We start from the raw sequence: 41,294 nt of genomic DNA on the forward strand, positions 1-41,294 counted from the left end.
GACGGTGGCCCGCAGGCTCGACTCGCCGGTGTCGTTGCCGAAGAAGCCGACGATCTTGGCGCGCAGCTCGTGCACGTTCAGCCCGCTGGTGTCGATCACCAGGTCGGCCTCGGCGCGCACCTCGCGCACCAGCTCCCGCTCCCGGGCGATCCCGTCGACCAGCCGGCCGTCGCCCTGCAGCGGGTGCGGGCGGCGGACGCTCTCGAACCGGCGGACCAGGTCGGCGTCGCCCGCCTCCAGGAACACCACCCGGGGATGGACGCCGCGCGCCTCCAGCTCGGCGATCGCCGAGTGCAGGTCGTCGGTGAACGCGCGGCTGCGCACGTCCACCACGACGGCGATCCGGGGCACCGCGTCCTTCACCCGGCCGCCCAGATCGGCCATGGTGGCCAGCAGGGCGGGCGGCAGGTTGTCGACCACGAACCAGTCCAGGTCCTCCAGGGACTTGGCGGCCGTGCTGCGCCCCGCACCGGACATGCCGGTGACGATCACGATGTCGGGTACCTGGGTCTCTGTCGTCAACTCGCCTCTCCCCCGTGGTGGCCGCCGCTCCGCCCGGCGGCCCGCGGATCGCCCGCCGTCCCCCCGTGCAGCGCGGCGGCGATCCGGTTCGCACTGCTCGGGCCGATGCCCGGGACCTCGGCGATCTGCTCGGGCGTCGCCTCCCTCAACCGCTTCACCGACCCGAAGTGTCTCAGCAGGGCCGCCCGCCGCGCGGGCCCGAGACCGGGAACGTCATCGAGCTCGCTCACCGTCATGGCCTTGGACCGCCGCTGCCGGTGGAAGGTGATGGCGAACCGGTGCGCCTCGTCGCGTACCCGCTGGACGAGGAACATGCCCTCGCTGTTGCGCGGCAGGATCACCGGGTCGGGGTCGCCGGGCAGCCAGATCTCCTCCAGCCGCTTGGCCAGGCCGCACACCGCGATGTCGTCGATGCCCAGCTCGTCCAGCGCCCGCCGGGCGGCGGCGACCTGCGGCGGGCCGCCGTCGACCACCACCAGGTTGGGCGGGTAGGCGAACTTGCGCGGCTTGCCGGTCTCGGGGTCGATCGGCTGGTGCGCGGCCGCCTGGGCGGCCGAGTCCCCGGGGTCCTCGCCGATCGCGTCGAGCTCGCCGAACTTCTCGCTCTCGGCCAGATAGCGGCGGAACCTGCGGGTGATCACCTCGTGGATGGAGCGGACGTCGTCCTGCCCCTCCACCCCCTTGATCGTGAAGCGGCGGTACTCGCCCTTGCGGGCCAGCCCGTCCTCGAACACCACCATCGAGGCCACGACGTTGGACCCTTGCAGGTTGGAGACGTCGTAGCACTCGATGCGCAGCGGCGCCTCGGGCAGCTCCAGGGCGTCCTGGAGCTCGCGCAGCGCCCGGCTGCGGGTGGTCAGGTCGCTGGCGCGGCGGGTCTTGTGCTGCTTGAGCGCCTCCATCGCGTTGCGCGCGACGGTGTCGAGCAGCGCCTTCTTGTCGCCGCGCCGCGGCACCCGCAGGTGGACGGGACCGCCGCGCTGCTCGCTGAGCAGCTCGGTCATCGCGGCCTCGTCCGGCGGCGCCTCGGGGACGAACACCTCGCGCGGCACCGACTCGCTCTCGCTGTAGATCTGGATCAGGAAGTGCTCGACCAGGTCGGAGGTGGTGACGTCCTCCACCTTGTCGACCACCCAGCCGCGCTGCCCGCGGATGCGGCCGCCGCGCACGTAGAACACCTGGACGGCCGCCTCCAGCTCGTCCTCGGCCAGCGCGATCATGTCGCCGTCGGTGCGGTCGCCCAGCACCACCGCCTGCTTCTCCAGGGCCCGCTCCAGAGCGCGGATGTCGTCGCGCAGCCGGGCGGCCCGCTCGTACTCCAGCTCGGCGGCGGCCTCGCGCATCTCGCGTTCGAGGCGCTTGATGAACCGGCCGGTCTCACCGGCCATGAAGTCGCAGAAGTCCTCGGCCAGCACCCGGTGCTCCTCGGGCGTGACCCGGCCGACGCAGGGCGCCGAGCACTTGCCGATGTAGCCGAGCAGGCAGGGCCGGTCGAGCTGGCGCTGCCGCTTGAACACCCCCGGACGGCACGTGCGGACGGGGAAGACCCGCAGCAGTTGATCGACCGTCTCCCGGATCGCCCACGCGTGGGAGTACGGCCCGAAGTAGCGCACGCCCTTGCGTTTCGCGCCGCGCATCACCATCACCCTCGGGTACTCCTCGTCGAGGGTGACCGCCAGATAGGGATAGGACTTGTCGTCGCGGTAGCGCACGTTGAACCGCGGGTCGAACTCCTTGATCCAGGAGTATTCGAGCTGGAGGGCCTCGACCTCGGTGCGCACCACCGTCCAGTCGACGCGGGCGGCGGTCTGCAGCATGGTCTGCGTGCGGGGGTGCAGCCCGGCGAAGTCGGCGAAGTAGGAGTTGAGCCGGGACCGCAGGTTCTTGGCCTTGCCCACGTAGACGACCCGTCCGTGTTCGTCACGGAATCGGTAGACGCCGGGTGACTCCGGGATGGAGCCGGGCGCGGGCCGGTAGGTCGCAGGGTCTGCCACGCCTGAAAGCCTAGTAGGGGCGGCAGACAAACCCGCCACTGGTGACACAGGTCTCGTTCTGGCGCCGGGCGTCCGGAAACGCAAGGCTGGGGATCACCGAGCCCAGCCACGACGAGGAGGTCGATTCGGCGGTGTCCGCGTTCTGGGAGTGGATCGTGCTGGCGGCCACGGTGGCGTTCGCCGTGATCGTCGTGGAGGCCGGCCGCCGGTTGCTGGCGGGGCGGCGGCTGTCGGAGCGCTGGCCGAGCGCCGGGGAGGCGGCCCGCCGGTGCGCGGCGCCCGCGTTCGCGTTCGCCGTCGTGGTCAGCGCCGTCGTCGCGCTGCCGGAGCACGCGCTGACCGGCCCGGCGCACCGGGTGGTGGACCATCTGCTGCGGATCGCCGCGATCGCCGTGACCACCTGGCTGATCCTGCGGATCTCCTATGCGATCACCGATCCGGCGCTGGCGCGGCTGACGCGGATCGAGGGCGAGCGCAACCGGCGGGCCCGCAAGACGCGGACGCAGCTCCTGCTCCTGCGCAGGATCGCCGCGGCGGCGGTCGTGGTGGTGGCGGTGGGCGCGGCGCTGTTCACCTTCCCCGCGGTGCGGACGCTGGGCGCCGGGCTGTTGGCCTCCGCCGGGGTGGCCGGGCTGGTGATCGGGATCGCGGCGCGGCCCACGCTGGGCAACATGTTCGCCGGGCTGCAGATCGCCTTCAGCGACGCGATCCGGCTGGACGACGTCGTGGTGGTGCAGGGCCAGTGGGGCAGGATCGAGGAGCTCACCCTGTCGTACGTGGTGGTGTGCCTGTGGGACGACCGAAGGCTGATCCTGCCCGTCTCCTACTTCACCGAGCAGCCGTTCGAGAACTGGACCCGGCACAGCAGCCGGGTGGTCGGCTCGGTGCTGCTGCACGTGGACTGGTCGGTGCCGGTGGAGGAGCTGCGCTCCGAGCTGTACGCGATGCTGCGCGACAACCCGCTGTGGGACAGGCGCGAGTGGATCCTCCAGGTCACCGACGTGCTGCCGAACGGGCTGCTGCAACTGCGCGCGACGATGAGCGCGGCCGACTCCGCCAGCGCCTGGGACCTGCGGTGCGACGTCCGCGAGCACCTGGTGGGCTACATCCGCGAGAACCATCCCGGGGCGCTGCCCCGGTTCCGGGCCGAGCTCACCAACGGGGACCCGGCCGGATCCGGCCCTCTGGACGGGCCCGGGGCGGACCCGTCCAGAGGGCCGGCCAGCGGGCTCAGGCCAGCATGATCTGGTCGCCCTGGACGTTGATCGCCTTCTCCGGAAGGGACTCGTCGGCGGGCGGGCTGGCCACCGAACCGTCGGTGATCTTGAACTTGCTGCCGTGACAGGGGCAGTCGATCATGCCGTCGGCGACGCTCTCGACCGAGCAGCCACGGTGCGTGCAGGTCGCCTCGTACGCCTTGAACCGGCCCTGGACGGGCTGCACCACGACGACCTTGCGGTCCTTGAAGATCTTGCCGCCGCCGACCGGGATCTCGCTGGTCCGCGCCAGCACGGTCCCGGCCGCGCCACCGCCGGAGTCACCGCCACCGCCGGAGTCACCGCCGTCGCCGGCGTCGCCGGCGTCGTCGCCTCCGCCTCCGCACGCCGCGGCCAGCCCGGCGACGCAGGCCAGCCCGGCGCCGATCAGGAGTCCGCGGCGGGTCTCGCCGCCGGGAGCGGGGTCGGCGTCGTCCGCCGCCTCGGATCCGTCCGTCCGCGAAGCGGGCGCCTGTGCCATGCGGTCTCCTCCGTGTTCCGTACGCCTCGTTCCGTCACCAGGTGAACGTATGATCGCTTTCGCGGGTTCACATGATCCCTGCGTACGGCCGCAGTCTAGGCGCCGACCTGGAGGTACTCGGCCGTGGACGCCAGAAGCCTGCGGAGGAGATGCTCGGCCTGGGAGCGGCGGGCCAGCAGGCGGAAGGTCTCGCCGCCCGTCCGGTGGACGATCACCTGCATCCCGGCAGCCGGGTCTGGGCGCAGCGGCCGGGGCCGAAGACGCGGGGATGCAGGTCCAGCGGGCAGTCGTGGGAGAGGACGTCGCGGGCACTGGGCCCGGACAGCTCCAGGACGGTGCGCGCCGCCGACACCACGACGGCGTCCGGCAGGCCCGCGAGCAGTTCCGTCTCACCGCCCTCCCGGTCCACGACCAGGTACCAGCCCGGGCCGAGCCACAGGACGTAGGGCTCGCCGTCACCGGCCGCGTGCCCGGCTCCGGGCAGGCGAAGGACGAGGAACCTGCTCGTTTCGGACGCGTCCGGAGAGCCGTCGTCGAGCCGCAGTTCCACCTGGGCGGGGAAGGGGATCTCCCGTAGCCGCACCGGGCTCGCGGGATCGGTGAACGCGGCCGGAGGCTCAGCCGGCAGATGGGCGATGGCGCTGGTCATCACCGTCACGGCGGCGCCCCTCCCTGTCGTGGTGCACGGGATCGGTCACGACCACGGGAACGGACCGCCCGGAGTCGAAGGCGTAGAGGGTCTGCCCTTCGCGTTCCAGCCCGCCGGCGAGGAGGGCGAGCGCGAACGACCCGACCGTCCCCCGGTAGGAGGAGGTCACATGGCCCAGCATCGGCACCGGTGAGGTGATCACCTCGGGCGGCGGTGCCTCCACGAGCTGGGCGCCTTCGGCCAGGACGACCGACTGGTCGAGGTCCGAACAGCGCCAGCGCGGGCAGCAGGTACACGAACGACGGCATGGTCTGCGCCGCGTCCAGCACCGGCCGCTGGATGCCCGCGAACACCCGCCACCGCGCCGCGCACACCCCCAGCACCACCCCGATCGCCAGCGTCAGGACGGTGGCGACCAGTACCTGCGCCAGCGTCTGCATGCTGTGCTCCCACACCCCGGTCACCGCGATCGCGCCGAGGCAGCCCGCGCCGACGGCGGCCTGCACCGGCCCCGCCACCCGCCATCCGATGGCCACCACGACAACGATCATCAGCCACCACGGGCTGGAGGTCAGGAGCGTCTGCAGCGGGTTGAGCAGCGCCACCGTGACCGCGTTCTTGATCGCGTCGGTGACGCCGAACAGGTGCAGCCACCCACTCCACGACGTCGTTGGCGTACGGGGCGAAGCGGAACTCCACACCGGAGGGGAAGTCCTCGGGCGCGAGGGCGCGTCCGAGGACGACGGTGGCGAGCGCGACGGCCGCGCCGCCGCCCAGCACGAGACGGCGGCGGCGAGGGTCGGGCGGGCGCCCGGACCTCTGCGCGGCCTCCGCCCGGCGGCCGGCGCCCATCGTCAGCCGGTCCAGGACGATCGCCATCACGACCACGGCCAGCCCCGCGTCCAGGGCCATCCCCACGTTGACGCGCTCCAGCCCCTGGATGATCGTCTCGCCCAGCCCGGGGCCGTCGATCAGCGCGGTGATGACCACCATCGACAGCGGCCCACGGCCGAGCTGCGGGCGGCGGCCCGGGAGGCCGCGGCCCTGCTGGGCCTGCCGCTCGTCGTGATGCCGGCCGGGGACGGCGGGCTGGAGGGCGCGCTCGAGGACCTGGTCAGTCGTCGAGCGCCATCGCCCTCACCGTGAGCTCGACCACCAGTCGGCAGGCGCCGACGCTCACAAAGAAGGGTCGCCCGGGAGGCCCGAACGCTCAGGTGCCCAGGATCTTGGCGAGGTACTGGCCGGTGTGGCTGGCCTCGACCGCCGCCACGTCCTCCGGGGTGCCGGTGGCGACCACGGTGCCGCCCCGGGAACCGCCCTCCGGGCCCATGTCGACGATCCAGTCGGCGGTCTTGATGACATCCAGGTTGTGCTCGATGACGATCACCGTGTTGCCCTTGTCGACCAGGCCGTTCAGCACGTCCAGCAGCTTGCGGATGTCCTCGAAGTGCAGGCCGGTGGTCGGCTCGTCCAGCACGTAGATGGTGCGGCCGGTGGAGCGGCGCTGCAACTCGGAGGCCAGCTTGACGCGCTGGGCCTCGCCGCCCGACAGGGTCGGCGCGGGCTGCCCCAGCCGGACGTAGCCCAGCCCCACGTCGTTGAGGGTCTTCAGATGCCGGTGGATGGCGCTGATCGGCTCGAAGAAGGCGGTGGCCTCCTCGATCGGCATGTCCAGCACCTCGGAGATCGTCTTGCCCTTGTAGTGGACCTCCAGCGTCTCCCGGTTGTAGCGGGCGCCGTGGCAGACCTCGCAGGGGACGTAGACGTCCGGCAGGAAGTTCATCTCGATCTTGATGGTGCCGTCGCCCGAGCAGTTCTCGCAGCGGCCGCCCTTGACGTTGAAGGAGAACCGGCCCGGCTGGTAGCCGCGCACCTTGGCCTCGGTGGTCTGCGCGAACAGCTTGCGGATGTGGTCGAACACGCCGGTGTAGGTGGCCGGGTTGGACCGGGGCGTGCGGCCGATCGGGGACTGGTCGACGTGCACCACCTTGTCGAGCAGGTCGATGCCGGTGACCCGGCGGTGCTTCCCCGGCACGGTGCGGGCCCCGTGCAACTGCTTGGCCAGCGAGTTGTAGAGGATGTCGTTGACCAGGGTGGACTTGCCCGAACCCGACACGCCCGTGACGGCGGTGAACACGCCGAGCGGGAACGTCACGTCGACGTCGCGCAGGTTGTTCTGCCGGGCGCCCTTGACGGAGACCTCGCGGCCCTTCTGCCGGGGACGCCGGATCCGCGGCACCGGGATCTCCCGGCGGCCCGACAGGTACGCGCCGGTCAGCGACCGCTCCGACGCGACCAGGTCGTCGACGGTGCCCGACACCACGATCTCGCCGCCGTGCTCGCCCGCGCGCGGGCCGATGTCGACCACCCAGTCGGAGGCGCGGATGGTGTCCTCGTCGTGCTCGACGACGATGAGGGTGTTGCCCATGTCGCGCAGCCGCAGCAGCGTGTCCAGCAGCCGGTGGTTGTCGCGCTGGTGCAGGCCGATGGACGGCTCGTCCAGCACGTACAGGACGCCGACCAGGCCGGAGCCGATCTGGGTGGCCAGCCGGATGCGCTGTGCCTCGCCGCCGGCCAGCGTGGCGGACGCGCGGTCGAGGGTCAGGTAGTCGAGGCCGACGTCCAGCAGGAACCCGAGGCGCGCGTTGATCTCCTTGAGCACCCGTTCGGCGATCTGCCGCTCCCGCTCGTTCAGCTCCAGGGACAGCAGGAACTTGGCGCACTCGCCGATCGGCATGGCCGCCACGTCGGCGATGGACCGGCCGCCCATGGTGACCGCCAGGATCACCGGCTTGAGCCGCGCGCCGCCGCAGGCGGGGCAGGGGATCTCCCGCATGTAGCCCTCGAACTTCTCCCGGGTGGAGTCGCTCTCGGACTCGGCGTGCCGCCTCTGGATGTAGGGGATCACGCCCTCGTAGGCGGTGTAGTAGGAGCGGGTGCGGCCGTACCGGTTCTTGTACTGGACGTGCACCTGGGTGTGGTGGCCGTTGAGGATCGCCTTGCGCGCCTTGGCGGGCAGCTTCTCCCACGGGGTGTTGAGGTCGAAGCCCATGGCGTCGCCCAGCGCCGACAGCAGCCGCAGGAAGTACTCGCTCACATGCCCGTTGGACCACGGGGAGATCGCGCCCTCGCCCAGCGTGAGGGTCGGGTCGGGGACGACCAGCTCGGGGTCGACCTCCATGCGGGTGCCCAGGCCGGTGCACTCCGGGCAGGCGCCGTAGGGCGAGTTGAACGAGAACGAACGGGGCTCCAGCTCCTCGAACGACAGGTCGTCGTAGGGGCAGTAGAGGTGCTCGGAGAACATGCGGGTGCGGTGCTCGTCGTCTTCGGGCAGGTCGACGAAGTCGAGCACGATGGTGCCGCCGGACAGGCCCAGCGCGGTCTCCACCGAGTCGGCCAGCCGCTGCCGCGCCGACTCCTTGACCGCGAGCCGGTCGACCACCACGGAGATGTCGTGCTTCTCCTGCTTCTTCAGCCGGGGCGGCTCGTCCAGCCTGATCATCTGCCCGTCGACCAGCGCCCGCGAGTAGCCCTTGGACTGGAGCTCCCGGAACAGCTCCAGGTACTCGCCCTTGCGGCCGCGGATCACCGGCGCCAGCACCTGGAACCTGGTGCCCTCCTCCAGCTCCAGCACCCGGTCGACGATCTGCTGCGGGGCCTGCCGGCTGATCGGGCGGCCGCACTCGGGACAGTGCGGGTGACCGATCCTGGCGTACAGCAACCGCAGGTAATCGTAGACCTCGGTGATGGTGCCGACCGTCGAGCGGGGGTTCTTGCTGGTGGACTTCTGATCGATGGACACCGCCGGGGACAGGCCCTCGATGAAGTCGACGTCCGGCTTGTCCATCTGGCCCAGGAACTGGCGGGCGTAGGCCGACAGCGACTCCACGTACCGGCGCTGGCCCTCGGCGAAGATCGTGTCGAAGGCCAGGCTGGACTTGCCGGAACCGGACAGCCCGGTGAACACGATCATGGAGTCCCGCGGCAGGTCGAGCGAGACGTCCTTCAGGTTGTGCTCGCGTGCTCCACGCACGATGAGTCGGTCATGCACGGCGTCGTTCCGGTTCCTCTTCATGGGCGCGGCGATGATGCCGGCGCGGTCACAGGCTAGCCGGAGGGTCGGACAGTTCCGGTCGTCCCCGCGGCCCCCGCTCCCGCGTCCCTGGATCTGTGTCCCTGGATCTCCAACGTGGATGTAACAGCGGCGCCCGCCACCGCATTTCCCAGGTGATCACACGTCACTCGTGTCCCGGGAGTGGCGGGCCCACCGGAAACCGTACACGTGTTCGAAGATCTACCGCCACCCGGAGCGTCAGGCCGGCCCGTCGTCCAGGGCGTGGTCGAGGTAGCGATCGGCGGAGCGGCGCACGGCCTGCTTGCCGTCGGCCTGGACGACCCGACCCCAGAACGCCCCGTAGACGCGGGCGAACGGGTACGGCTCCAGCAGGCGCAGCGCCCGGCGCACGACGCGGGGCCGCTCCGGGATGAGGTTGGGGTAGCTGTACATGAAGCTCACCCAGTCGCGGTCCATGACCACCTGGAGGATGTCGCCCGACAGCAGCGCGCCCCGCCCGTCCTCGCCGTCCCGCCAGTGCAGGACCTGGCCGCCGGCGAAGTGGACGCCCGCGTTGATGAGCGTGAGCCCGTCGGCGATCTCCAGGGTGTCGCCCGTCCAGAAGGTCACCGCGTCGTCGGGACGGGCGACCCACCGCCGGTCGGCCTCGTGGATGAAGACCGGCGCGTCGAAGGCCCGCGACCATTCGATCATCGTGCCGTAGAAGTGCGGGTGGCTGATCGCGATCGAGGCGACGCCGCCCAGGTCGCGCACCTGGCGCACCAGGTCGTCGTCGAGGTGGGTGATCATGTCCCAGAGGATGTTGCCCTCGGGGGTGCGCACCAGCAGGGCCCGCTGGCCTATGGCGGTCTTGGGCTCGGCACCGATCCCGACGATCCCCGGCCCCTCCTCCTCGACCCTGCCACGGTGCCCGGCGGCGCGCAGGTCGGCCAGCGTGGTCCAGCGCTGCCCGCCCCAGCCGACGTACTGGCGCTCGTCGTCGCAGATGGGGCAGTCCGGTCTGGCTTCGGCGTACTGGACGCCACAGGTGACGCAGATCGGGTGGCTCATGGGGGTCATTCTGCCCCCGCCCGCCTTCCGATCGTGCCCGGCTCACCCGCCCGGACCGGCCGCCGCCATCACCAGCGACCACAGCGCGAACAGCACGGCCGTGACAACCCCCCACACGACCGCCTGCCAGGCCAGGTCGGCGCAGCGGTGCGCGGCGCCCAGCAGCCTGCGCAGCTCGGCGTCCCGCAGGCCCGTGTCCAGGGACGCGGCCAGGCCGAACGGCGTCCACGGCACCGACGGGTCGAGCGGCGCTCCCGTAGCCGCCCGTACCGAGCCCAGTGCCGACACCAGGGTGCGGCGGGACCGCACCGCCAGCGAGGCCGACATCGCGAACGCGCCGGTGACCGCCACCAGTGGGATCTGGGCGAGCAGGGACGGCCGGCCGGCGTAGGCGAGCTGCGTCACCGTCCCCATCGCCACCAGGAACAGCAGCACCGCGGCGATCGCCGCGTCCTGCCCGCACAGCCGGAGCACCGCGCAGGCGTGCCCGAGCAGGTCCTCGGGTGCTCCGGTGCCCGGCCCGCGGTCGGGACCGCGGCGCGGAGCACCGGAACGGGAAGTCGTGACCAAGGCGCCCTCCACATCTTTCGTGCCGTCGCACTTCGATGGTGGGACCGGACGCCCGGAACTTCCGTCCCGCACGACACGGTTGAGATGAGTCCGCTGACGCATTCCCGGTCGGGGTTCTCCCGGGCGCCCCGCGTTCACGGGGTGGGGCCGATGGGGGAAGATGGTCCCTTGAGATCACTGCCGCTACCGCGGAGGCGCACATGGGCTACACGGGAAACGTCGAGGTCGGAGGCGCTCCCGACCGCCGGGAGCTGCCCGGGCTCACCGTCACCAAGCTCGCGGTGGGACCGTACGACAACAACGCCTACCTGCTGCGCTGCACCGCCACCGGGGAGCAGGTGCTGATCGACGCGGCCAACGAGGCGTCCCGGCTGCTGGAGCTGGTCGGGGACGGCCCGCTCGCCCGTGTGGTCACCACCCACCGGCACCAGGACCACTGGGAGGCGCTGAGCGAGGTGGTCCGGGCGACCGGCGCCGCCGTGGTGGCGCACCCGTTCGACGCTGAGGCGCTGCCGGAGCCGGTGACCGAGCCGGTGGAGCACGGCGGCACGGTCCGCGTCGGCGAGGCGACGCTGGAGGCGATCCACCTGCGCGGCCACACGCCCGGCTCGATCGCCCTGCTGTACGACGCCGGCGGCGAGCTGGCCGAGCGCCCGCACCTGTTCACCGGGGACAGCCTGTTCCCCGGCGGGGTCGGCAACACCTGGGGCGATCCCGTACGGTTCAAGCAGTTGCTGTCGGACGTCGAGGAGCGGGTCTTCGACCGCCTTCCCGACGCCACCTGGTTCTATCCCGGCCACGGCAAGGACTCCACGCTCGGCCGCGAGCGCCCCTCGCTGCCGGAATGGCGCTCGCGCGGCTGGTGAGCGCCCCAGGAACCACTGGCGGCGGGTGTTCGTTCTTCCGACCGGCAGTGTCCACGGGGGTGCTACACCGGGAGAGGAATAATCCGCGAGCTCAAGAAGGCGGAATCCGAACAGGGGGCGGGTGCGACGGGCGCCGAGCTGCGCTATCCGGCCGGGTCCCTCGTGCTGGTGGCGGGGCTGCCCGGCGCGGGCAAGAGCACGCTTCTGGAACGGCTCTACCGGCTGCGCGGTGACGAGTGCGGGCCCGTCCGCATCGACGGCGGGTGGGTGATCGACTCGCGGCAGGCCCGCAACCGCTGGGCGCGGATGCTGCGGCCGGTTCCGGCCCGCGCACGGGTGCCCCTGGTGAACGCGACGCATGTGTGCTGGATCGCGCGCGCCGTCCTGCGCGGTGACGGCGTGGTCGCCCACACCCGTGGCACCTGGCCGCACATCCTGCATCTGTTCGCGTGGATGGCGCGCAGGCACGGCTCCCAGGTGCACCTCGTCCTGATCGACGTGGATCCCGGCACCGCCCTGGCGGGGCAGGTCGCCCGTGGCCGGGTGGTGACCACGGTGACGTTCGCCCGGCACGTCCGCCGGTGGGGACCCCTGGTGCGGCGCGCCCGCGAGGGCGCCGTCCCGCCGGCCGCCACGGTCACCCTCCTCGACCGCGCGCAGGCCGACGGCCTGCGCGCGATCCGCCTGGGCTGACCGCGCGCTAGGGCTCTCGGGGCTCCACGGGGACGGCGAGCCGGGTCGGCTCGGTGCGGCCGCGGACCGTGACCTCGCCGTCCAGGCGCCAGTGCCGGGCCTCCTCCGCGCCCTCCGCCCCCTCCCGGGCGGCCCGTTCCACCAGCGACCCGGCGGCCAGCACCCGCGCCTCGGTGGCCTTGGCGAGGTCGGTGAGGCGGGCGGCCTCGTTCACCGGGTCGCCGATCACGGTGTACTCGAAGCGTTCCTCGGCGCCGATGTGCCCGGCGACGGCCTCGCCCGCGGACACGCCGATCGCGGCGCGCAGGGACGGGACGTCCCGCGGCAGGCGTTCGGCCAGGGCGCGGGCGGCGGCCAGGGCCCGCGCGGCGGAGCCGTCCAGGTCCAGCGGGGCGCCGAAGATCGCGAGGGCGGCGTCGCCCTCGAACTTGTTGATCCAGCCGCCGTGCTCGCCGACGGTCTCCACCACGACGGCGAAGAAGTCGTTGAGCAGCCTGACCACCTCGGTGGGCGGACGGTCGGAGGCGAGCCGGGTGGAGGCGATGATGTCGACGAACAGCACCGAGACCTCGCGCAGCTCGCCGCCCAGGTCGATGCCGCGTTCCAAAGCGACCCTGGCCACGTCCTCGCCGACCTGGCGTCCGAACAGGTCCTGGAGGCGGGCGTGCTCGCGCAGCCCCGCGGCCATGTGGTTGAACCCGGCCTGGAGCAGCCCCACCTCGCTGGCGTCGTAGACGGGCACCTGCGCGTCCAGGTCGCCGCGCTCGATCCTGGCCAGCCCGAGCCGTACCGACTCGACGGGGTCGGCGATGGCGCGGGCGGCGAAGTAGGTGACGCCGAAGCCGACCAGCAGGGCGGTGGAGCCGAGCAGCAGCACGGCCACCGCGAAGTCGCGCACGGTCACCTCGGCGATCACGAAGGAGCCGATGGCCAGCACGATCAGGCCGAGGATGGGGACGGCGGTGCCCAGCGCCCAGGCCAGCACGGAGCGGGCCACCACGCCGGGCAGCCCGGTGCGGCGCGGCATCTCGGCGGCCAGCGCGGTGGTGAGGGCGCGCCGCAGCAGCCGCTCGGTGAGCAGGTAGACGACGGTGCACGTGGTCAGCCCGCCGAGCAGGCTGGTGAGGCCGACCTTGACCGCCTGGAGCACCGAGAACGGCAGGTTGATCAGCACCCAGCCGACCGTGCCGATCCCCCACAGGGTCAGGTGCAGCGACATCAGCCGCAGCGGCCCGTACAGCAGCAGGGAGCGCTCCCGCCGGTCGGGGGCGCCGTGCCGTTCGGCCGGCCGCCGCACCCGCCGGAAGAACCGCTCGCCCATCAGCAGCCCGACCGGGGCCGCCGCGATCACGTACGCGGTGAAGACCAGGTAGTTGATGGAGCGGACGCGCTCGGAGATCCCGGTGCCGGGGTCGGGCACCATGATCGTGAACAGCAGGACCACCAGCGCGCCGCCGACGTTGGCCAGCCCGGTGGCGGCGGTGACCAGGAGCCTGGCGCGGCGGGCGATGCGCGTCCTGGAGTCGCCCGGCCGGCCGTCGATCAGGCGCCGTAAGGGGCCGAGGGGGCCGCGGCGGCCAGGGCCGCCGAGCGCCTCGGTGGCATCACCGTCCATCGACATCGTCCATCGACGTGCAGGTTAGCGCGTCGTGACGGCCCGTCAGCCGCCGAACGGAGCGAGCATCCGGTGCGGGCGCCGCAGCGCGACGCTGATCGGGTCGTCCCTTTCGGGGTTCAGCCCGGGGCCGGGGCGCACCTCCAGTTCCTCCAGCGGGGCCGGGATCGCGCAGGCCGGGCAGACGCCGTCCGCCCCGATCCGCGTCTCGCAGGGGACGTGGAAGAACAGCCGGCACGGGCCGCGGCCGGAGTAGTTGCGCTCGCCCCAGCGGGACAGCATGTGGATCGCGGGCCACAGCTCGCGGCCGACGGCGGTGAGGACGTAGTCCTGGCCGTCCTTCTCCAGGACGCCGGCCTCCACCAGCGACTGGAGCCTGGCCGACAGCACCGCGCGGGGGATCTCCAGATGGGCCAGGAAGTGCCCGAACCTGCGCACACCGAAAAGGGCGTCCCGGACGATCAGCAGCGTCCACCGTTCGCCCACGACCTCCAGCGCGCGGGCGAGCGAGCAGTCCTGCTTCACATAGTCCTTGCCGAGTGCCATGCGCCCACCCTACCCATCCGAGGTTCGGTGAACGAACCGCCCATGCTAGAGTTGGCCGGGTTCTGGTTCGTTCATTGAACTTGCCCTGCTCGGAAGCCTCCCCTGTCCGGAAGACGGAGACCCGCATGACCTCATCGGCAGCCCCCCGGACCGCCGGTGCCTCACCGGCGCTGATCCTCCCCGGAGCCGCCACCCTGCTGGCCCTGATGAACTACACCGCGCCGCTGGCGACCCTGTCGGACACCGCCGCCGGTCTGCGGGCAGGCCCGATCGCGCAGATCTGGGTGATGAGCTCGATCAGCCTCGGCCTGGCCGCGGCGCTGATCGCCGCGGGGAGCCTCGCCGACGGCCACGGCCGCCGCCGGGTGTTCACCGGAGGCGCGGTGCTGCTGGCGGTCTCCAGCGCCGTCTGCGCCGTGGCGCCGGACGCGACGGTCTTCGTCGCCGGGCGGATCGTGCAGGGCGCGGCGAGCGCGGCGCTGATCGCGGCCGGTCTCGGCATCATCGGCGCCACCTTCCCCCCTGGCCCCCGGCTGTCGCACGCCACCGGCGTGTGGGGGGCGATGCTCGGGCTGGGCATCGCGCTCGGCCCGATCGCGGCGGCCGGGCTGGGCGAGCTCGTCGGATGGCGGCTCTGGTACTGGGTCGCCGTCGCCGCGTCCCTGGCGCTGGCCGTGCCCGCCGCCCGGCTCCTTCCGGAGTCGCGGGCCGCGCGCCGTCACCGCCTCGACCTGCCGGGGGTGCTCACGATGAGCCTCGGCGGCGCCGCGCTGCTCGCCGCGATCACCTGGGGCCGGACGGGCTGGACCCATCCCGCGACCCTGGGGCTGCTGGCGGCGAGTGTGGTGCTGCTGGCCGCGTTCGTGACGGTCGAGGCGCGGACCCGGGAGCCCATGCTCGACCTCGCCCTGTTCCGGCGGCCCGGTTTCCTCCTGTCGGTGGTCGGGTCGCTGCTCACCGGGCTGGGGACCGTCGGGATGATGAGCTACCTGCCCAACATCCTGGGCGTGGTGCTGGGGATGGACGCGCTTCACTCCGCGCTGCTGCTGGCCATCTGGTCGGGGCTGTCGTTCGTCGTGGCGATCCAGGCGCGGCGGCTGCCCGCGCGGTTCGGCGCCGGACGGCTGCTGGCCGTCGCGCTCGCGCTGAGCGCGGTGGGCCAGGCCGCGATGCTGGGCCTCGGGCCCGGCGGGGGCTGGTGGCGGCTCCTCCCGGGGCTGATCGTGGCGGGCGTGGGCAGCGGGCTCGGCAACTCGATGCTGGCGCGGCTGGCCGTGGAGAGCGTCCCGCCCGACCGCGCCGGCCTCGGCTCGGGGGCCGGGAACACCGCCCGCTACATCGGCGCCGCGCTGGGCGTGGCCCTGGTCGGCGCCATCGTGACCGGCACGGGCAACGCGCACGCCTCCCCCGCCGACGCGTTCGCCCACGGCGCCAACATCGCGATCCTGGTCTGCACGGCCTTCACCGCGCTCGGGACGGTCTTCGCCTTCGTCGTCCGCGAGCCCGCGCGGGCGGCCCAGGTCCTCACGCCAGCTCCTCGATGAACTCGGTGAGCTGGACCAGGTTGCGGCACTCGTACATCGGGATGATCTCCCCGTACCGGGAGGCGGCCGAGTCGCCGGTGTCCCACTGGGAACGCGGCTCGGGGTTGAGCCAGTACGCGTGCCGCGCCCGGCCCGCGATGTCGCGCAGGATGGGCAGCGACAGCTCGCCGTAGTTGGACCGGGCGTCGCCCAGGACCAGCAGCGAGGCCCGGGGCGTGACCGCGTCGCCGTACCGCTCCTCGAACATTTTGATCGCGTGGCCGTAGTTGCTGCGCCCGGTGATCCACACCAGGTCGGCCTCCCGCGCCAGCCGGGTCATCGCGTCCACCACGTCCACGCCGGGCGCGAAGAACCGGGTGATCTCGTCGGTGGCGTCGATGAACGCGAACGCCCGCACCTTGCTGAACTGCTCCCTCAGCGCGAACGTCAGCAGCAGCGTGAAGTGCGCGAACGCCGACACCGAGTCGCTGGCGTCGCACAGGATCACCAGCTCGGGACGGTGCGGACGGCGCGGCCGGTGCCGGGTGACCAGGGGGACGCCGCCGGTCGCCAGGGACGCCCGCACCGTCCGCCGGAAGTCGAGCCGTCCGCGGTCACCGGCGCGCTGCCTCTGCTGGAGCCGGGTCGCCAGCCGCCGTGCCAGCGGGTAGACCTCGCGGCGCATCGCGGCGAGGTCGGCCCGCGCGGCACGGCCGAAGTCGAGCCGTTCCAGCGGGGGGCGCACGGCCATGCGGGCGGTCCGCTCGACCCCGGTGTCCTCGGCGATGCGGCGGCGCACCTCGGTGGCGACCATCTCCTCGAACGCGGTGATGCGCGACCGGAAGGTCCGCCGCGCCACCCGTTCGGCGAGCCCGCCCCGCTGCTCCCCGTTCAGGACGGCGTTCAACAGCCCCGCCATCAGCGTCTCGGGCGACATGGCGCGCAGCACGCCGGAGGAGAACCACGACTCCTGTCCCGGCGTCCGCCCGTACTCGGCCACGGCCGTCCGGGCGAACTGGTGCAGCCCCGCGTCGTCCCCGGACAGCAGCAACCGGAACAGCTCGCGTCGGCGCGCCTGCACCTCCGGGTCCAGCGGCGGCGGCACGGGGCGCCCGCCCGGCTCGCGGGCGGGCGGACGGCGCGCGGCGGGGTCGGCCGCGTGCGCGGCGCCGTCCCCGAGCGCGGCCGGGAACCACAGGTCGAAGAGCGTGTCGAAGGTGGCGCGGTGCGCGGGCCGCTTGACCAGCGTCGCCGCGTACGCGGCGCGCAGCCCCTCCCGGTCCACCAGGTCGATCACCCGCATCGCGCGGACCGCGTCCAGCCCTTCGGCGACCGACACCGGCAGCCCCGCCTCCCGCAGCGCCGCCACGAAGCCCGTGTGCCGGTCCACCAGCGACCGGCGCGCCCCGTCCCCCCGCCGTGCCCCGTCCTCCCCCACGATCAGCCCCGCAGCCCCAGTTCCTTCACGGCGCGCTCCTGGTCGGAGGCGTGCTTGAGGACCACGCCCAGCGTGCGCGCGACCGCGTCCTCGTCCAGCTCGTCCAGGCCCAGGGCGAGCAGGGTACGGGCCCAGTCCACCGTCTCGGCGATCGACGGGGCCTTCTTGACCTCCAGCTCGCGCAGCGTGCCGACCGTGCGCACGAGCTGCTCGGCCAGCGCCGCCTCGATCCCCGGCACCTGCGACAGCACGATCTCCCGTTCCCGTTCCGGCTCGGGATAGGTCAGGTACAGGTAGAGGCAGCGGCGCTTGAGCGCCTCCGACAGCTCCCGCGCCGCGTTGGAGGTGATCACCACGAACGGGCGGCGGGTCGCGCTGACCGTGCCCAGCTCGGGGATGGTCACCTGGAAGTCCGACAGCACCTCCAGCAGCAGCCCCTCCACCTCGACGTCGGCCTTGTCCGCCTCGTCGATCAGCAGCACGGTCGGGCCGGTGCGCCGGATCGCCGCCAGCAGCGGCCGTTCCAGCAGGAACTCCTCGGAGAAGATGTCGTCGTGGGTGCGCTGCCAGCCCTGGTCGCCGGGGGCCGCCTGGATCGCCAGCAGCTGCTTCTTGTAGTTGAACTCGTACAGCGCGCGGGCCTCGTCCAGGCCCTCGTAGCACTGCAACCTGATCAGCTCGGCCCCGGTGGCGGCGGCGACGGCCTTGGCGAGCTCGGTCTTGCCGACCCCCGCCGGGCCCTCCACCAGCAGCGGCTTGCCGAGCGCCTGGGCCAGGAACACCGTGGTCGCGATGGCCTCGTCCGCCAGGTAGCCGATCTCGGCGAGTCCGCGGACGACGTCGGCGGGCGAGGCGAACCCCGCGAACCCGTGCTCCGCGAGCCCCCCGGTGCCCTCAGCGGTCATACGTGCGCCTTCTCGTACGCGAGCGCCTTCATCTCCGCGTGCGCCTTCCTGTCTGCGTGCGCCTTCATGTACCGACCTTCGCGGCCAGGGCCACCGGTCACGGATCATCGTCGCATCTCCGGCGTTGTTCCCGGTCCTCGTCCCTGGGGCGTACGGCTGTTCTCCTTCCCAGGAGGGACGCCATCCGCGTGGCCACTGCCTATAAACGAAGGATGACGACTCCAGGTCTGCCCCGCGACGACCTCGCCGCCGCGCTGGCGGCCCGGCGCGAGCTGGGGCCCGACTATGACGACGCCTTCATCGAGAGCCTGGTGGACCGGATCGAGGAGACCCTGGCGGCGCGGCAGAACGCCGCGCCGCGCCGGTCCAGGCGCGACCGCGCCGGCGAGCCGCCGGCCAAGGGCCACGGCGACGGCACCCTCGCCCTGGCCATCGTCTCCCTGGTGACGGCCATCCCGCTCAGCGCCATCGGGGTGGGCACCGCCGGGCTGGCGGGGCTCCTCATCGCCTGGGTGGGGATCGTCCTGGTCAACATCGTCTTCGGCGTCCTGCGGCGCTGAGCCCCCGGCGCCGCCGGATCAGCCGGTCACTTGCCGGGCTCGGGGTCGCGGGGCAGGCCCAGCATGCGCTCGCCGATGATGTTCAGCTGCACCTCGGTGGTGCCGCCGTAGATCGTCATCGCCCGGCTGAACAGCATCGCCCGCGCCACGATCCCGCTGCCCTGCAACGGCACCTCGGTGGCCGCCTCCGCTCCCTGCGCCGCCCAGCAGTAGTCCGCGACGTCCCGGTTGAACTGGACGCCCAGCAGCTTGCGGACGCTCGCCTCCGCGCCGGGCTCCACCCCGTTGAGCTGCTTGAGGGTGGTGCGCAGCCCGAGCAGGTCGATCGACTGGCCCTGCGCGACCAGCCGCCCCACCTCGGCCTCGGCGATCGGGTCCAGGTCCCGCTCGGCGAAGAACCTCAGCAGCTCCGGCACGCCCATGCCCATGCCGCCGCCGGTCGACAGCGACACCCGCTCGTTGCTGAGGGTGTTGCGGGCGACCTGCCAGCCCTTGTTCACCTCGCCGACCACCTGGTCGTCGGGGACGAACACCCCGTCGAGGAACACCTCGTTGAACAGGCTCTCGCCGGTCATCTCCTTCAGCGGCCGCACGTCCACGCCGGGCGCCTTCATGTCGACCAGGAAGTAGGTGATGCCCTCGTGCTTGGGGGCGTCGGGATCGGTCCTGGCCAGGCAGAACCCCCACTGCGCGTACTGGGCCACCGACGTCCAGATCTTCTGGCCGGTCAGCCTCCAGCCGCCCTCGACCCGCTCGGCCCGCATCGACAGCGACGCCAGGTCGGAGCCGGCGCCCGGCTCGCTGAACAGCTGGCACCACACCAGCTCGCCGCGCAGCGTCGGCCGCAGGAAACGCTCCTTCTGCTCCTGCGTCCCGTAGGCGACCAGCGACGGCACCAGCCAGGTGCCGATCACCAGGTTCGGCGGCTTGACGTCGGCCGCCTTCAGCTCCTGCTGGATGAGGACCTGCTCGACCGGCGAGGCGCCGCGCCCCCAGGGCCTGGGCATGTGCGGCACGCTCCAGCCCTCGTCGCCCATCCTGCGGTTGCGCTCGCCCTTGTCCTCGATGGCGGCCAGCTCGGCGACCTGGGCGCGGACGGTCTCGCGCAGCGGCTGGGCGTCCTCGTCCAGTTCCACCTCGACCGCGCGGCGCCCGCCCGCCAGCGCGGCGCGGGCGACCTCGGCCGCATACCCCTTGGCGGGCCCGGTCAGCGCCCGCAGCGTCGACGCGCGGCGCACGTACAGGTGGGCGTCGTGCTCCCAGGTGAACCCGATGCCGCCGAGGATCTGGACGGCGTCGCGCGCGGTCTGGACGCCGGCGTCCAGCGCGATCACCCCGGCGACCGCGGCGGCGAAGGAGGCGTCCGGCGCCGCGTCGTCCAGGGCGCGGGCGGCGTCCCAGACGGCGGCGCGGGCCTGCTCCAGGGCGATCAGCATCCGGGCCGCCTTGTGCTTGACGCCCTGGAACTGCCCGATCGGGCGGCCGAACTGCTCGCGGACCTTGGCGTACTCGGCGGCGGTGGTGACGCACCAGGAGGCCGTCCCGGCCGCCTCCGCGCCCATCAGCGTGACGGCCAGGTCGCGCACGGCCGCGTCGGTGAGCCCGTCCAGGACACGGCCGGCGCCCACCGCCGCGCCGGACACCTCGACCGTGGCGACGCGGCGCGTCCTGTCCAGGCTGTGGACGGGCGTCACGCTCACGTCGGCCGCGTCGATCGCCACCCACTCGCGGGCGCCCTCGCCGGTCGTGACGGGCAGCACCAGCACGTCGGCGAGGGCGGCGCCCAGCACCGTGCGGGCCGTGCCCGAGACCACCAGCGCGCCGCCGTCGCGGCGCCCGGTCAGGTCGCCGGTGAGGGCGAGGGCGCCGGTTCTGGACCCGTCGCCCAGGCCGGGCAGCAGCTCGGCACGGGCCTTGGCGTTGCTGGAGGCGTTCACCGCGCTGGACGCCAGCACGGTCGGCAGGAACGGCCCGGGGACCATGGCCCGCCCCAGCTCTTCCAGGACGACCGCGAGCTCCAGCAGGCCGAAGCCCTGCCCGCCGTGCTCCTCCGGCAGGTGCAGCCCCGTCAGGCCCTGCTCCGCGAGGGCCTGCCAGAAGCCGGGCCGGGTCTCCTCGTCCGCGTCGAGCGCGGAGCGTACGACCGTCGCGGGAACGTTGCGTTCGGCGAACCCGCGGACGGACTCGGCGAGCGCCTCGTGCTCTTCGGTCAGCCCGATGGCCATGCGTCACCCTCTCTCAGAGCGCTGATGACCCCGATTCTAGAACAGGATTCGGTCCCGGGCCGAGAGGTGGAGTCGAAGGGTGAGTTACGTCTCAGTAACTTCCGCGGGAGAGCCCGCCCGGCCGCCCCGCGCGGCGGCGGCGAGGCTCGCGACGGTGGTCACCACGAGCGTGATCGCGATCACCGACAGGGACAGCGGGGTGACCACGCGGCGGCCGTCCACGCGGGTGACCATGCGACCGGCCGTGCTGACGGAGCGGGCGCGCGGGGATACTCCCCTCCACTACCCGGCCCAACGTGGAACGCGGCGGACACGTTCCATGATCCTCACCTTTTCTTGGCGGGTCTCTTGGCGAGCCTGAGGTAGATGCCCGCGAGCTGGTCCACCGCGTCCGCCTCGGTGGGCAGGTCCGCCCCGCGCCGCGCCGCCTCGGCGCCGAGCCGGGCCGCCAGCGCCGGATCGTCCAGGACGTCGTTCACGGCCCGTTCCAGCGCGGCGGCGTCACCGGGGGGCACCAGCAGCGCCGCGTCGTCCACCATCCCGGGGATCCCGCCGACGCGCGTGGCGACCAGCGGGCGGCCCGCCCGCAGGATCTCCTGGACGATCAGCGGCTGCCCCTCCCACACGCTCGGCACCACCGCCACATCGGCGGCGGCCAGCAGCGCCGGGACGTCCGCGCGGCGGCCCAGCAGCCGCACCGGCAGGTCCTCGGCGTCGATCCGGGCCCGCAACCGCTCTTCGAGCGGCCCGTTCCCCACGATCGCGACCAGCGGCGGCGGGGTGCGCCGCCCCCACCCCTCGGACGCGTCCAGCAGGGTGGGCAGGCCCTTCTGCTCCGCCAGCCGCCCCACGGTCAGGATCAGCGGGCGCTCCCCCACGCCCAGCTCCTCCCGCAGGTCGGCGCGGGCCGCCGCCCCCAGGCGCGTGCGCGGGACCGGCGCCGGGACCAGGGCGTGCCCCACCGAGCGGGCACCGCGCGCGCGCATCCGGTCCTCCAGGTCAGGGGACACGCCCAGGACCTCGTCCGCGCCGTACGCGACGGCACGCTCCAGCGCCCCGTACACCAGCGCCGTACGCCCGTCCGCGATGAGCGCGTTATGCAGCGTGACCACGAGCGGCGGGCCGCCAGGGGCCAACCGCAGCGGCCCCGGCGCGACCCTGGCGCAGGCCGCGACCGCAAGGGCGCCCGCACGCAGGCCGTGGGCGTGCACCACGTCGGCACCGCGCAGCAGCGCGCGCAGCCGCGTCACGGCCTTCGCGTCGTTCAGCGGACGGGGACGGTCGGCCAGGTCCACCGCCGCGAACCGGACGCCCTCGCGCTCGAACCCGAACGTCGCCTCGGTCTCGGCGGGCCCGCACACCACCACACGCGCCCCGCGACCGGCCAGCCCCGCCGCGACGGACCGCACATGCCGGCCCACCCCGCCCGCGCTGGTGCCGAGGACCAGCGCCACCCGCAGGCCGTCCAGGTCCTTGCCCGCGCTCCTCGGGGCGGCGCTCCCCCTGGCGGCCATGTCCGATTCCGTCATTGTCGCGCGACCTTCCGGCTCAGGACGGCCCGCAGATCCCGGCCGTCGATCACGAACGCGAGCGCCACGAACACCGCCGCGGCGGTCAGGGCGGCCAGCGCCGCCACACCGATGTTCCGCACCTGGCCCCCCGTGCCGAGGACGGCGGCGACCGCGGCGCCCGCGGCCCCTCCCACGACGCCCCCCGCGAGCCCGGCGGTCAGCGCGCGCGGCACGCCCCGCACGGCGCCGCTCCCCCGCGCCCGTACGAGCGTGGCGAGCAGCAGCACCCCCGCCAACGTCATGCCCGCGGCGTTGCCCGCTCCCAGCGCCGCCACCACCCACTGCCGCTCGACCGTGAGGACGAGCGCCACGTCGGCGGCCATCACCGCCGCCCACCCGGTGACGATGGCGACGGCCCCCATCCTGCCCCGATGGCAGGCGAACAGCACCCGCTGCAGATGCGCGACCAGACCGTACCCCAGCAGGCCGGGCGCGAAGGCGAGCACCGCGCGGGCCAGCACCTCCTGCTGACCGGACAGGCCGGGGTTGAAGACCGCCGCCACGGGGACCGCCACCGCGCCCAGCGCCGCCGCCCCCGCGCACGACACCAGGATCACCGCGCGGGTCGTGGACGCCGTGATCCGGTCGAACGCGGCCGCCTCCTCCATCCGTGCCGACAGCATGGGGAACGCGCTGGTCGCGATGGGCACGGCCAGGATCGCCCAAGGAAGCAGGTACAGCGCCCAGGCGTACTGGTAGTTCGCCAAGGCGCCGCCCGTGCCCTCATAGCTCAGCCGTACGACCAGCAGTGCCGACAACTGCTGCGCCACCACCGTGGCGAGCCCGGCCAACGCCAGCCGCCGCACCTTCCGGGCCACGCCTTCGGGGAACCGCAGCGCGGGACGCAACCCCAGCCGCAGCCGCCACGCCGCCACACCCGCCGTCACCGCCATCGCCACGCCGCCCAGCGCCGTCCCGATCGACAGTGTCAGCTCGGCCGCCAGCGGCAGGCCCGCCAGGTCGTTCTCATGCCCGCGGCCCAGCGGCGCGTACACCAGGTAGGCGCCGATCACCACCAGGCTCGACATCAGCGGCGCCAGCGCCGGCGCCACGAACCGGCGATGCGACTGCAACACCCCGTACAGCACCACCGCGACCCCGTACATCACCATCTGCGGCGCCAGGATCGCCATCATGTCGCCGCCGACCGCGACGATCCCCGACCGCGAGCAGCCCTCCAGGTCGGTGCCCACCAGCAGGTGCATCAGGGGCCGCGACAGCACCGCCATCAGCGCCGACAGCGGCACCATCAGCAGCACGATCCAGGTCAGCAGCGCCGACGCCGTCCGCCGCACCGCGTCCCGGTCGCCGCGCTCGGCGGGACCGGCCAGCACCGGCACCACCATCCCGGCCAGCGCGCCGCCCGCCACGATCTCGTACACGATGCTGGGGAGCTGCGTCGCGGTGAAGTACGCCTGGCTCAGGCACGAGGTGGTGACGGTCTGCGAGAACGCGTAGGTCCTCCCGAACCCGGCCAGCCGCGACAGCACCGTGATCACCCCGATGATCAGGGCAGCACCGGCCACCCCTCCGGCCAGCCGGCGCAGCCACGGCGCCGCGCCAGAGCCCGGTTCGGGGACGGGCGCACGGGGCTCCGGGGCGGGAGCGGGCGGCGTGGCGGCGCCGGGGTCGGCGTCAAGGTCGTGGTTTCGGGTCACCGGGCTGGAGGCGGGATGATGGTCGGTCGGGGAGGCCGGTCGGCGCGTCAGGACGCCGGGCCGGCGACGGCGCCGTCACCGGCGCTCACCGGACCCGCCTGCGGCGGCACCTGGACGGACGGGGACGGGCCCGGGGTCGCGGGCGGCCGCCGCCCCAGCATGTCCACCCAGTTCAGCACCGGAGTCTCCCGGATGACCTTGGTGAAGCTGACGAACTCGCTGGCCGCGTTCAGCCCGGCCAGGCCCGCCAGGACGGCCAGCCGCGGGCCGCGTCCCAGCCGGGTCGCGGCCAGCCCCAGCAGCGCGCCCAGCGCGTTCGAGCCGGTGTCGCCGAGCATGGCGCGTTCGGCCAGGTCCTCGGGGAGCAGCGCGGCGGCGGCGCCCAGCGGGGCCGCCACCACCGCCGACGCGGACGAGGACAGCGCCAGCGGCGTCCCCGCGATCAGCCCCACCTTGATCGCGCGCCCGGGACGCAGGTCGAACAGGTTCATCAGGTTGGCGGACCCCGCGATGATCGCACCGTTGATGAGCGTGTCGAGGAGCCCGGCGGCCGTCCCGGCGGAGCGGGACGAGGCGGGCGGGCCGGCGACCGCCGCCGCCGCGAGCCCCGTCGCGCCGATGCCCAGGATCTTCACCGCGCCGCTGGTGACCTCACCGCGGGCCAGCGCGCCCAAATGCCCCTTGAAGCCGCGCGAATCCGCGGAACCGGCCAGGTCGTCGTACGCGCCGAGCAGGCCCGAGCCCGCGCCCGCCAGCAGCGCGGCGGCGCGCATCCGGCCGCCGGTGCCGGGGGCCAGCAGCCCGGCCGCGGCGGCGCCCGCCACGAACGCGGGGCCCTCCAGCAGCGTCACCGGCTCGCCCCGATGGTTGGTACGGCCCCACACGTCGGCACCGCCCAGCCCCTTCACCTGTGGGAGGACGCCCTCCCACATCCCCCGGGAAAGCCCAACGGGCCGGTTCCCTCCGTTCCGCCGGCGCTCCGCTCCGGGCACCGGCTCGTTGGAACCCGGTGGGCGGCGGACCAGCGCGCGGTAGGCGGCCTGCGCCGCGACCGCGCCCAGGGCCGTGCCCGCCACCAGGCGCACCACGCGCCCGCCCGACGATCGCGATCGTGTCATGGGCTCACCCGCTCCCTCCGGCGGCGGGCACCGGCGAGGGCAGGTACCCGTTGACTCCCGAGCCCGTCCCGTACCGGCCGGACCGGCCGCCCAGCTCGTTCTGCAGCGCCAGGATCGTCACCACCTGGCCCGAGGCGGTGTCCACGGTGTCCTGGGACGACACCGACTTGACCGTGTCGGAGTCGCGCAGCGCCGCGATCAGCCCGCCCTTCTGCGCGGCGGTGGACGGCCCGCCGACCACCGTGCCGCGTCCCGTGCCGTCCAGGGCCGCCGCCAGCGCCAGCAGCGCCCGGTTGTCGGAGTCGCCGCCCTCGTAGGCGTACAGCGACGACGGCGCGATCATGACGGCGAGTGTCGCATGCTGGCCGGGCTTGCCGCTGACGGTCACGTAACCCGCCTGCCGGAAACCGCCCAGGACGGACGCGGCCGAGGCGTCCTCCCGTCCCGTCATCGCGCCGTCCCGGGTCACCACGGCGGATGCCAGCACCGCCGCCGCCTTCTCGTAGGGTCCCGAGCCCTCAGGGAACGCCATCGCGGCCGGCCTCAGCTGATTGGCCAGCTCGTCGATGGTGCCGGTCTGGTTGTCGTCCAGGAACTTCTTCTGGATGGTGACGCGGCCGGTCACGGTGGCGCCCGCGCTCTTGGCCAGCGCGCTGAGCTGCTCGATGCTGTCGTTGCTCGCCCCGGGCGTCTCCATGAACACCACCGACTGGCCGTTCAGCCGGTCCGCGACCAGGTGCGGTCCCATCGCCCTGGCGAAGCTTTCGTCGCCCTTGAGCTGGGCCTCCATCCGGGCCTGCGACTGGCGCAGCTCCTCGTTGCTCCTGGCCAGGGACGAGGTCTGCCGTTGCAGGCCCTTGGTCACCGACTGCGACAGCGTGGTGGAGCCCAGGATGATCCCCAGCGCGAGCGCCAGGAAGATCGCGACGATGGAGACGAGGTGGTAGCGGAAATCGATCACGTGAAGAGTCCGGTCAGCCAGAAGACGAAGGCGTGCCAGCGGTCCGCCAGCAGCGGCCGGATCACGTCGCCCGCGGGAGACATGAACACGGCGGTGGTCATGGCGATGAACGCGCCGAGCACCAGGAACAGCAGGGACGAGGTGGAGATGCGGCTGCGGTAGAGCTGGCTGACGCCCTTCGGCTCGACCAGCTTGCTGCCCACCCGCTGCCGGGTGAGGAAGGTGCTGGCCATCCCGGCCCGGCCCTTGTCGAGGAACTCCATCATGTTGGCGTGCGTGCCGACCGCGACGATGAGCGTGGCGCCCTTGTCGTCGGCGAGCAGCATCGCGATGTCCTCGCTGGTGGCCGTGGCGGGGAACACCACCGCCTCCCGGTCCAGCGCCTTCACCCGTTGCAGGCCGGGCGCCCGGCCGTCCCGGTAGGCGTGCACGACGATCTCCGCGCCGCAGGTCAGCGCGTTGTCGGAGACCGAGTCCATATCGCCGACGATCATGTCGGGCCGGTAGCCGGCCTCCAGCAGCGCGTCCGCGCCGCCGTCCACCCCGATCAGCACCGGGCGGTGCTCGCGGATGTAGGGGCGCAGCACCGCGATGTCCTCACGGTAGTGGTAGCCGCGCACCACGATCAGCGCGTGCCTGCCCTCGATCTTGGTGCGCACGTCCGGGACGCCGATCCCGTCGATCAGCAGGTCGCGCTCGTGCTTGACGTACTCCACCGTGTTGAGCGCGAAGGCTTCGAGCTGGTGCGACAGGCCCGCCTTGGCCTCGGTGAGGGACGCCTCGACGGTCGCGGCGTCCTGCGCGGTGCCCTTGGCGATGACCTCGTCGCCCCGGTACACCGTCCCGTCCTCGATCCGGACCACGTCGCCCTCGCTCAGCCGCGCGAAGATCTCCGGGCCCACGTCGTCGATCAGCGGGATGCCCGCGTCGATCAGGATCTGCGGCCCCAGGTTCGGGTACCGGCCGGAGATGCTGGGCGCGACGTTCACCACGGCGGCCACCCCGCAGGACACCAGCGCCTCGGCGCTGACCCTGTCGAGGTCCACATGGTCGATCACCGCGATGTCGCCCGGCTGGAGACGCTTGGTGAGGTTCTTGGTGCGCCGGTCGAGCCGTACCGTGGCGCCGTTGCGGCCGTCCTCCCGGCCGGGCCGCCAGACCAGCGACCGCAAGGGGCGGCGCCGGCCGGGAATCCTCAACCGCTTCAGGCCGCCGCTCCGCCGCCGCTCGGTCGCGCCGGTGCCGCCCGTGGTGCTCGTGGTGCTCGTGGTTCCGCCGGTCTCTGTGGTCTCTGTGGTCCGGGTCGTTTCCGTGGTCCGGGTCGTCTCTGTGGTCTCGGTCGTCTCTCTGATCCCGGTCGTCTCGGTGGTCTCGGGCACGACGGTCGTGGCGTCGGGTGAGGTCTTCCCGGCCGCCAGGTCGGCGTCGGGGCCCGTCTCCGGCTCCGCGACGGCTCGCTGACCTGCGCGTTCGTGCGCCCCGGGGCGCTCGGACGGTTCCGGCGGCCCGGGCGGGCGGGAGCGCCGCTCGGTGATCGGAGACGGGTCGTTCATCACTGCCATCCTGCCAGAGCGCGCGAGTGGACTTCCGCAACGACGAGCGATCAGGCGTGTTCGCTCGCGCACCCTCGCCCGCGATCGGAACGTTTCCCCGGCGGGGCGGCGCGCTCGGGAAGGCTCGCCGCGATCCCCAGTGCTCTTCGACGTCCTGGAGGCCGTCCGGGTTCCTCAGCGGCGCCGGCCGCGGCCCCGGCGAGGTCTTCCGGACAGGGAGGCTATCGCTCCTGGGCGGCGAGTTCGAGCAGTTCCTCGGCGTGGGCGCGGCCGAGCTCGGAGTCCTCCAGGCCGGCCAGCATCCGGGACAGCTCGCGCACCCGCCCCTCCCGGTCGAGGGCGGTGACGCCGCTGCGGGTGACGGTGCCGTCGTCGGACTTCTCCACCAGCAGATGCTGGTCGGCGAACGCCGCGACCTGCGGAAGGTGCGTGACGACGATCACCTGGGCGGTGCGCGCGAGCCGTGCCAGGCGCCGCCCGATCTCCACCGCGGCCTTGCCGCCCACACCCGCGTCGACCTCGTCGAACACGAACGTCGGCACGGGGTCGGCGCCCGCGAACACCACTTCGATCGCCAGCATCACCCGGGACAGCTCGCCGCCCGAGGCGCCCTTGTGCAGGGGAAGCGGCTTGGCCCCCGGATGCGGGGCGAGCCGTACCTCCACCTCGTCCGCGCCGTGCGGGCCGTACTCGCCGGTCGGGGTCACCGCGACGTCGACCCTCGCGTGCGGCATCGCCAGCGCGGTCAGCTCCTCGGTGACGGCGGCGGAGAACCGCTCGGCCGCCGCGGTCCGCACCGCGGTCAGCTCGGCCGCCTCCCTCTCCAGCCGTTCGGTCAGCTCGGCGTGCTCGGCGCGCAGGCCCTCGATCCGGTCGTCGTCGCCCTCCAGCTCGGTGAGCCGCGCCGCGGCCGTCCGCGCCCACTCCAGCACCTCGTTCAGCGACTGCCCGTACTTGCGGGTCAGCCCGGTCAGCTCGGCGCGGCGCTCCTGGACGACCGCCAGCCGCGCCGGGTCGGCGTCGATCGACTCGGCGTAGGCGGCCAGCTCGGTGGCCACGTCGGAGACCAGGTAGCCGGCCTCGGCGAGCCGGTCGGCCAGCGCGGCCAGGGCCGGGTCGTGGTCGCGGACGGCGTCCAGCGCGTTGCGCGCGGTGCCCAGCAGGCTCACCACGTTCGGGGCCTCGAACGCGGCGGACGGGTCGCCCAGCAGCGCCTCGTGCGCGCCGTCGGCGGCGCCGCGCAGCGCGTCGGCGTGCCCGAGCCGGTCCTCCTCGGCCGCCAGCTCCTCGTCCTCGCCGGGCTTCGGGTCGGCCTTCTCGATCTCCTCCAGGCCGAACCGGAGCACGTCGGCCTCCTGCCGCCGCTCCTTCGCCCTGGTCGTCAGCTCCTCCAGCAGCGCCGTGACCTTGCGGTGCCGGTCGTAGGTCGCGGTGTAGGCGCGCAGCGGCCCGGCCACCGCCTCGCCCGCGTACCTGTCCAGCGCGGCCCGCTGGCGGCCCGCCTGCAGGAGCCGCTGCTGGTCGGACTGGCCGTGCACCGCCACCAGCTCGTCCGCCAGGTTGATCAGCAGGCTGACCGGGACGGACCGGCCGCCGAGGAACGCGCGGGACCGGCCCTCGGCCGACACCGACCGGGTCACGATCAGGGCCCCGTCGTCCAGCTCCCCGCCGGCCTCTTCGACCCGCTCGGCCACCCGGCCGCCCGGTTCCACCACGATCCGGCCCTCGACCGTGGCCCGCTCCGCGCCCGGCCGGACCCGCTGCGGGTCGGCGCGGCCGCCGAACAGCAGTCCCAGGCTGGTGACCACCATGGTCTTGCCCGCCCCGGTCTCACCGGTGACGACGTTGAACCCAGGGGACAGATCGAGCACGGCCTCGTCGATCACACCGAGGCCCTCGATCCGCACCTCATCGACCATCGGACGCACCAGCGTCACAACCCCTCGCAAAACCAGTCCCGGTATGGCGCCTCGGTGGTGAGGTTATCGCCCCTCCAGGCCCCGCGGATGTCCGCCCAGGTCACGGCCGTCCGGCCGGGTCGTCCCGGCCCGGGTCGTGCAGCGGGGGCGGCGGGGCGGCGTCGCGGACACGGCTCCGCCCGCGGCCGCGCCAGCCCGTCACCGGCAGCCCGAACTTGGTCACCAGCCGGTCGGTGAACGGGATCGGGTGCAGCCGCGCGAGCCGGACCGGCTTGGCGCCCCGGCGCACCTCCACGCGCGCGCCGGGCGGCAGGTCGAGGGTGCGGCGACCGTCGCACCACAGCACCGCGCGCGGCGTGTCCGGGAGCACCTCGATCGCCACCGCCGACCGGGGCGACACCACCAGCGGACGCGCGAACAGGGCGTGCGCGCTGATGGGGACGACCAGCATCGCCTCCACCTCGGGCCACACCACCGGGCCGCCCGCGGAGAACGCGTACGCGGTCGAGCCGGTCGGGGTGGCGCACACCACCCCGTCGCAGCCCCAGGCCGACAGGGGACGCCCGTCGATCTCGGCGACGACCTCCAGCATCCGCTCCCGTTCGGCCTTCTCCACGGTGACCTCGTTCAAGGCCCACGTGTTCCAGCCGCCGCCGTTCAGCCGGACCTCGACGTCGATGGTCATCCGTTCCTCGACCTCGAAGCGGCGGCCGACGACCCGGTCGACGGTCGCGGTGAGGTCCTCCCGCTCGGCCTCGGCCAGGAAGCCCACATGCCCGAGGTTGACCCCGAGCAGCGGGGTTCCGGCGGGCCGCGCCAGGTCGGCCGCGCGCAGCAGCGTCCCGTCGCCGCCGAGCACGATCACGACCTCGGCCTCCTCGGCCGCCGCGTCGCCCGGCCGGACGTCCACGTCGGCGCGGCCGATGTCCCGCGCCTCGTTCTCGAGCATCCGCACCGTGATGCCCGCCTGGGTGAGACGCTCGATCACGAGCTGCGCGCTCCGCACCGCCTCGGGCCGTCCCGTATGGGTGACGACCAGCACCGATCTCTCACCCATGCACACGCTCCGTTGTAACGTTCACGCCCGCTTCTACGTCCGGCACGGCGTCCAGGATCACTGCGGCCCCTCGGCGACCGCACGTTCCAGGTCGGCCTCGTCCAGAGGCGGAGCTCCGGCCCGCAACCACAGGAAGTACTCCACGTTCCCGGCGGGGCCGGGAAGCGGGCTCGCGGTCACTCCCAGCACGCCCAGGCCCAGGGTCGCCGCGTGCTCCGCCACACCGCGCACCGCGTCGGCCCGCAACCGGGGGTCGCGTACGACGCCGCCGGCGCCCACGCGGTCCTTGCCCACCTCGAACTGGGGTTTGACCATCATCGCGTAATCGGCCGCCGGCTCCACGCAGCGCCGGATGGGCTCCAGCACCAGGCGCAGCGAGATGAACGACAGGTCGGCCACCACTAACCCCGGCGGCGCCGCCTCGGGCTGCCCCAGCATCTCGGGGGTCAGGTCGCGGACGTTGGTCCGTTCGAGGACGGTCACCCGGTCGTCGGTGCGCAGCGACCAGGCGATCTGGGCCCGTCCCACGTCCACCGCGTAGACGTGCGCGGCCCCGGCCCGCAGCAGCACGTCGGTGAACCCGCCGGTGGACGCGCCCGCGTCGAGGCAGACCCGGCCCGCGACCTTGAGGTCGGAGAACGCCTCCAGCGCGCCCGCCAGCTTGTGCCCGCCCCGCGAGACGTACTCGGGACCGGCGTCGGCGGTGTCCACGACGATCGCCGCACCCGCCTCGACCTGCGTGGCGGCCTTGCCGGCCGGCCGCCCTCCGACCCGTACCCGGCCATCGGCGATCAGTTCGGCGGCGTGCTCGCGGGACCGGGCCAGGCGGCGCCGGACCAGCTCGGCGTCCAGCCTGCGGCGCGTCATGGCCGCCGACCGTGCCCCTCCGGCGGCGCGCCCTGCCCGACGTGACCGCTTCGGCCCGCCATGGCCGTCCGCCACGCACCGGCGGGCCGGGGGACGGGCGGACGGGGTTCGTCCTGCCGGTCCGCGGAGGTCAGCAGGTCCTGGAGCCGCTGATGGATCTCCTCGAAGACCGCCACGTGCTCGGCCACCGGCGCCGCGTTCAGCTCGCCGAGCCGGGCCAGCACCTCGTCCACCCGGGGGTCTCCGGTCGGCTCCACCACCGTCTCGCCCGGACGCGGGGACGGGATCACGGGCGTCGCGGAGGGCGGGCTGGGGAGCCTCCCGGCGCTCTCCGTACCGGCGGGTGGCGGGAAGGGCGGGGGTGGCGGGAAGGGCGGGGGCGGCTCCTCCACGGGCTCCCCCGCCGCCTCGTCGGACATGCTCGTCTCCTCCCAGAGAACCCCATCGAAGGCTCCATCGGGGGTTCATCGTCTATGGCGAGTCGCTTCGGGCCCAGTCAGAACGCTACCGTCCCTTCACGACATCGTTGTCGATCGAACGGGGAACAGCCTGACCATGGCGAACGAGGAGGAGTGCCGCGGCGCGCTCGACCGGATCTCACAGCGTCTCGCGGAGGTGGACGGCGACCGGCTGGCCGAGCACATCGTCGAGCGGACGATCAGCTGCCGGATCACCGATCTGCGGCTCGCGTACCTGACGAGGATCCACGCGGGCGGCCTCGACCCGTTCGAGCTCACCGACGCGCCCGAGGACGCCCAGGTCAGGCTGACGGTGGCGAGCGACGACCTGGTCGCGCTCGCGCATGACGAGCTGAACCCCGCCAAGGCGTGGGCGAGCGGCCGCCTCAAGATCGAGGCGAGCTTCCTGGACCTGCTGCGGCTGCGCAAGCTGCTCTGACCACCCGCCGCGACAACGCCCGGGAGAACGACAGGCCGGGAAGACGACAGGCCCGGGAAAACGACAAGGCCCCCGCCAGGTCGCGGGGGCCTTGCCCGAACAGGTCAGCGGGGCCTGTACGCCCGGGGCAGGCGCAGACCACGCCGCTCCATGACCCTGCGCAGCCGGTCGGGGTAGTCGGTGATGATCCCGTCCACGCCGTCGTCGATCAGCTTCTCCATGGTCGGCTCGTCGTCCACCGTCCAGGGGACGACCTTGAGGCCCATGCGGTGGGCCCGGTCGACCATGGCCTTGGTCACGTACGGGCGGTAGCCCGGGTCGGTGATCTTGCCGTTCTCCGGCGAGCCGTGCACCGGCGAGAACGCGTCCGCGCCGAAGGACTTGATCGCCTTGAGCGGGTCACCGCCGAAGTCGTCGATGTCGATGCCGCCCAGCCAGGGTGACTTTCCGGGCTGGCCCGTCTGCAGGAAGGTGATGTTGGTCAGCGCGACCAGCGGCAGCCGCCTTTCGACCTGCCGCATCCGCATGAGGGCGCCCCAGTCGAAGCTCTGGATGGTCACCTGCTTGAGCATGCGCGCACGCCGGATCTCCCTCGCGGTGACCTGGACGAACTGTTCACGCGGAGCGGTCTCGTGCGGCGCGCCCGCCTCCACCTTGGTCTCGATGTTGAGCTTCACGCCGTACGCACGGTAGCGGTGCACCAGAGCGAACACCTCGCTCAGCAGCGCCATCTTCTGACCGGGCACGGTCCGCTGCCCCGGGTGCGCGGCACTTGGGGTCGAGCCGCAGTCCATGGTGCGGATCTGCTTGAGCGTCAGCGTGTGGATGTACTTGCCCACGTACGGGAACTCGGGGTCGTTCGGCGTCGCCGGGGCGGTGTCCAGGCACGTGCGGTTGCTGATCCGCCGGTCGTGCGTGACCACCGCCTGTCCGTCCTCGGTGATCTGCACGTCCAGTTCCAATGTGCTGACGCCGAGTTGGAGCGCGTTCTCGAAGGCGGGGATGGTGCTCTCCACGACCAGTCCCATGCCGCCCCGGTGTGCCTGAAGGTCGAACGCCTTGCGTTTGCCGTGAGGGTGCCCACCGGCCAGAGCCGGAGATCCTGTTCCGGCGAGCACCGCTACTACCATGCCGATTACCAGTAGACGTCTCATGGAGATCCCTCCAGATGGAAACTCTGGGAGAGATCACCATCCACCGGTTGCCTCCTGGAGAACGTCAGTCGACCCTCGCCGGAACACCGCCGTTCTTTGCTCACCCCACGCAGCAAGCCACCGCCAGGCCACCCAAGGCGAGACCTACGACATCACCCGGTCAACCAGCCGACACCGCCCCGGCCGCCACTAGCCAGAGCGTCCAAGAGGCAAACGCTGCAACGCCGAGCTCAGTGCGGCCGCCTCTGGCGGAGTCTCCCTGCTCCACGCGGCACCGGCCAAGGCCCTCAGCCCGTCGTAGGCATCACCGTCACCGGTCAACGCCACCCGGTCGCCTTCCCAACGGGCGGTCCAGCCCGCACAGCGGAAGCGGTCACCCTCGGTTTCCACTCCCCGATGCGGGACGAGCAGTCCGGTCAGATCCTGGGCGAAATAGGTCGGGCGTTGATGAGGTGGGGCAGTAAGAACCTCCATCGGGTCGGTCACGCCCGTGAACACCAGAAGACTGTCGGACCCTCCGTTGTGAGCGCCCTCGATGTCGGTGTCGAGCCGGTCGCCCACCACCAGCGGTCGTTGCGCCCCCGTACGCAGGATCGACTCATGGTGAAGGATCCGCTCGGGTTTGCCCGTGATGATGGGCTCCACCCCGGTGGCCGCGGTGATGACCCTGAGAAGCGCCCCATTGCCGGGCTGGATCCGCCCGCCGCCTCCCGGGATCGTGAGATCCCCGTTGGAACCCACGAACAGCGCACCGTCCCGTACGGCCCTGGTCCCTTCGGCGATCAAACCGTAGGACAGCCCGGGGTCGTACCCCTGCACCACCGCGGCCGGGCGTTCCGAGGCCACGGACACAGGCCGCAGCCCCTGCTCGTACAGCGCCTGCCGCAACCCCATGCCGCCGACGACCAGCACCTTGGAATGCGCGGGCAACCGCTCCGCGAGCAGGCGAGCCGCCGCCTGCGCCGAGGTGACCACGTCCTCCGCCCCTGCCGGCACACCCACGTCCGTCAGGATCGACGCGACCGCCGACGGCGTCCGCGAGGCGTTGTTGGTGACGAACGCGAGCCGCTGACCTGCGGCACGGGCCTTCTCCAGCGCCTCGACCGCCCTGGGGACGGCCTTGTACCCGATGTAGACGACACCGTCGAGATCGAGCAGGGCCACGTCGTAGGTCTCGCTGAGCGGGCGGTCACTGCTCTTCATCGCGTCCATCGCGGCATCGTACGAAAGGCCCCAGAGCCCTTCTTAGTGCACCCTGCTCACCGGCGGGAGGCTCACTTGCGGAATTTCAGCGTCGCGCGTGCGTGACGCAGCGCGTTGGCGTAGTCCTTGTTCTCCGGACGCATGGCGGCCGCGAGCGCCAGCGGTTCCACCGCCCGCTCGAACTGGCCTAAGCGGCTCAGCGAAAGACCCAGGCCGAACAGGGCGTAGTCCTCGGCCGGGTCCTCCTCGACGATGCTCCGGAAATTGTCGGCGGCCTCCTGGAACTGCCGAGCCCCGTACTGCGCGCGGGCCAGAGCCTCACGGATCGAACGCGAGCGCGGCTCCGCCTCCGCCGCCCGCGACAGCACCTGGACGGCGGCCGCCGCGCTCCCCGATCTCAGCAGCCGCAGACCACGCGTGTACCACTCGTACACCCCGCCGCCCGGCCCGGCGGGGTCGGGATGCCCTCCCGGATCGCCGCCGGTGGAATCGTCCGCCCGTCCCGATCCTTGAACCTTCATGTGGACCTCCCATCGGACGCCGAGCATCCCTCGCTGGCTAGCATGCCCACGGTGGACGGCGATCTCCCCTCCGGGCCGACCCCGGAGGAGTTCAGCGCCCGGATCTTCGGGTCGACGGCCCCTCGCTCCGGGGCGGGCCTTGAGCTGGCGCCGTTCCGCGGCGTCCGGTTCGCCCCCTCGATCGACCCCGAGGCGGTGACCAGCCCCCCGTACGACCTGCTGGACCGTGAGCAGGTCGAGCGGCTGAAGGCAGGCGGGGGCCACAACATCGTCCGGATCACGCTCCCCACCGACTACGGCGAGGCGGCCGCCACCCTCCGGCGCTGGCTGGACGACGGGTCCCTCGTCCACGACCCCGACCCGGCGCTCTACGTCTACGAGACCGCGGGCCAGCGCGGCCTCATCGGCGCCCTGGGCCTGCGTCCCGAGAGCGACCGGGTGATCCTCCCGCACGAGAACGTCTATCCCGGACCCGTGCGCGACCGGCTCGCCCTGATGGTCGAGACCCGCGCCAACCTGGAGCCGATCTTCCTGGTGTACGAGGGCGGCGGCGACGCCTCGCAGATCCTCGACGAGGCGGTCGACGGCTCACCGCTCATGGACTTCCACACCGGTGACCAGCGGCACCGGCTCTGGCGCATCGCCGACCCGGCGCTCCACGCCCGTATCGCCGCGGACCTTGCCCACCGGCAGGCTCTCATCGCCGACGGCCACCACCGCTACGCCACCTACCGGGCCCTGCAAGCGCGCCACAACAACACGCCCTTGGACAGCCCCACCCCGCCGAGGTCCGGCAACCCCTGGGACTACGGTCTCGCCCTGCTGGTCGACTCCACGCGTTACCCACCCCACCTAGGCGCCATCCACCGCGTCCTACCGAGCCTCCCGCCCGAGAAAGCCCTCCAACTGGCCGCCAAAGCCTTCGAGACGGCCCGGCTCGCCTGGCCGGAAGCCCTCCCCGCCCTGAAAGGCGCCGATGGCCCGGCATTCCTTCTAGCGGGCGGCGAGACGCCCTACCTGCTCACCAATCCCGCCCCGGCCTACCTCGAACGCACCATGCCCGCGCAGCACTCCGCACGCTGGCGCAACCTCGGCACGGCCGTACTGGACCACCTCTTGATCAGGCATCTCTGGCGGGTACCCGAGGACGAACAGAGCGTCGAAGTCGTCCACGACGACCCGCTGCTGGCCCTGAACCGCGCCCGCCACACCGGCGGCACCGCAGTGATCCTCAACCCCCTCAAGGTCGAGGAAGTCCTGGCCATAGCCGCCCAAGGCGAACGCGTCCCGCGGAAGTCCACCTCCTTCGGCCCCAAACCCCGGACAGGTCTGGTCCTGCGGCTCCTCTCCCTTCCCTGACCCGTCGAAGACCCCGCGGATTGTGGATGGCCGGCCGGCGCGCGATGATCGCCGGATGGAGTCCACGGTCACACCCCTCGGTGGCGGCGTCTACGAGATCGACACGCGGATGGCGGGCTACCCCGGCATCACGGCGGGATACCTGATCCTTTCGGATCGGCCATGCCTGGTGGAGCCGGGCACGGCCGGTTCCGCACCGGTCGTGCGGCGGGCGCTGGACGAACTGGGCGTCGGCGCCGCCGATCTGGCGACGGTCGTGGTCACCCACATCCACCTCGACCACGCGGGCGGTGTGGGTGACATCGCCGAGATGTATCCCGAGGCGCAAGTCGTGGTGCATGAGAAGGGCGCGCGGCACCTGGCGTCACCCGAGCGGCTCATGCGCAGCGCCAGGATGGTCTACGGCAGCAAGCTCGACACGCTGTTCGGCGAGCTGAAACCCACGGAACAGGCCAGGATTCACGCCGTCGAGGAGACCGGGGTCATCGACCTGGGCGGGGGAAGGCGGCTGGAGTCCTACTACTCCCCCGGCCATGCCAAGCACCACGTCGGCCTGCTCGACTCCCAGACCGGCGACCTGTACGTGGGCGATGCCGTCGGCGTCTACATACCGGAGACCAAGGATCTGAGACCGGCCACGCCGCCCCCGGACTTCGACCTGAAGACGGCGCTCGGCTCGCTCCGCAAGTTCCGGGAACTGGGACCCCAGCGCCTGCTGTTCGCCCACTACGGTCCGGTGGCGGAGGTGGACGACACGCTGGAGCGGTCCGCGGAGGAGCTGAGGGCCTGGGTGGACATGGTGAAGGACGCACGGGACGCGGGCCTGGACCTGGACCACGCGGTGGCGATGGTGCGAGACCGCACCAGGGAGCGCTACGCGTTCGACTGGGACGCGGTAGACCCCGGCCAGACCGCGAAGTACGAGATCCTCGAAGGCACGGAATCCAACGTGCAGGGCATCATGCACGCCCTGGACCGGCAGGACCGGTGAGGGCGGCCATGGGCCAGTAGCGAGGTCAGTGGCGGAAGGGGCCGGTCACCTCGTAGGTGTAGCCGTCCGTGCCTGCGGACACACCGCTCTCGCCGCGCTGGGAGGAGAAATACAGGCGGGTCCCATCGGGTGAGAAGGCCGGGCCGGTGATCTCGGACTCCTCGTGTCCGAGGACGCGCAGGAAGGGCGCGACCGTGCCCTCCGGCGTGATGAGGTTGATCTCCATGTTGCCGCCGTCCTCGGCGACGAACAGGTCCCCGGAGGCGGCGCCGGTGATGTTGTCCACGCCCGTCAACGGCGGTTCGCCGCCGGTCACCAGGTCGTCGTCGTACGCCAGGTCGAGCCTCTGGGCGGCCGCGTCGTACGCCCAGACACGGTTGTCGCCCTTGGTGGTGAAGTAGCAGATGCCGTTCGCGTAGTAGCAGCCCTCGCCACCGTCGAACCGCATCGCTCCGGACACCTGCTCGCGCGTGGGCGTTATCCAGAGGCGGGGCGAGGGGACCCGCGCCCAGGTGACGGGGCCTGTGCCCGAGCCCACCAGGACTTCGAGAGTGCCCTCGGTCAGGTCGCCCCAGGTCTGCGGACGGAACCGGTAGAAGCATCCGTCCGATTGGTCCTCGGTGAGGTAGATGACCCCGCGCTCTGGGTCGCAGGCGGCGGCCTCGTGCTTGAACCGGCCCATGGCCGGGCGTGCCCTGGCCGGCTGCCGGCCGCGCGGGTCCGTCTCGTGCACCAGGCCGATGTCGTGCTCCTCGCAGGACAGCCACGTGCCCCAGGGGGTGGCGCCGCCGGCACAGTTGATGCTGGTGCCAAGCAGGATGCGGTACGCCGATGTGACCGTGCCGTCCGCACCGAAACGTATGGCGGAGGCGCCGCCTACCAAGGGCACCTCGGAATTGCTCACGTAGATCCAGCCGTCGCCGTCGCGGAAGCACGCGCCGCCGTCCGGCGCCGGGTGCCAGACGTACCGCGTACCCGGCACGCGCCGCAGCGAGCGGGCGACGATGCGGCTGGTGAACCCGGCGGGGAGCTGGACGCCGTTCGCGTCGGCCGGCAGCAGGCCCCCGTACGGGCCGGGGCCGGGCTGAGCGGGCCCGGCCAAAGCCTGCTGCCACAGCGCCCCCGAAAAGGCGGCCGTGCCACCGGCGACCGCGGCGGCCCTGAGGAAGACACGTCGGTTCAAGGGGGTGGGCATGACGCACCTCACGAGATCGTCCCGATTCCGAGGGAGTCGATCAGCGGCCGATGACCCCCTCACCCCCGAAATGCCACGACCTCGTGAATATCAGGCGAATCACCCAGACCGGTCAAGGCTTCGTTCCGGGCGCCTGTTCGCCGGACTCCCCGTCGCCACCATGGGCCGCAGAGTCGGCGGCGCCGTCCTCGGGCACGTCCCGATCGGCCTCCTGCGGCTCCAGGAAGACCGCTGGAGCCTCGGGCACCTCCGGGGAGGGTTGATGGCCCTCGGCCTCGCCCGGACCCGCTGGCGGCGCTTCTGGGGCCTCGGCCGGCGGTGCCGCCTTGAACTCGATCGCGGTCGGGCCGGGAGCGTCGCGCTCCGCCCCGGTTTCGCCGGGTTCCTGCCGCACCGGATCACCGGCGTCCGCCTCAGCCTCGGCCGGGGTGCCGGGCGCGTCGGGAACGTCACCGGCGGCGGGACCCTCCTGAGACGGCACCGCGTCCTCCGGCTCCGCCTCGGCCCCTTCAGCGGACGCGGGCGCCTCGTCCTCGTCCTCTTCGGTGTCGAGGATGTGCAGCCCCTCAAGTTCCGCGTACCGTTCAGCGGCGTCGGTGTCGCCTTCACGGTCGGCCGCCGCGGCCCGAGCGAACCATTCGGCGGCCTCGTCCCGGCGATCGGCGTCCGCCAACGCGTCGGCGTAGGCGTAGAAGAGCCGCGCCGACCACGGCCGCAACCGGCGGTCCCTGAGCTCGGGCACCTGCAACGTGACCACGGCCGCGTCGTACTGACCCAGATCCCGCCGCGCGCCCGACTCCACGATGCGCAGCTCCACGCGCCCCGCCTGGTCGAGCTTCTTCGCCTCCGGCGCCTTGGCGAGGTCCAAGGCGCGTTCGGGACGGCCCAAGCCGCGCTCACAGTCCGCCATGACGGGAAGGTAGGAGTCCTCCGCGGTGCTCAGGCGACGAGCCGCCCGCAACTCGGCGAGAGCGTCCGCCCACTCCCCCGCGTGATACGCCGCGAGGCCGGTGGCCTCACGCACGAGCCCGACCCGCGAAGCGACACGGCGAGCCGCTTTGGCGTGCCGGTACGCGGTCTCGGGGTCCTCCTCCGCAAGCCGACCCGCCATCACCAGGTGACGCGCGACGCGCGACGCCAGGTCCCGGGGCAGCGTGCGCAGCTCCGCCCGCGCCTCCGCGTCCAGCTCTTCACCGGTCACATCATCGGGCAGCAGCGGCTCGTCGTGCTTCGGCGCGGGCCGTTCCTGCGTCTGGAAGCCCTCACGGCGCCGCGAGGACGAGGGGCCATGGGCACGCTTGCCGCCACCCCCTTGCTGCTGCCGGGGGCCGCGCGCGCCGTAACGCTTGTCACGGCCACCCTCGAAGCGGCGTCCGCCTCCAGGACGGTCGTCACGGCGCGGTCGATCACCCCGTGGCGGCCGGTCATCGCGACTCTGCCGTTCCGCACGCTCGTAGCGGTCCGTAGCGCGCCGCCGGTCGTCCCGACGAGCGGAGAAATCGCGCTGGGGACGGCCGTCGCGCCCCTTCGGGCCGCCCTCGGAAGCGCGCTCATCGCGGCGTCCTGGGCGGTCGTCCCTGCGAAACCTGTCATCTCGCGAAGGGCGGGCCGCACCGTCCCTACGGGGCCCGCCACCGCGGCCCTTGAAGCCGCCACCGGTCGGGCCTCCTTGGGGCCGCCGCTGGAATCCCCCAGCTCCCTGGGGACCGCCTGCGGGACGCCGTCCACGCGGGCTTCCAGAGGGAGCTCCATCCCGTCCACGGGAGCCGGGCTGCGCCCCACCCGAGCCCTGGCGCTCATCCGGATGCCTGAAGGGCCGGTCGGGTCGGCGGTCATCCCGCCAACCGCGCTGACGGTCCTTCCAACCACCGCCCGAACCAGGACGACCCGCGCCGGACGAGCGGCCCCGGTCGCCACCAGAACCACGGTCCTGCCGGCCGCCGCCCTTGCGGTACCCCGGACCGCCATTTCGGGCGTCGTTCCCGCGGCGAGGTGGCTTACCCCGTCCCCCGTCGTTGCCGCGCCGCTCACGGTTCCCGTCGCTGCGGCCGTCCTCTTCCGCGCTCATCACGTCCGTCACTGTTCTCGGTGGTTGGAGACCTGCGCCTTATTCTGGCAGGTCCAAGACACGCGTCGAGGGCCGCCCCGAAAAGGGGCGACCCTCGACCAATATATGTCCGGCGGCGTCCTACTCTCCCACACAGTCTCCCATGCAGTACCATCGGCGCTGGAGAGCTTAACTACCGGGTTCGGAATGGGACCGGGTGTTTCCCCTCCGCCAAAACCACCGAACGACCCACAC

The 41,294-nt window shown here is 72.8% G+C and carries 38 protein-coding genes and 1 rRNA gene (1 of these 39 running past the window's edge); 9 read left to right on the forward strand and 30 right to left on the reverse strand.

Translation table 11 applies throughout. The features are described from left to right. Together rapZ and uvrC are read right to left on the reverse strand one after the other, a co-directional pair. Positions 1–522, reverse strand: the 5' portion of a protein-coding gene (gene rapZ, locus QSK21_RS20905) for an RNase adapter RapZ (RefSeq protein WP_285698188.1). It extends 357 nt beyond the left edge of the window; only the first 522 of its 879 coding nucleotides appear in the window; it begins with the start codon at positions 520–522; its stop codon lies off the left edge, out of view. Next, complete coding sequence (gene uvrC, locus QSK21_RS20910) at positions 519–2,516, reverse strand: excinuclease ABC subunit UvrC (protein ID WP_285698189.1); 1,998 nt, start codon at positions 2,514–2,516, stop codon at positions 519–521. The genes rapZ and uvrC overlap by 4 nt, the downstream gene beginning before the upstream one ends. 41 nt (positions 2,517–2,557) lie before the next feature. Between uvrC and QSK21_RS20915 the strand changes: the two genes are divergently transcribed. After that, the gene (locus tag QSK21_RS20915) at positions 2,558–3,760 is read left to right on the forward strand and encodes a mechanosensitive ion channel family protein (RefSeq protein ID WP_285698190.1); all 1,203 of its coding nucleotides are present in this window, start codon (positions 2,558–2,560) and stop codon (positions 3,758–3,760) included. Here the strand turns inward: QSK21_RS20915 and QSK21_RS20920 are convergent. The 4 genes from QSK21_RS20920 to QSK21_RS20935 all read right to left on the reverse strand — a co-directional run bounded on the left by QSK21_RS20920 (position 3,747) and on the right by QSK21_RS20935 (position 5,125). Beyond that, a complete protein-coding gene (locus QSK21_RS20920; protein WP_285698191.1) occupies positions 3,747–4,253 on the reverse strand; it encodes a Rieske (2Fe-2S) protein in 507 nt (168 codons plus the stop codon). The two genes, QSK21_RS20915 and QSK21_RS20920, sit on opposite strands and share 14 nt — an antisense overlap. A gap of 95 nt (positions 4,254–4,348) precedes the next feature. Then, positions 4,349–4,474 carry an aminomethyltransferase family protein gene (locus tag QSK21_RS20925; RefSeq protein WP_285698192.1) on the reverse strand — a complete coding sequence of 42 codons (126 nt, stop codon included), beginning with the start codon at positions 4,472–4,474 and terminating at the stop codon, positions 4,349–4,351. Continuing rightward, positions 4,465–4,902 carry a sarcosine oxidase subunit gamma gene (locus tag QSK21_RS20930; protein ID WP_285698235.1) on the reverse strand — a complete coding sequence of 146 codons (438 nt, stop codon included), beginning with the start codon at positions 4,900–4,902 and terminating at the stop codon, positions 4,465–4,467. Before QSK21_RS20930 ends, QSK21_RS20925 begins: the two co-directional genes overlap by 10 nt. Continuing rightward, entirely contained in the window at positions 4,871–5,125 is a 255-nt protein-coding gene (locus tag QSK21_RS20935) for a hypothetical protein (protein ID WP_352231303.1), read from the reverse strand. The genes QSK21_RS20930 and QSK21_RS20935 overlap by 32 nt, the downstream gene beginning before the upstream one ends. A gap of 83 nt (positions 5,126–5,208) precedes the next feature. On the opposite strand from QSK21_RS20935, the gene QSK21_RS20940 reads away from it, so the two are divergent. Beyond that, complete coding sequence (locus QSK21_RS20940) at positions 5,209–6,048, forward strand: hypothetical protein (protein ID WP_285698193.1); 840 nt, start codon at positions 5,209–5,211, stop codon at positions 6,046–6,048. 64 nt (positions 6,049–6,112) lie between these two features. On the opposite strand, the gene uvrA is transcribed toward QSK21_RS20940, so the two are convergent. The 3 genes from uvrA to QSK21_RS20955 all read right to left on the reverse strand — a co-directional run bounded on the left by uvrA (position 6,113) and on the right by QSK21_RS20955 (position 10,597). Beyond that, positions 6,113–8,953 carry an excinuclease ABC subunit UvrA gene (gene uvrA, locus QSK21_RS20945; protein WP_285698194.1) on the reverse strand — a complete coding sequence of 947 codons (2,841 nt, stop codon included), beginning with the start codon at positions 8,951–8,953 and terminating at the stop codon, positions 6,113–6,115. Between the two features lie 261 nt (positions 8,954–9,214). Next, positions 9,215–10,027, reverse strand: a complete 813-nt coding sequence (locus QSK21_RS20950; protein WP_285698195.1) for an MBL fold metallo-hydrolase — start codon at positions 10,025–10,027, stop codon at positions 9,215–9,217. 42 nt (positions 10,028–10,069) lie between these two features. Next, the gene (locus tag QSK21_RS20955) at positions 10,070–10,597 is read right to left on the reverse strand and encodes a hypothetical protein (RefSeq protein ID WP_285698196.1); all 528 of its coding nucleotides are present in this window, start codon (positions 10,595–10,597) and stop codon (positions 10,070–10,072) included. Between the two features lie 200 nt (positions 10,598–10,797). On the opposite strand from QSK21_RS20955, the gene QSK21_RS20960 reads away from it, so the two are divergent. After that, a complete protein-coding gene (locus QSK21_RS20960) occupies positions 10,798–11,463 on the forward strand; it encodes an MBL fold metallo-hydrolase (protein WP_285698197.1) in 666 nt (221 codons plus the stop codon). Between the two features lie 162 nt (positions 11,464–11,625). Then, positions 11,626–12,156, forward strand: a complete 531-nt coding sequence (locus QSK21_RS20965; protein ID WP_285698198.1) for an AAA family ATPase — start codon at positions 11,626–11,628, stop codon at positions 12,154–12,156. Between the two features lie 7 nt (positions 12,157–12,163). Here QSK21_RS20965 and QSK21_RS20970 read toward each other — a convergent pair whose 3' ends face one another. Both QSK21_RS20970 and QSK21_RS20975 read right to left on the reverse strand, forming a co-directional pair. After that, a complete protein-coding gene (locus QSK21_RS20970) occupies positions 12,164–13,771 on the reverse strand; it encodes an adenylate/guanylate cyclase domain-containing protein (RefSeq protein ID WP_285698199.1) in 1,608 nt (535 codons plus the stop codon). Between the two features lie 45 nt (positions 13,772–13,816). Continuing rightward, the gene (locus QSK21_RS20975) at positions 13,817–14,317 is read right to left on the reverse strand and encodes a winged helix-turn-helix transcriptional regulator (RefSeq protein WP_285698200.1); all 501 of its coding nucleotides are present in this window, start codon (positions 14,315–14,317) and stop codon (positions 13,817–13,819) included. 125 nt (positions 14,318–14,442) lie between these two features. Between QSK21_RS20975 and QSK21_RS20980 the strand changes: the two genes are divergently transcribed. After that, entirely contained in the window at positions 14,443–15,861 is a 1,419-nt protein-coding gene (locus tag QSK21_RS20980) for an MFS transporter (RefSeq protein ID WP_285698201.1), read from the forward strand. Here QSK21_RS20980 and QSK21_RS20985 read toward each other — a convergent pair. Together QSK21_RS20985 and QSK21_RS20990 are read right to left on the reverse strand one after the other, a co-directional pair. Next, positions 15,842–17,278, reverse strand: a complete 1,437-nt coding sequence (locus QSK21_RS20985; protein ID WP_285698202.1) for a vWA domain-containing protein — start codon at positions 17,276–17,278, stop codon at positions 15,842–15,844. The two genes, QSK21_RS20980 and QSK21_RS20985, sit on opposite strands and share 20 nt — an antisense overlap. Before the next feature lie 2 nt (positions 17,279–17,280). After that, positions 17,281–18,183, reverse strand: coding sequence for an AAA family ATPase (locus QSK21_RS20990; protein WP_285698203.1), 903 nt, complete (start codon positions 18,181–18,183; stop codon positions 17,281–17,283). 212 nt (positions 18,184–18,395) lie between these two features. Between QSK21_RS20990 and QSK21_RS20995 the strand changes: the two genes are divergently transcribed. Then, positions 18,396–18,743: a hypothetical protein gene (locus QSK21_RS20995; RefSeq protein ID WP_285698204.1), complete on the forward strand. Its 348-nt coding sequence runs from the start codon at positions 18,396–18,398 to the stop codon at positions 18,741–18,743. A 26-nt stretch (positions 18,744–18,769) separates the two neighbouring features. Here the strand turns inward: QSK21_RS20995 and QSK21_RS21000 are convergent, their stop codons facing one another. The 11 genes from QSK21_RS21000 to QSK21_RS21050 form a co-directional block, all read right to left on the reverse strand. After that, positions 18,770–20,968 carry an acyl-CoA dehydrogenase family protein gene (locus tag QSK21_RS21000; RefSeq protein ID WP_285698205.1) on the reverse strand — a complete coding sequence of 733 codons (2,199 nt, stop codon included), beginning with the start codon at positions 20,966–20,968 and terminating at the stop codon, positions 18,770–18,772. A gap of 84 nt (positions 20,969–21,052) precedes the next feature. Then, the gene (locus tag QSK21_RS21005; protein ID WP_285698208.1) at positions 21,053–21,202 is read right to left on the reverse strand and encodes a hypothetical protein; all 150 of its coding nucleotides are present in this window, start codon (positions 21,200–21,202) and stop codon (positions 21,053–21,055) included. 92 nt (positions 21,203–21,294) lie between these two features. Continuing rightward, on the reverse strand, positions 21,295–22,497 hold the full coding sequence (locus QSK21_RS21010) for a glycosyltransferase family 4 protein (protein WP_285698210.1): 1,203 nt from the start codon (positions 22,495–22,497) through the stop codon (positions 21,295–21,297). Next, positions 22,494–24,197, reverse strand: coding sequence for a murein biosynthesis integral membrane protein MurJ (gene murJ / locus QSK21_RS21015; RefSeq protein ID WP_352231304.1), 1,704 nt, complete (start codon positions 24,195–24,197; stop codon positions 22,494–22,496). Before murJ ends, QSK21_RS21010 begins: the two co-directional genes overlap by 4 nt. 47 nt (positions 24,198–24,244) lie before the next feature. Further along, a complete protein-coding gene (locus QSK21_RS21020; protein WP_502871581.1) occupies positions 24,245–25,315 on the reverse strand; it encodes a hypothetical protein in 1,071 nt (356 codons plus the stop codon). Between the two features lie 4 nt (positions 25,316–25,319). Further along, positions 25,320–26,276: a copper transporter gene (locus QSK21_RS21025; protein WP_285698211.1), complete on the reverse strand. Its 957-nt coding sequence runs from the start codon at positions 26,274–26,276 to the stop codon at positions 25,320–25,322. Further along, a complete protein-coding gene (gene steA / locus QSK21_RS21030; protein ID WP_502871583.1) occupies positions 26,273–27,475 on the reverse strand; it encodes a putative cytokinetic ring protein SteA in 1,203 nt (400 codons plus the stop codon). Before steA ends, QSK21_RS21025 begins: the two co-directional genes overlap by 4 nt. 575 nt (positions 27,476–28,050) lie before the next feature. Further along, the gene (recN, locus tag QSK21_RS21035) at positions 28,051–29,748 is read right to left on the reverse strand and encodes a DNA repair protein RecN (RefSeq protein WP_285698213.1); all 1,698 of its coding nucleotides are present in this window, start codon (positions 29,746–29,748) and stop codon (positions 28,051–28,053) included. 100 nt (positions 29,749–29,848) lie between these two features. Next, positions 29,849–30,805, reverse strand: coding sequence for an NAD kinase (locus QSK21_RS21040; RefSeq protein ID WP_285698215.1), 957 nt, complete (start codon positions 30,803–30,805; stop codon positions 29,849–29,851). Between the two features lie 57 nt (positions 30,806–30,862). Then, positions 30,863–31,672, reverse strand: a complete 810-nt coding sequence (locus tag QSK21_RS21045; RefSeq protein WP_285698217.1) for a TlyA family RNA methyltransferase — start codon at positions 31,670–31,672, stop codon at positions 30,863–30,865. Next, positions 31,669–32,091 carry a hypothetical protein gene (locus tag QSK21_RS21050; RefSeq protein WP_285698219.1) on the reverse strand — a complete coding sequence of 141 codons (423 nt, stop codon included), beginning with the start codon at positions 32,089–32,091 and terminating at the stop codon, positions 31,669–31,671. The genes QSK21_RS21045 and QSK21_RS21050 overlap by 4 nt, the downstream gene beginning before the upstream one ends. Positions 32,092–32,227: 136 nt before the next feature. Between QSK21_RS21050 and QSK21_RS21055 the strand changes: the two genes are divergently transcribed. Continuing rightward, a complete protein-coding gene (locus QSK21_RS21055) occupies positions 32,228–32,569 on the forward strand; it encodes an SCP2 sterol-binding domain-containing protein (RefSeq protein WP_285698220.1) in 342 nt (113 codons plus the stop codon). Between the two features lie 104 nt (positions 32,570–32,673). On the opposite strand, the gene QSK21_RS21060 is transcribed toward QSK21_RS21055, so the two are convergent. From QSK21_RS21060 to QSK21_RS21070, 3 genes are all read right to left on the reverse strand, one after another. Next, positions 32,674–33,597 (reverse strand): glycerophosphodiester phosphodiesterase family protein, encoded by a 924-nt coding sequence (locus QSK21_RS21060; protein WP_285698222.1) that lies wholly within the window; start codon positions 33,595–33,597, stop codon positions 32,674–32,676. A 315-nt stretch (positions 33,598–33,912) separates the two neighbouring features. Beyond that, the gene (locus QSK21_RS21065) at positions 33,913–34,926 is read right to left on the reverse strand and encodes an HAD-IIA family hydrolase (RefSeq protein ID WP_285698240.1); all 1,014 of its coding nucleotides are present in this window, start codon (positions 34,924–34,926) and stop codon (positions 33,913–33,915) included. A gap of 71 nt (positions 34,927–34,997) precedes the next feature. After that, positions 34,998–35,447, reverse strand: coding sequence for a tetratricopeptide repeat protein (locus QSK21_RS21070; RefSeq protein WP_285698224.1), 450 nt, complete (start codon positions 35,445–35,447; stop codon positions 34,998–35,000). Between the two features lie 42 nt (positions 35,448–35,489). On the opposite strand from QSK21_RS21070, the gene QSK21_RS21075 reads away from it, so the two are divergent. Together QSK21_RS21075 and QSK21_RS21080 are read left to right on the forward strand one after the other, a co-directional pair. Further along, a complete protein-coding gene (locus QSK21_RS21075) occupies positions 35,490–36,806 on the forward strand; it encodes a DUF1015 family protein (protein ID WP_285698225.1) in 1,317 nt (438 codons plus the stop codon). 55 nt (positions 36,807–36,861) lie between these two features. Then, positions 36,862–37,797, forward strand: coding sequence for an MBL fold metallo-hydrolase (locus QSK21_RS21080; protein ID WP_285698227.1), 936 nt, complete (start codon positions 36,862–36,864; stop codon positions 37,795–37,797). Positions 37,798–37,822: 25 nt separating this feature from the next. On the opposite strand, the gene QSK21_RS21085 is transcribed toward QSK21_RS21080, so the two are convergent. The 3 genes from QSK21_RS21085 to rrf all read right to left on the reverse strand — a co-directional run bounded on the left by QSK21_RS21085 (position 37,823) and on the right by rrf (position 41,284). Further along, positions 37,823–38,992 carry an alkaline phosphatase PhoX gene (locus QSK21_RS21085; protein WP_285698228.1) on the reverse strand — a complete coding sequence of 390 codons (1,170 nt, stop codon included), beginning with the start codon at positions 38,990–38,992 and terminating at the stop codon, positions 37,823–37,825. A 112-nt stretch (positions 38,993–39,104) separates the two neighbouring features. Continuing rightward, positions 39,105–40,193, reverse strand: a complete 1,089-nt coding sequence (locus QSK21_RS21090) for a tetratricopeptide repeat protein (RefSeq protein WP_285698229.1) — start codon at positions 40,191–40,193, stop codon at positions 39,105–39,107. Positions 40,194–41,167: 974 nt separating this feature from the next. Then, positions 41,168–41,284 (reverse strand): 5S ribosomal RNA (rrf, locus tag QSK21_RS21095). Positions 41,285–41,294: the final 10 nt, after the last annotated feature.

The organism is Actinomadura sp. NBRC 104412, assembly GCF_030269515.1.
Taxonomy (GTDB): Bacteria; Actinomycetota; Actinomycetes; order Streptosporangiales; family Streptosporangiaceae; genus Spirillospora.

Coding starts and splice junctions, on each gene's coding strand:
- QSK21_RS20930 (WP_285698235.1), bottom strand. CDS start 4,902: ATGACCAGCGCCATCGCCCATCTGCCGGCTGAGCCTCCGGCCGCGTTC.
- QSK21_RS21050 (WP_285698219.1), bottom strand. CDS start 32,091: ATGTCCGACGAGGCGGCGGGGGAGCCCGTGGAGGAGCCGCCCCCGCCC.
- QSK21_RS21005 (WP_285698208.1), bottom strand. CDS start 21,202: ATGGTCACCCGCGTGGACGGCCGCCGCGTGGTCACCCCGCTGTCCCTG.
- QSK21_RS21065 (WP_285698240.1), bottom strand. CDS start 34,926: ATGAAGAGCAGTGACCGCCCGCTCAGCGAGACCTACGACGTGGCCCTG.
- QSK21_RS21000 (WP_285698205.1), bottom strand. CDS start 20,968: ATGGCCATCGGGCTGACCGAAGAGCACGAGGCGCTCGCCGAGTCCGTC.
- recN (WP_285698213.1), bottom strand. CDS start 29,748: ATGGTCGATGAGGTGCGGATCGAGGGCCTCGGTGTGATCGACGAGGCC.
- QSK21_RS20960 (WP_285698197.1), top strand. CDS start 10,798: ATGGGCTACACGGGAAACGTCGAGGTCGGAGGCGCTCCCGACCGCCGG.
- QSK21_RS21080 (WP_285698227.1), top strand. CDS start 36,862: ATGGAGTCCACGGTCACACCCCTCGGTGGCGGCGTCTACGAGATCGAC.
- QSK21_RS20950 (WP_285698195.1), bottom strand. CDS start 10,027: ATGAGCCACCCGATCTGCGTCACCTGTGGCGTCCAGTACGCCGAAGCC.
- QSK21_RS20940 (WP_285698193.1), top strand. CDS start 5,209: ATGGTCTGCGCCGCGTCCAGCACCGGCCGCTGGATGCCCGCGAACACC.
- QSK21_RS20990 (WP_285698203.1), bottom strand. CDS start 18,183: ATGACCGCTGAGGGCACCGGGGGGCTCGCGGAGCACGGGTTCGCGGGG.
- QSK21_RS21055 (WP_285698220.1), top strand. CDS start 32,228: ATGGCGAACGAGGAGGAGTGCCGCGGCGCGCTCGACCGGATCTCACAG.
- QSK21_RS21070 (WP_285698224.1), bottom strand. CDS start 35,447: ATGAAGGTTCAAGGATCGGGACGGGCGGACGATTCCACCGGCGGCGAT.
- QSK21_RS20980 (WP_285698201.1), top strand. CDS start 14,443: ATGACCTCATCGGCAGCCCCCCGGACCGCCGGTGCCTCACCGGCGCTG.
- QSK21_RS21020 (WP_502871581.1), bottom strand. CDS start 25,315: ATGACACGATCGCGATCGTCGGGCGGGCGCGTGGTGCGCCTGGTGGCG.
- QSK21_RS20970 (WP_285698199.1), bottom strand. CDS start 13,771: ATGGACGGTGATGCCACCGAGGCGCTCGGCGGCCCTGGCCGCCGCGGC.
- QSK21_RS20925 (WP_285698192.1), bottom strand. CDS start 4,474: ATGCAGGTGATCGTCCACCGGACGGGCGGCGAGACCTTCCGCCTGCTG.
- QSK21_RS21045 (WP_285698217.1), bottom strand. CDS start 31,672: ATGACGCGCCGCAGGCTGGACGCCGAGCTGGTCCGGCGCCGCCTGGCC.
- QSK21_RS20975 (WP_285698200.1), bottom strand. CDS start 14,317: ATGGCACTCGGCAAGGACTATGTGAAGCAGGACTGCTCGCTCGCCCGC.
- QSK21_RS21085 (WP_285698228.1), bottom strand. CDS start 38,992: ATGCCCACCCCCTTGAACCGACGTGTCTTCCTCAGGGCCGCCGCGGTC.
- QSK21_RS20995 (WP_285698204.1), top strand. CDS start 18,396: ATGACGACTCCAGGTCTGCCCCGCGACGACCTCGCCGCCGCGCTGGCG.
- QSK21_RS21040 (WP_285698215.1), bottom strand. CDS start 30,805: ATGGGTGAGAGATCGGTGCTGGTCGTCACCCATACGGGACGGCCCGAG.
- QSK21_RS21075 (WP_285698225.1), top strand. CDS start 35,490: ATGCCCACGGTGGACGGCGATCTCCCCTCCGGGCCGACCCCGGAGGAG.
- QSK21_RS20920 (WP_285698191.1), bottom strand. CDS start 4,253: ATGGCACAGGCGCCCGCTTCGCGGACGGACGGATCCGAGGCGGCGGAC.
- QSK21_RS21060 (WP_285698222.1), bottom strand. CDS start 33,597: ATGGGACTGGTCGTGGAGAGCACCATCCCCGCCTTCGAGAACGCGCTC.
- QSK21_RS21010 (WP_285698210.1), bottom strand. CDS start 22,497: ATGACGGAATCGGACATGGCCGCCAGGGGGAGCGCCGCCCCGAGGAGC.